Raw genomic sequence first — 57,671 nt, 5'->3', positions numbered from 1 at the left:
TCCGGCAAGAATTTTAGGATGGGCGATTGCAAGCCCTCGCGGCCTTGGCTTAAGTCGTTCACTTTAATCCATGCCAAGCCTTTAGCACCGTAGATACCGACAAACTGTGTATATTCGTCGATCATTTTACGCGATACGTTGTCTGCCTGACCCGGCAAACGAATCACGGCAACACGCCCTTTTTCATCGTTTGCAGGACCTGAGAAGACTTTAAACTCAACGTCTTTAAGTAAATCCGCCACATCGACCAATTCGAGTGGGTTACGCAAGTCGGGCTTGTCCGAACCAAAACGACGCATCGCTTCGTGCCACGTCATGGTTGGGAATTTGCCTAAATCGATATCCAGCAATTGTTGAAACAACTGACGCGTCATAGTCTCGGTGACTTCCATCACCTGTTCTGCACTCATGAACGACGTTTCGATATCAATCTGAGTAAATTCTGGCTGACGATCGGCACGTAAGTCTTCGTCACGGAAGCACTTCACGATTTGATAATAACGGTCAAAGCCGGACATCATCAGTAGTTGTTTAAATAACTGGGGGCTTTGCGGCAACGCAAAGAAACGTCCTTTGTGCGTCCGGCTCGGTACTAGATAGTCACGCGCACCTTCGGGCGTCGCTCGCGTCAGCATTGGTGTTTCAATATCTAAGAAGCCGTTGTCGTCTAAGAAACGACGCACTGCACTCGCCACTTTGGCACGGAACTGAAGATTTTCGTTCATTTGCGGACGGCGCAAATCAAGGTAGCGATAACGCAAGCGCGCTTCTTCGCTCACTTGCGAATTAAAATCGATAGGTAGCGGTTCTGAACGGCTTAAGATAGTCAGGTCTTTGGCAATGATCTCGACTTCGCCGGTTTTCATGTTGGCGTTGACTTGGCTATCTGGGCGACGGTTTACTTTACCACGGATTTGTACGCAGAACTCTTGGCGCAGACGGTTCGCCTGCTCAAACAAGGCGTTTTCGTCGGGGTCAAAAACCACTTGAACCAAGCCTTCGCGGTCACGCAGATCGATAAAGATCAAACCACCTAAATCGCGACGTTTGTTGACCCAACCACATAAAGTCACTTCTTGTTCGGCTAGTTCGGCAGTTACCTGCCCACAGTAATGCGTTCGCATGCGCCTTTCACACCTTTTATTCTGCTGAATGATTTAAAGCGCATATTATAGCGAAATGGGCGCCAATGTCATCCGAGTTAAGGCGCGGCTAACCTGACATCGTTCTTGCCAGCATCTTTTGCCGCGTACATGGCTTTGTCCGCGGCCCGAAGTAAGGCATTTTCATCACTACCGTGCTGTGGAAATAAGCTCACACCGATACTGGTACTGACTTCGAGCATGTGCGTACCAATCTGATACGGTCGCGCAATATGAACCACCAATTTACGTGCCACAGCGAGTGCGGCACTGGTGGTCGGTGTTGTGGGTAAAAGTATGACGAATTCATCCCCGCCATAACGACACACGGTATCGGAGCGTCTTAATAGGCTTTGCATGCGTTGTGAGGCGTGAATAAGTAATTCATCGCCGACTTCGTGACCGAACTGGTCGTTAATTTGCTTAAAGCCATCCAGGTCGAGAAACATGACAGCAAACGCTTTATTTGAGCGCTCCGCTTGCAAAATTGCTTGGTCTAAACGGTCCGATAACAATTTACGGTTAGGTAATCCGGTCAGTTCGTCATGCGTTGCCACGTAACGAATGCGTTTCTCGGCGTCTTTGCGAAGCTTAACTTCTCGACGTAAGCGGCTGTTTCTAAAAGCGATGAATAAAAACACCAAGACAACACCTGAGCCGACTTTGAGTGCGATTTGAATCAGCTCTTCGTCGCTCCAACCAGTTTGCAACTCGTAGCCATACCACTTGTTGCGTAACTGGTTTTGTTGGCTCTGAGTGATGTTGTCGATGCCCTTGTTGAGGGTGACGACTAATGGCTGCCAATCACTGCGTACACCAAAGAATAAATCTTGTCCTGGTGCATCATCGAGCACCTCGAGTTGGGCATTAGCGATAGGTTGGTTTTGTAGCTCATAAACTAATATGGGCAGGCTATCGACATACACATTAATTTGATTTTCTTTAAGCGCATTAATGGCGTTATCGATTACCGGATATTCAATAACCTCGGTGCCACGTTGGTTGCGCAGTAACGACACGACACTGTAATCCTCAATAATGCCCAACCGTTGACCGCGAAGATTACCGACACTGACACTGCCACGCGAATCGAGCGCTTCTTTATTCAAGTACAGTACCGCCCACGGCATCGACCAATAGCGCTGAGTAAAGCTGGCATAGCGTGAGCGGTCTTCTGAGTAGGACATACTTGGCAAAATATCGATGGTTCTCTCTTGCAGGGCAACCAAGCACTGGCTCCAAGAACCACAGGACGTCCATTCGAGAGTGACAGGTACGTGCTGTGTAATGAGGCGCAGCATATCGGCGTCAAAGCCGACACCGTCGCCGTTTTCAATGCCAATTAGCGGCATCAGATTATTCGGTACGCCAACACGAACGGTGTCATGCTCGGCTAACCATTCATCGGTATCGAGCACCGCCCCAGAAACGGCGCACATCCAAAACAGTGCGATATATGCTGCTAGGTGTTTTATTGTTGTCATTCTAACCTTGCTTCCTTGCATTAGGGCGAAAACCTAGAGTTAAGTTTAATGTCCGATTGGGATTCATCTTTACAGTTCAGCTTTTATTACCGTTTAATCTGTGCCTGAAGGCGAATTAACGTTAAACTACGCTTATATTTTAGACCGCTTACACAGTTAATTCCTATGAGTCAGCAGGATACAATTTACTCTAAAGCTTTACCTAGCGTCGGCGACTTCCGATTTGACGAGCACGTTGTCGAAGTCTTTCCTGACATGATTAATCGTTCAGTGCCCGGCTACGCTACGATTATACAGACGTTACCACAACTAGCTGAACGTTATAGTCAAAATGATACAAATGTATACGACCTGGGTTGCTCGCTAGGTGCAGCCACGCTTGCGTTGCGCAAAGGTTGTGAGAAACACCGCGGCAATCGCATTATCGCAGTCGATAATTCGCAGCCTATGATCGACCGTGCGCGTTTGCATTTACAAGGCTTTAAAAGCGATATCCCCGTTACTTTTAATTGCCAAGACGTACAACAAACGCCGATCGAAAACGCCTCCATCGTGGTGCTAAATTTTACACTGCAATTTGTGCCAAAAGAAGACAGAGATGCGCTTATTGAGAAAATTTATTCAGGATTAAACCCTGGTGGCGTGCTCTTAATTGCCGAAAAAGTCGCTCACCCCGATCAGCATGTTCACGAAACCCTCGTTGACCTTCATCACGACTTCAAGCGTGCCAACGGCTACAGCGAGTTAGAAATCAGCCAAAAACGCGCGGCTATCGAGAACGTCATGAAGATTGATACCCTCGATACTCACTTTGCTCGTTTTAAACACGCAGGTTTTGCCCATGCGGGTGTCTGGTTACAATGTTTTAACTTTGCCGCGATGCTCGCGGTTAAAGGAGAATGATTCATGGAGATGTTTGCCAAGGATCTCAGTGCGCTTGCTCAAAGCCCTCACCGTCAGTGGTTAACCACCCTACCTCAGCAACTTAATGCGTTTCTACAATCGCCTCATGGCGAGTTTAAAAAGTGGCAGCGCGTGCTTAAACAGCTCCCACAGTTGGCGACGGACCATGTCGCGTTAGGTGATACCATACAGGTTGGCTTGCCCGAACAAGCCAGTGATTCTGACAGAGCCCGTATGAACGGCTTATTAAAGCAGCTGCAACCATGGCGAAAAGGACCTTTCGATTTATTCGGACTATCGATTGACACCGAATGGCGCTCAGATTGGAAGTGGCAGCGGGTACAACCGCATCTAAATAGTTTGAACGCTCAACAAGTTTTAGACGTAGGTTGTGGCAGTGGTTATCACCTATGGCGAATGTTAGAGGCAGGCGCAGCCGACGTTTGGGGGATTGACCCAGGTGAGCTATTTATGACTCAATTTCAAGCAGTTAAGCAAATGATGCCAAGCCAAATTGCTGAGCGTGCGCACTTCTTTCCAGTCGGAATTGAGCATATGCCCTCACTTCAAAGTTTTGATACGGTTTTTAGCATGGGAGTATTGTATCATCGCCGTTCACCACTTGAGTTTTTACAACAACTTAAAAACTTATTAAAACCAGGTGGTCAGTTGATCTTGGAGACCATCGTAGTCGAAGGTGATGAACATACGGTCATGATGCCGGGTGAACGCTATGCTCAAATGCGTAATGTTTGGTTTTTACCCAGCGCCAAAGCACTGTGTGTTTGGCTAGAACGATTAGGTTTTAAACAAACTGAAATTGTTGACCATAACCCCACCTCACTTGACGAACAGCGATCAACTGAATGGATGACCGGTGAATCGCTAAAAGATTTTCTTGATCCAAATGACCCAAAAAAGACTATTGAGGGATACCAAGCACCCATCCGTGCAATCGTTAAAGCGACAATTTAATCGTCAGACAAGAGGTTAGACATTAATCCTATGCCACACTACAGAGCTAAGTCCACTTTGGAACAATGGCGCATTTTACAAGCAGTTGTAGACTGTGGTGGCTATGCACATGCAGCAGAGAAACTTAATAAGAGTCAGTCTTCGTTAAACCATGCAGTTTCTAAGCTTCAGCAGGTGTTAGGCGTACAGCTTTTAGAAATAAAGGGGCGTAAGGCCGAGTTAACGCATGTGGGTGAAGTCATGCTGCGACGCTCTCGACAACTGACTCAAACCGTATACGAACTTGAGCAATTGGCTTGCAACATGGAACAAGGCTGGGAGCCAGAAATCAAACTCGCACTCGAGATGGTGTTTGACCGCAACGACTTAATCCCAGCGTTAAAAGATTTTCAAGAACATGGTCGCGGTTCTCGACTCACAATCGAAGACACTGTATTGACAGGTACGCTTGAGCACATACGCAACCAGAGTGCAGACTTAGTCATCACGCATCAGTTGCCCAAAGGCTACCTCGGTGAGCCCATTCATGACTACTATATGGATTTAGTCTGCCACCCTGATCACCCACTCGCACAGCAAGACTCGCCGATTTCTCAAGATGAACTCGCTCAACACTTGCAAATCGTTATTCGCGATACTGCAATGCAGCCAGCTGAAGAAGGAGGTTGGCTGAAAGCGGAGCAGCGTTGGACCGTGAGTCATTTTGATGAAGCCCTTCGCTTAGTACGCTCAGGATTAGGTTTTTGTTGGCTCCCCCCTTATATCGCTAAACGGGCCATGCAAAAGGGTTCATTGCGTAAACTAGAGCTGAAAGGCAGCACCTGTCGGAAAGGGTCGCTGTACTTGGTATTACCCAAGGGGGATAAAACAGGTCCTTGTTCACGCTTACTGGCAGATTTGGTATTGCGTCATGCCCCAAAGCGCCAAGAGGATGATATGGAAGCCAGCGCCGGTTAGCGCTGGCCGTTGAGCAGCGTGGCTTAAGCTTGCAGCTGCTTGATGTACTTTTTCATATCATCCGCAAGCGCTGGATGACGTAGGGCGTGCTCAATAAATGCTTGAGCATAGCCCAGTTTATTACCGCAATCATGGCTCTTACCTTTCATGTAATAGGCGTTCACCGGTGATTGCTCAAGCAACATCGCCATGGCATCGGTAAGCTGAATCTCATTGCCCGCACCGACTGGCGTTTTTGCTAATAAGTCCCACAAACTCTCAGGGAATACATAGCGGCCAACGACCGCTAAATCTGAAGGCGCTTTATCGACCTCTGGCTTCTCAACTAATTGCTTTATCGGCGCTTGTTCACCTTCAGCAAGGTCGACACCGTTGATATCAGCGATACCATAACTACTGACCTGCTCGTGGGGCACTTTTTCAACCATAACCTGAGCCGCACCGGATTCTTTAAAGTTACGCACCATTTCCGCCATATTGTCTTGGCGGAGGTCACAGCTGGCAGAGTCAACCAATACGTCTGGCAATACCACAGCAAAGGGTTCATCACCAACCAACGGACGCGCGCACAAGACTGCGTGACCCAAGCCTTTCGCCTCACCTTGACGTACGTGCATGATGGTTGTGCCTTTAGGGCAAATGGCTTGAACTTCCTCAAGTAGTTGACGTTTTACACGGCGTTCAAGCGTGGTTTCGAGCTCAAAGCTGGTATCAAAATGGTTCTCGATGGAATTCTTACTTGAGTGAGTCACTAAGATCACATCGGTTAAGCCCGCTGCAGCACACTCTTCGACGATGTATTGGATTAATGGCCGATCGACAAGTGGCAGCATTTCCTTTGGAATCGCCTTAGTGGCTGGTAGCATCCGTGTGCCTAAGCCGGCAACTGGGATGACAACTTTTTTAACCCGCTTGGTGCTCATGAATTCTTCCTTTTTCGAACATTTTTTCATAGGGGCACGTTTATACCCTGCCGAGCTGTTATAATGCAAATCCAATTTGTTAATAACAACGGTTTAGGTAAGATGCCATGGGATTTTATTTAACCTCGCGACAGGTTCCACAGCTTAAATCATATCCGTTTACAGAAAGAGCGCTCATCTTAACAATGGCGCAACAAGCGATGCCGGTGCCGCGTCGTATGATTTGTAATCTCGCTAAATTAGTCCCTATTTGCATCATCTTTTTTGCAATCGTGGACCTACCCGGTTGGTGGAAGGCCGTTGGCCTACTGGCTGCGGGTATTGGCTATCCATTGTTTACTCAACCTATCACGCTCAATATGTCGTTGCCTTATATTGACAAGGCTGTGCGTCAATTTGAAGCACAGCACGCGGATCAATTAGAAGATGACGACGAGGACGACGACGATAGAGCCTGACGTTCAATACTGAGGATGGCTTCGGGTAACTGGCAATGCACGCGTTTAACGTTGGAGTGAATATAACTGTGAAAACTGGCATGGCGCCAAATACCCAAGGCCAGATCAGGCTTCGCTTGTGGCTGCATGCGAATGCGATCGCCTACTTGCGTCCAACGAAATGTATGTTGTTCGGTATCTAGAATAGCAAACACCCCATCAAATGCCGTGCGCACCCGCGAGTGACACAGCTCAAAATTGATGTGTTGCACGAGATCGCGCGGATCGAGCACGGTATCATCACTGCCGGCCAAGTGTTGGCGTATCAGTGGGTCGATTAAGGTCTTCAAAACCAGTAATGGGATTAAGTTCTGATCCGTCTGACTATGCGCGGTGGCCATTACTACTAGCACGCGGCCTTCAGATAACGGTCGATAGTCTATCCAAATATTAGACTCTGCACTTTCGGCTACCTGGTTCTCGATATGATACTCACCCACTTCAAGCGCTTGTTGCGGCAATAGATTACTCGCTAAGCGCTCAACGATTTGAGCATCTTTGTAAAGCTGGTTAATGTGACTATCGAGTTCCCATATATCGCTGACATAGGTTTCTTCTAAACGATGTCGTTGTAAACAATGCTCTATCGCTTGGGTGATAGTACTCAAGCTATCGAGAGGCTTGACGAGGTAATCCCATGCCCCCAAACGAACTGCTTCGCGGATATCGGCCATATCGGAACTTGCGGAAATAACAATGACGGGCAAATGAGGCGCGATACTCAACAGGCGTTCGATGACTTCGAGGCCATTAATATCGGGCAACATGAGGTCGCATAATACAATATCAGGCGCACTTTGTTGGCACAGCGACAACGCCTGTTCACCATATTCCACACAATGGACTGCATAATTCTGCTGGATGAGAAACTGCTCAACCACTGACTGAAACACGCGATCATCTTCAATCAGCAAGACTTGTTTTTGACCCATTCAGGCACACCTATCCTCGGACGATTACTCTAAGCATCGTCCAAGGCAGGTCTGTCGTCAATACAAGCTTTTCGATATATCCGACGGGTCGACTTACTGATCTTCCGAAAAGTCGATTTCTTCGGCATCACCCTCAACTTCAGGGGGCGGGTTGCCATCGTAAACTTCGTAACGCCAGTTTTGGTAGTAGGCTTCTTTTACGAACGTGTAAGGGTCGAGCGAATTTTCTAGGACCTGCTCTTGCTCACGTAACCGAAGGCGTAAGGATAAGCCTTTCACGGTATAACGCGGGATATCCCAGTCATCGCTGATTTCAGTGTAGGGGAAGTAATTACCATCGACCCAGTCGGTACCCCGGTCGATAACAACCGTTGGCCCTAACACCGGTAACATTAAGAATGGACCGTTGGGTACACCCCATACTGCGAGTGTCTGACCTAGGCTCTCTTCGCGCTTAGTCAGCCCCATTTCTGTTGCAGGGTCGAGTAGACCCAACAACCCAATGGTGCTGTTGAAAAAGAAGCGTCCTGCAGTTACGCCGGCGTCCTTAAACTGACCTTGCAGCACGTTGTTGACGAATGACCAAGGCTCTTGCAAGTTTTCTAACGCACGGTAAAGCGAGTTACGCACCGGTTCAGGCACGTTTTCGTATACCTCAGCGGCCGGTTTAATGACCGCTTTGTCTAGCTCGCGGTTAAAGTCCCATACAGCCCGGTTTGTATCTTCAAAGGGGTCACGGGGGTCTGCATAAGGGTCATCCGGTTGAGATGAACACGCACCCAATACCAGCGTACTGGCAAGTAAAGCCCATTTAGGTGCGGTTTTAAGCCAATTAGTCATTCGCTACTTCCGTTACTTTTTGATTAAGAGTCAGCGCTACTTCTGCAGAACGCTGTGCATTTATAGTCACCGATTCGGCAAAGAGATCACCCGCCTGACGGTCAATTTTATCATCCTGCGATACCATCGCTTTAACCTGCCATTGATCAAGCCCACTTAAACGGTAATCGGCTAACATCGAATCGGCATCGGTCAACGTCACGGTAACGGGCCAGTCATTAACAGGCATACGTTTAACGGCAGCCGGCATCGGAGGCCCTTGCGTCGCAGTGACATAGATAAAGAGTGTACCTTGCTCAGGCAACTGCGCACGCATTTCCTCGCCTAAGGATACCGTTACAGTCACACTGCGATCCGCCGCTTGCATCTTTTGCTCGGCATCGGCAATCGCTTGTTTCACCGCGTTACTGCGCTGAGACGCCTTGTCTAATAACGGCAGTAGCTGTTGCCATGCGGCAATAGCTTGCTGCCAGTCGCCTCGCTCATAGGCAACAAAGCCCGTTAGCGACAATGCCTCGACGTGCGTAGGTTGCTGTTGCAGTACACGGGCAAGCATGCCTGCCGCCTTACGCAGGTGCTCTTCTGTCGGAGACGACATCAAAAAGCGTGCATAGCTAATTAATGTGCCGGTACGATTCGGGGCCAGTGCTAAGGACTTCTCAAATGCTTGCTGAGCTTGATCAAACTGACGCAAATCAGACATGATACCGGCATACAACCACCATGCCATGGGGTCATCGGGTTTTGCCGCAAGCTTTTGGCGCATACCTAAGGCAAAGGTTTGCATCGATTCGACATCCGCTTGTTGTTGTTCCTGCAATAAACGCTGACCCAGTTCGGGTAGCTGCGCAAGCGCATCATCGGCTTGTTTCTGCAATGACCAACTGCCAAACACGGCGTAAAAGCCTACTGCTACGGCCAAAATAATCGCAATCGGAATAAATGGGTTGGCACGCTTCCAACTGACTTCACCCTCGATATCACGACTGTCGCTAATAAAGGTTTTATCGAGTTCCAGTTTAGCCTCATCATAGGCTTCTTGCGATATACGTTGCTGTTGTTTGTCCTGCTCGAGTTCCGCGAGACGTTCTTCATACCAGTCACGATTCTCGCTCTCACGATCGACACTTTGCCGCCGTTGCCGCAGGCCCGCGAGTAGCAAAATGATCACCGCAATGATCAGTAATACGGCCATCGCCAAATACAACTTAATCATGGTCCGGCTTCCTTAACTGTTTGAGTCGCTCTTGCTCTTCTTCTGACAGCGCTAATGGCTGTTTGCGCTTACGTGACATCGCCCATGCGACTCCCACGCCAACCACAATAATCAGCAACGGTCCCCACCATAAAATACTGGTGTACCAATTAAAGGGGGGCCGATAATGCACAAAGTTACCGTAGCGAGCGACCATATAGTCGATAATTTGTTTGCGACTCTTACCTTCCATCACCATGGTATAAGTTCGGTCGCGCATGTCTGCCGAGAGTGGCGCATTGGAATCAGCAATGTTTTGATTCTGACACTTCGGGCAACGTAATTCCTGAATGAGTGTTTGGTAAAGTTCACGCTGGGCTTCCGTTTCAAATGCATGTTCGCGAATTGATGCTTGTCCAACGGCATACAAACTAAACAAGGTTGCTACCAGCGCCAGCGCGCTGATAACAGTGCTGGTTAAGGTACGCATTATTGCTTCGCCTCCTTCACCATTTGTTGGTAAATACCCTTGAGTTGGTTCTCCCAGTTACGCGGATTCACATCACCCACATGGCGATAACGGACTCGGCCCTCGGCATCAATGAAATAAGTTTCTGGCGCACCATATACACCAAATTCAAAGGCAACTTTACCCTCTGGGTCATATAGGTTGACCGTGTAAGGGTCACCTAGGGTATTCAACCAATCCATGGCTTTACCACGCGAATCGTCTTTATAGTTTAATCCAACAATAGGAATACCTTGCGCCGCGAGTTCATTTAGAAATTCATGCTCAGCACGGCAAGTCGGACACCACGTCGCCCAAACATTAAATAATAAGGGTCCTTTTTTCAGCACCTGCTCGCTGTGTTGCTGGGTCGGATCAAACAGATCCTGCGCGGTAAATTCGGGCACTGGTTTATCGATTAGCACTGATTCTAAGTGTGTTGGATCTTTACCCAGCCCTTTCAGGAGGAAAACCACCAACACGATGAAAAGCACCAGCGGAACGAACAGTACTATCCACTTTTTATTTGAACCTTGAGTCTCCTGTGCACTCATGCTTGGGCTCCTTGTTTACGCTTGCGGTACCGCTTGTCGGCCATCGCAATTAAACCACCTACGGCCATAATCAAGGCACCGAGCCAAATCCAGCGAACAAAGGGTTTGGTATAAAAACGCACAGCCCATTTAGTTTGGTTGCCTTGCCCCTGCTCGAGCGGCTCACCCATGGCGACATACAGATCGCGTAATAAGCCAGAGTCTAAACCGACTTCGGTCATGCTCATCCGTTGCACGCGATAGAAGCGTTTTTCGCTGACCACCTCAGTAACGTACTCACCTTCTTCACTAACCGTAAAGACACCATGGTCTGAGTCATAATTAGGTCCCTCTTTATGGGTGAGGTGTTCAAAGGTTAGGTCGTATTGACCCACATTCACGGTTTGACCGGGCTCAATCGAGATATCACGCTCGGTTTCGTAGTGCGATACAAGTGCAACGCCTACTAGCGTTACAGCAAAACCGATATGACCGAGTACCATGCCCCACTGACTGGCCGGTATCCGACGTAAGGCGCTGACATCGCCACCGCGCTGTTGCACGCTTTGCAACACATCGGTGATGGTTGCCAATGCCACCCACAGTGCCAAGAATAGCCCTAAAACAGCCCATAAGTGCATTTCGTCGGCCCATATTTTTGGCAGTACGAAAGCAAGAATGGCGGCCAATGCAAGGCATAGTAGTAGTGGCTTTAACAGCGGCGCGAGCGGTTGTCTACGCCAACGCATCCAAGGGCCAACACCGAGCATGAGTGCAAAAGGCACAATCAAATAACTGTACAGCTCGTTAAAGAAAGGTTCACCAATCGAAATCGAACCTAAGCCTAACTGTTTGTAGACTAGCGGTAATAAAGTCCCCAACAACACCACCATCATGGCGGCCATCAGTAACACGTTATTCGCCAGCAAAAAGACCTCGCGCGAGGCCGCCTCATAACGGCTATACCCTTGCATTTGTGAGGCTCGCCAACCGTACAGAGCCAATGAACCACCGATGACGATAGCCAATAATACGAGAATAAACAGACCTCGAGTCGGATCGGAAGCAAAGGCATGCACTGACACCAATACGCCCGAACGGACCAAGAAGGTACCGAGCAAACTTAAGCTAAAGGCTGCGATTGCCAACAGCACGGTCCAGGATTTAAAACTGCCACGCTTTTCGGTGACCGCTAACGAGTGGATAAGGGCTGTACCCACGAGCCACGGCATAAAACTGGCGTTTTCGACGGGGTCCCAGAACCACCAACCGCCCCAACCGAGCTCATAGTATGCCCACCAACTACCGAGCGCGATGCCGACAGTCAGGAACATCCATGCCGCCAATGTCCAGGGACGTGACCAACGTGCCCATGCCGCATCGAGTTTGCCCGACATCAGCGCAGCGATAGCGAACGCAAAGGCAACAGAAAAACCCACATAGCCCATATATAGCAACGGCGGGTGAATGATCATGCCGGGATCTTGCAGTAATGGGTTTAAATCATTGCCATCGACCGGAATAATCGGCAAGTTGCGATCAAACGGGTTCGATACTGTCATCATAAACAGATAGAAACCAATACTGATCAGACCCAGAATGCCGAGTACGCGCGCCACCATCGGCAGTGGCATAGAGCGAGAAAACAGTGCAACAGCGGCGATCCAGCCCGCTTGCATCAGCATCCACAGCAAGAAAGAACCTTCGTGCGAGCCCCACACCGCGGTAATACGGTAAAACCAGGGCAACTGCGTATTCGAGTTAGCGGCTACATAAGCAATACTAAAGTCATTTTGGACGAAAGCGGCGACCAACAACGCGAAGGCAATTGCGGTGAAAATAAACTGCCCTATCGCGAGCGGGCGCGACAGACTCATCATGCCCCCGTGGCCGCGTTGTGCACCAATCAGTGCATAGCCCGCCAACAGCGCTGAGAATGCCAGCGCAATCGCAATACTTAAATGACCAAGCTCAGCAATCATGGTGTCTCCCCTTGCTCAGCTGGTTGGTTTGGGTTGACATGCTTAATGCCTTTCATTTTTTCGGCGAGTTCGGGTGGCATGTATTCCTCGTCATGTTTTGCCAACACTTCGCTCGCTTTCAGCGTACGTGGGGCAATCAGTTCGCCTTGCGCGACAATACCCTGCCCTTCGCGGAATAAGTCGGGCAAAATACCTTGATATAAAATAGTCACTTCAGGTCCGGTATCGGTGACTTTAAAGCTGACTTCCAGCGTCTCTGGATCGCGATCCACAGATCCCTCTACCACCATGCCGCCAATGCGCATACGTTGACCGACTTGTGGTGGCTGTTTGCCTTCCTCAACTTGTTCAAAATCACTCGGCGTGTAGAACAAGTTAATGCTGTAGCTCATGGCATACAACATGAGACCAATGGCAATACTAACGCCAACAACTAATACAAGTACCCAGGTTAACCGTTTTTTACGACGCGGGTTCATACCTCTACTCCTCAGCGCTTGCTTGCTGCGTGCGACGCGCAAGCCGCTGTTTACGACGTTGAACTTTTAAGCTTTCCTTCTGCAAACGTCGCCGCTGCACACTGGTTTCTAAGGCAACACCTGCAATCACTAAAAAAGTCAGAAAGAAAGACGACCACACATACAGTCCGTAGCCACCCATATGAACAAATTCACTAAAACTATCAAATGCCATTAGCGAGTCTCCTCAGCTGATTCGCGACTATCGAGCGCGAGCTCTGCCTGCGCCCACGGGCGATTGAGTTCGTGCTTAAGCAACTGATTTTTGTAACGCATCAGCACTAAAGTCGCGGTCAACAGCATAAAGCCTAACAAGCTGATAAGTAGCGGCCACAGCATGCTCGTGGCAATGGAGGGACGCTCAAATTTAGTAATGGTGGCGCCTTGATGTAGCGTGTTCCACCATTCTACCGAATAATGAATAATGGGTAAGTTCACGACCCCTACAATCGCCAGAATCGATGCGGCTTTGGCGCCGGTACGCGCATCATCAAATGCAGCGTAAAGAGCCATTACGCCAATGTATAAAAACAATAAAATAAGTTCTGACGTGAGCCGTGCATCCCATACCCACCACGTGCCCCACATGGGTTTACCCCAAATGGCACCCGTAAATAATGCAATAGCGGTCATGGCGGCGCCTACGGGCGCAATCGCGGGTAATGCCCACTCCGCTGTTTTAATCTGCCAGATTAGAGCGATAGCGCCACAGATTGCCATGCCAAAATAGGCACCCATGGAGAAAATAGCCGCAGGAACGTGAATGTAGATAATGCGATAGCTATCGCCTTGCTGATAGTCGGCCGGCGCAAACGCCAAGCCCCAAACCATGCCCACCAATAGGCTAATAAGTGTCAAGCCCGCGAACCATGGTAATAACTTATCCACTAAGCGATACGTCGCTTCAGGCTTTGCATAAGGGTGTAACCAACGCCACATATTAATTCACACTCATTCTGACGCCCGCGGCCACGGCCAGCGGTGCTAATGTTACTGTTAATACGGAAATGGCGGCTAAAATAGCCAACTGTCCGTGCACAGCCATGCCCATTCCCGCACTCTCTACCGCCGACGTAGCGAATATCAGTAACGGAATAAACAATGGCAATAAAATTAAACTGACTAAGGCACTGCCTCGTTGCAGCGGCAACGTCAGCGAAGCGCCGATGGCAGCCAAGGCACTCAATGCCGGCGTACCCAACAATAGTGAAAGGCTTAACGCACCATATGCGGAGGTCGGTAAGCTCAACAATAAAGCCAGCAGCGGCGAGAGTATCACTAATGGCAAACCACTCAATAACCAGTGCGAAACCATTTTTGCGCTCACTGTAAAGGCGAGCGGCTGCGGCAATAAACACAGCTGTTCGAGCGACCCATCGGCATAATCATCTTTGAAAATACGATCCACGCCCAACAAGGTAGCTAACAACGCCGCGACCCAAATAATGCCCGGTGCAATACGCGCTAAAATATCGGGTCCTGGTCCAACGCCGAGCGGGAACAAAGTAATCACCATGAGCAAGAAAACCAGTGGGTTGATCGCGTCTGAACGTCGTCTTGCTGCGAGACGCAGATCCTTACTCAACACTGAACGCCATAACTGCACTGCGGTCATCACGCGGCTCCCATGGCATTGGCGTAAACTTCACCTAAATGCAACTGCTGTGGATTCAAACTCGCCAGCGATAACGCCTGATGCGAGGTCATCACGATACTGCCACCTTGACTTAAGTGCTCGCTAAAGCGTTGCTCAAGCAAAGCGATACCTTTTACGTCCAACGCGGTAAAGGGTTCATCGAGAATCCATAACGGTGCTTGGCTATGCCATAACCGCGTCAGTGCCACGCGACGTTGTTGCCCGGCTGATAACCGCCCCGTCACTTCATCTTCCAATCCGAGTAGCCCGATGGTTTCGAGTAGACTCCAGTCATCCATGCTGTCTTGTCTGGCACCCTTATCGCCGCTTAAGCGACGTTGCCAATAGACATTTTCCAACGCTGTCAGCTCGGCTTTAACCGCGGGTTTGTGACCGATAAACAAGAGTTGCTGATGGTAGGCACTACGGTCATACTGTATTGAGTGATTGTTAAACTCAATGCTGCCAGTACTGCTCGGCATTAGCCCGGCAAGCATACGGAGTAATGTCGACTTACCGGCGCCATTGGCACCAGTAATTTGCCAGAGTTCGCCAGCATGAACCTCAAAAGAGACCTGCTCGAACAAGGTACGCCCGCCGCGAACTGAGGAAAGTTCGTGCGCTGTAAGTCGGGGCAGAGGTTCTGTCGTTTTATGCTTCATCAAGGCTGCGGCAATGTCTGCAAATGATGTGTAAATTGGCTCGAGTTTACCACAATATTTGCCGAAAAAGCCATGTAAAACGGTCGCTTTTCATGATCTGGGTAAGGGCAGTGCGTCATGCAAATTAAACAGCTATTACAACAAATGATGCAGTCGTTGGCGACGCCGTCAAACTCGGCGACGACAACCGCGTTGAATACCCCGCAAGCGGCTGTTTCACAAGCGCAGCAGAATGCCATGCAAAGCGTATTTAATGCGCTGACGACACAATTGAATAGCTCGACTCCGCAGCCCCAGCAGTTTAACCCCGCGCCAGTTAACGGTCAGTTAACTATCACGCCACAGGCCCTAGCAGCGGTAAAACAACAACTGGAGCAAGTCGTACTGCGTGCCACGGGAGATGCTCAACCGCCAGTAACACCTAAAGCTCAAAGTGCTGTGATCAGCCGTATTGTTGAACAGCTAATGCGCAGCGACGCGCGTATCAGTGTGCCGCTGCGACAGCAGGGACAAATGACTGCCTCGCCGAGCTCGAACGTATCCAATAAGATTGCAGTACCATTGACTCAACTACCACAACCCATACGACAAGCAGTCAGTGAGCAGTTACAACAGGTGCTCACACAGTGGGTGAAAGTCGCGCAGGCTAAATCGACAGCAACGCCTTCAGCCCTCACGCCATTACCGATTCAGATTAACGCGATAAAGGTGAGTCAGGGTCAACTGACGATGCAACTGCAAACGCCGTCTAAAGTAGTTAGCGAAGTGAGTGTTCCCTTACAACAAATCCCCCAGCCCATCGCGCGTGCATTGCTTCAACAAATGACTACTTCGGTCCCCAGTCAAACGCAACAGACCGCAGCAACTGCGCCCACATCGACTGTACCGACGACGCCAGCACCAACAGCGCCCACGGTGGATGGGCGATTAGTGAAGCAAACGCAAACGCTGACACCTGCGCAATTGACCCAGTTTTTACGCCAAGTCACAGAAATCACACCGCAACAGCAGCCCGAGGTCAAACAGCTACTAACGCAAACACTCGCGCAACTCCCCAAAGGCGAGCAAATGATGCATCCCCAACAACTTGCTAATTACGTCAGTGATTGGTTTGCTGCTAAACCGGTCAGTAGTCAGCCCAATCAACAGTTAGGCGTGGTCGGTAAATTGATTATCGCACTGTTAGGTATTCGTATGCAGGCACAACAAAGCACGCAGCCACAGGCAGCTAAAGCACTCAGCCAAGCCATACTGGATCAGATTATGCGCGGACCTGGTGAGGCACGGGCGGGCGACGATCGGGTATTGATGCCACGTCCGCCCATGACTGCAGAAGTACGTGAACGCCTTAACGCGCAATTACTTCAGCAGCCAGCGGCACAGTTGCAGCGCTTGTTGAGCAACCTAGCGCAAACAATGAATAGCGCACAAAGCAGTCAAATGCGCTTGCAAGACAGTCCGGCGCAACAGCCCGAATTTTATCTGATGCTGCCGTCGCAAAATCCGAGCAGCCAAACCGGCACCGAACTGCTGATCAAACGGGAGTCAAGTGGGCATAGCGATGATAAAAATGAGCGTTCAGTGTGGTTATTTAATTTGCGCTTTGAGCTTAAGCAATGGGGGCCGATGTTAGTCAAGGGACGTTACCAAACCGCTGGCACTCGCGTGCAGTTCTTTACCGAATCAGAGGCAGCGCAGCGGCACTTGCAACGCCAACTCCCAGAGCTTGAACAACGGCTTGCAGGTTTAGATGTCGCAGCAGTGGATTTTCAGATCAAGCAAGGCAAAGTGCCTGACAGTTTGGCACAACAACACAGCGGTATTATTCGGGTCACGGTATGAGCGAGAACAATAAACAAAAACAAGCCATTGGCTTATCTTACGATGGTTTAAATGCACCGCAGGTCATCGCCAAAGGCTTTGATGAGCTTGCCGAAGAAATTATCGAAGTCGCTAAGGCCCATGGCGTCATGGTGCATGAAGATCCGATGCTGTCGGATTCCCTAGCACGGCTGAATGTAGGCGAAGAAATTCCGCGCGAGCTCTATGTGCTCATCGCGGAACTGATTGCGTTTTCGTATTTATTGGACGGAAAATTTCCGGATAGCTGGTACTAACTGCGCTTATGCATAGCTAGCATCAGCTCCGCTTCAGCACGCGGTAAATCACAGGCTTGCATCAAGTCATCGACACTCGCCCCCTGCTCCACCAGTTTCGCTGCCCGTTGATACAGCTTTATTTCAGGCTCTTGTTGCTCGAGCTGCTGCAAAGTGGTGGCAAATTGCTCTTGTTGGCTTTGCTGTTGTTGTTCAAGCTGTTTTATGGCGTGCTGTTGCTGTCTTTGCCACTGCGCTATATCTTCGCGTAGCTTGCTGACAGCCTCGTCATCGGCGGCCGAGCGCCGAGGTTTTGGTTGCTCTTCTAAAGCGCCCAACGCCTCGGTGAGCATCAATAAACGCTGTTGCTGGCGTTCGAGCAATTCTGTGTGCTTGCGGCTGGTCATTACCGCCACAATAAGAGCAACAATTGCTAGCATCAGCGCTGCCGATGCCAGCCAAACTGTAAGTGAGGTCATTAACTATTTTTATCCTAACCGCGAAATTTCATCCCATTCTTCGTCGGTCAGCATTTTATCTAAGTCGACTAGGATCAACAACTCGCCCTCACGGTTCGAAACCCCTTGGATAAAGCGCGCGCTTTCTTCGGTGCCGACATTCGGTGCACTGTCGATTTCCGATTTTTTCAGATAAACCACTTCGGCGACACTGTCGACGAGAATACCAATGACCTGCTTATCCGACTCGATAATTACAATACGCGTGTTATCGGTAATCTCGTTCTCTGGCAAGCCAAACCGTAGTCGTGTATCGATCACGGTCACCACGTTACCGCGGAGGTTGATAATACCTAGCACATAATCGGGCGCTCCTGGAACAGGCGCGATCTCGCTGTAACGCAGCACTTCTTGTACCTGCATTACATTAATTCCGTAGGTTTCTTCCTCAAGTTGAAAGGTTACCCACTGAAGCACTTCATCATTGCTATCGGCTTCAGCTTGTTGTTTCGTTTTACGGTTTTCAGTTGCCATGCTATGACTCCGATTCATTTTGTGGGTCGATTTGAGTATGACCCAAGCCTTTATCCAGCAGTGTAATTAAAGCATTCACATCGAGTAACGCACACATTCGATCGCGCACCACGCCCGCTAACCACGGCCGCTTTTGATTAGGACCGTTACGCCATTGAATGGCGTCCGGTTGTAAGGGCTCACTATCAACCAGCTCCTCGCACAACAGGCCCCAAGGACTGTCACTCAATGTGATCATGTATTCATAATTAATCTGTTCTTCTACCTCGTCGGTGAGCTTTTCTGGCATCACCCAACGTGCGGTATCTACCGCTTGTAGCTTGGCTCCACGCTCGTTCATGATGCCTTTAAACCAACTCGGCTTGCCAATTAGCGGGCTGATTTTACTTAACGTATGTATACCGCCTAAGCTTTTCAAAGGTACCGCTAAGGTTAATCCGGCCACCTTAAAAAACAGCGCCTGGAAATCATTTTCTTGATATTCCATCATCGCGTCGGTCGGCGGTGACGTCGCGCCGCTATCTTCCATATCGGCGCTAACTTCGGTTTCTGTAACCTCAGTCGGTTCAATTATTTCCGGTTCTGGCTCTGGTTCTGGCTCTGGTTCTGGCTCTGGTTCTGGCTCTGGTTCTGGCTCTGGTTCTGGCTCTGGTTCAGGCTCAGGCTCCGACACGACTTCAGGTTCGGGCTCGGGTTCAGGTTCGGGCTCGGACTGCTGCACAGCGGGCGTGGCTCGTTCAAGCAACGAGCGCACCGGCGAGTCATCAAAATCAACCGGCGGCGCTTCTTCTTCCAACAACAACGCATCCAAATATTCGGTCATTGCTTGTTCACTGCTGTAGTTCGAGCGACTCACGTGACCTCCTATAGATGTAATTGCTGTAAATAAGTCAGCAATGTTTGATAGGCCAGCACGCCCCGCGATTGTGGCGCAAACATCGATGGCGGTAACTGCTCATTACTGGCATCACGAAACTTTGTATCAATTGGGATCATGCCGTTCCAGACACTTTTCCCGTAACGCTGCGCCACTTTTTTGTAGGTTTCTAGCGATGCGCGCGTCCGTTTATCGTACAACGTTGGAATAATAGTGTATTGATGAGCATGCCCGCGTGACTTTTGGATAAGCGCGAGTGTTCGCATCATACGTTCTAAGCCCTTAAGTGCAAGCGGTTCGGTTTGCACTGGAATGAGCACGCGTTCGCAGCATGCCAAGGCATTCACCATTAATACGCCCAGCACTGGAGGTACATCGATTAAAACATAATCATAACGGTGTTCCACCAACGCTAAGGCACGTTGTAGGACCAATCCCATGCCCCCTTGAGTGCCAAGCTTTCTATCTAGCGTAGCAAGCGCCATGCTCGCGGGCATGACATCAAGATGATCATGCTCAGTCGGAACGATCGCCTTTAAAGTGGTTTGTTTATCGACATCTTTGCCCATGGCAAACACGTCATACGCAGTTGCCTCGACCCCTTCGGCATCAATACCGAAATAAAACGTCAATGACGCATGTGGATCGATATCAATACATAACACCCGTTGACCTCGCTGCTGCAACAAGCCGGCTAGCGCCACCGTTGTGGTGGTCTTGCCTACGCCGCCCTTTTGGTTTGCGATGGTCCACACGTGCATGGGCTAGTCTCCGTAACCGACTTCGGTCAGTAGCGCACTGCCCATTTGATTAAGACTGACATTACGTGATGAAATACCGGCACTGGCGACCGCTTGTGGCATACCATAGACCACGCAGCTCGCTTCATCTTGTGCCCATATTGTTGCGCCCTGATCTTTCAACATGCGTGCTCCTTCTCGGCCATCAGCACCCATGCCTGTCAAAATAACACCCAACACTTTGCCACCATAAACTTTCGAGAGGCTGGCAAAGGTCAAATCAACACTGGGCTTATAGGTTACGCGGCCGGAATTATCCTCGCGCACGCGCAAACGCGCTGCGCCTGCACGACCTTCAACAAGCATCTGCTTGCCACCCGGTGCTAAATAAGCCACGCCCGGCTGTAAACTGTCGCCATCTTCTGCCTCACGTACGCTAATTTTACAAAGCCCATCTAACCGCTGCGAAAAGGCTTTAGTAAAAGCAGCCGGCATATGCTGCACCATCACAATCGGATAGGGAAAGTTTGCCGGGAGCTGGGTCAATATCTTTTGCAGTGCGACCGGCCCACCGGTCGATGTGCCAATTGCCAACACCTGATACGCGCGATTAATCGTAAGGCGTTCGGTCGTAACACGGGTAGTGGGTGGCTCGGGCTCTCGCGTTGAGCTCCGTGTCGGTGGTGGCGTTTTGCGCGCAAACCGGTTGAGCGACGGGCGTTCGCTAGTCGATTCAGTTGCACGCGTCGTTGCCGAAGGACGCGAAGGTGTTGAGCGGCGCACCGCCGGTTTCCCCGCGATAGCTATTACACGATCTTGTAGCGTCTTTACCGCTTCCTCACGATTACGCGCGACATCTTCAAACTTTTTCGGTAAGAAATCGGCGGCTCCGGCTTCTAATGCATTCAATGTCGCCGTTGCACCCTCGTGGGTAAGTGAGCTGAACATTAAAATAGGACACGGCGCGTCGCGCATGATTTCGCGGACCGCATCGATGCCATTCATGACGGGCATCTCAATATCCATGGTGATCACATCGGGACGTAAGCTCTTTGCTTGTTCCACCGCTTGACGCCCGTCATTAGCCGAGCCAATGACCTTTATCTGGCTGTTGCTTTCAAGAATCTCTGTTACTCGGCGTCGGAAAAACGCCGAGTCATCGACCACTAAAACACTCACTGTCATTTTTAGTGTTACCCGTTATCGTTTTGCGTAGTACTTCAGCATGCTCGGTACATCGATAATCAATGCGATACCACCATCGCTGGTGATTGTTGCACCGGCCATACCTGGCGTACCTTGCAATAACTTATCTAATGGCTTGATGACGACTTCTTCTTGACCGATTAACGCATCAACAACAAAGCCGACTTGCTGGTTGCCGATTTGAACGACCACCACATGACCATTTTCGTTGCGCTTGTTACGCTCAGGCGTACGGGTCAGCCAGTGCTCTAAGAAGAACAGTGGAATAGCGCGTTTACGCACGATCAGTGTCAGTTGGCCATCGACGGTATTGGTCTTCGACATATCAAGATCAATAATCTCACTGACCACTGCCAACGGTAACGCAAAAGTTTGCTCTTTCACTTCGACCATTAAGGTTGGCAAAATAGCGAGGGTCAGCGGTACCTTAATTAGTAATTCTGTGCCTTTACCAAGCTCTGAATCGATTTTAATGCTGCCGTTGAGCTGACTAATTTTGGTTTTCACCACATCCATGCCCACGCCACGACCTGAGATATCGGATACTTGCTCTTTAGTTGAAAAGCCCGCCGCAAAAATCAGGTTGTAAGCATCTTCGTTGGATAAACGAGCCGCTGCATCTTCATCAAGCACACCGCGTTTAATCGCAATTTGCTTGAGCTTTTCAGCATCCATGCCGGCACCGTCATCCTTGATAGACAGCATAATGTGATCGCCTTCTTGCGACGCCGATAAAGTCACAGTTCCTTCGCGCGGTTTACCCTTCGCTTGGCGGTCATCTGGCATTTCGATGCCATGGTCGACAGAGTTACGCACCAAGTGCACTAGCGGATCCGCCAATGCCTCGACAAGGTTTTTGTCGAGATCGGTATCTTCGCCGTACATTTCGAGGTTAATTTCTTTCTTCAAGCTACGCGCCAGATCGCGCACGACACGGGGGAAGCGACCAAAGACTTTCTTGATGGGCTGCATGCGTGTTTTCATCACCGCGCCTTGCAGGTCACCCGTAACCACGTCGAGGTTAGAGATGGCTTTACTCATCTCTTCGTGTTTTTGATCGTCATTATTGCTCAAGCTCAATAATCGGTTACGCACCAACACGAGCTCACCGACCATATTCATGATTTCATCGAGTCGTTTAGTATCCACGCGCACCGTGGTTTCGGCAGGAGGCGGTGGTGGCGCAGCGGCTTTCTTTGCCTCTGGCTTCTTCGGCTCTGGTTGTTTAGCTTGCGGTTTTTTCGGCGCTGGTTTTTGCGCTTCTGGTTGTTTAGCAGCCGCTTTATCAACCTTAGGCGCTTGTCCTTTGCCGTGTAAATCGTCTAACAGCGCTTCAAATTCATCATCTGTGATTTCATCGCTATCGCTCTTACTAACAGACTTCTGCTCTTCTTGCTTTTTCTCAGCACTGGTCGGTGCTTTACCTGAACCATGCAGCTCATCCAGTAAGGCTTCAAATTCATCATCGGTGATTTCGTCGTCACCGTCTTTGCTACTTGCTTTACTTTGATCTTTTGACGGCTCACTACCTGACGATTTATTGGCACCGGGTCCTTGCCCTTTGCCGTGGAGTTCGTCAAGTAAGGCTTCGAATTCGTCTTCTTGGATGTCGTCGACGGAGGCATCGTCTGCCGTGCCAGAGGCGCTAGGTACGTCGGTATCGTCGTCGGTTTCGGTGTCGGCGGAGGCATCGCCTGTCGCGCCAGAGGCGCTACGTACGTCGGTATCGTCGGCGATTTCGTCTTCCGATTCGGGTTGGGAAAGCTTGTGCAGCGTCTCGAGTAGCTCGCTATCGGCCGCTTCGGGTTCTTCACGCGCTTGTAATTGAGCAAACTGGGCATTAATGGTGTCCAACGCTTGCAGGATCACATCCATCAAGTCAGCCGAAACAGAACGTTGACCATTACGTAAGGTATCGAAAACATTTTCCGCACCGTGACAGGTATCAACCAACGCGGAAACCGATAAGAAACCGGCCCCACCTTTAACGGTGTGGAAACCTCTAAAGATGGCGTTTAGGAGCTCTTTGTTCTCGGGGTCGTTTTCTAATTGAACGAGTTGCTCGGATAACTGCTCGAGGATTTCTGCCGCCTCGATCAAGAAATCCTGTAAGATGTCTTCGTCCATCTCAAAGCTCATGCGCTGCTCTCTCCTAGAAACCTAAGCTAGATAATAAATCGTCTACGTCATCCTGATTCTCGACGACATCATCACGTTGTTCTGGGTTAATCACAGGTCCTTCTGCTGCACTCTTATCGACTGCTTTTACATTTTGTTTAGCTTGAGATTTCTGTTCCTCACCAAACAACTTGAGAAGTTCGATCAAATTTTTCTCGACATCTTCTACGAGCTGAATCACTCGACGGATGATTTGACCGGTAATATCTTGATAATCTTGCGCCATTAACACTTCGGTCATTAAGCCATGAATTTGCGGCATATTTTGACCACATTCACGCATTAACGCATCGACTTGGTGACACATTTCTTTGAATTCGTGCAACTGAATATCGTTACTCATCAACCGCTGCCAAGCCGGCATGACTTGTTCGACGCGCTGATGCATTTCGTCAGTCATCGGTAAGCAGGCTTCGACCGCATCCATGGTTCGGTTAGCAGCGTCCTCTGTCTTTTCGATAACGTATTGCAGACGGTTTTGTGCGTCGGGCAGGTCATCCTGCGTTAACTGCATAATCCGCGGATCGAGTTGGAAATCTTGCAGTGCTTCGTGGAGATCGCGAGTCAGTTGCCCTACCGACGTGAAGAGTTTGTCATCACGCTCCTCGCGAAAGTCGTCAAGCCATTGATCGGCTTTGGCTTGCTCGCCCGCTTCTAGCCATTCAACCAGTTGCTGCGCTTGCTGGAGCGATATATTTGCCGATGATTTTGACATAACCGCACTCATTAACTGATGCGTTCAAAGATTTTATCGAGCTTCTCTTTCAACGTGACAGCTGTGAAAGGTTTAACGATGTACCCATTAACACCCGCTTGTGCGGCTTGAATAATCTGCTCGCGTTTAGCTTCTGCGGTCACCATCAATACCGGCAAGTGCGCGAGGTCATCGTCTTTACGAATTTCTTTAAGTAAGTCGATACCTTGCATCCCTGGCATGTTCCAGTCAGTGACAACAAAGTCAAAGTCACCTTGCTGGAGCATCGGTAAGGCGGTGTTGCCATCGTCAGCTTCTTGGATGTTGGTAAATCCAAGGTCGCGAAGAAGGTTTTTGATGATTCGTCTCATTGTTGAAAAGTCATCAACAACAAGAATTTTCATGTTTTTATCCAAAGCTCCCTCCACTTGGGCTCTCGATTACTACGACAATTACTCAACCCAGCTTTGCATACGCGTTTTTAAGCGCATCATCGCTTGGCTATGAATTTGACTAACACGTGATTCACTCACGCTGAGCACTTCCCCAATTTCTTTTAGGTTCAGTTCCTCATCATAATACAACGAAAGCACTAAGGCTTCACGTTCAGGTAAGCCAGAGATGGTGTCCACCAGTGCGCGGTGAAACGCATCGTTCTCTACATCCTTTTGCGGCTCATAGTTAGTGCCTGTTACTTGTTCAGGCACGATGACATCTTCCGAGACGCCCAGGTCTTCGATGCCAATAATTCGTCCCGAGTTAACATCACGCAGAATAGCGTGGTATTCCTCAAGCGACATTTCTAACTTTTCCGCAACTTCCGTATCTTTAGCATCACGCCCCGTGTCATTCTCGACTTGGCGGATCGCTTCTAGCACACGTCGATGGTTACGATGCACCGACCGTGGTGCCCAATCGCCGCGACGGATTTCGTCGAGCATAGCACCACGAATACGAATGCCAGCAAAAGTCTCAAAACTTGCGCCTTTGCTGTTATCAAAATTTCTAGCTGCTTCCAATAAGCCAATCATACCGGATTGGATCAAGTCATCGACTTGTACGCTCGCGGGTAGGCGCGCCATCATGTGATGCGCGATTCGCTTCACGAGCCCCGTATGTTGCTCGATAATCGCTTGACGATTATCAGCATGGGCACTGTAAACAGCGGCTTTATTCATTGGCAACATCCTGCTTCTTACCGTTATCGGCCGATCCTATTAATTGTTCAAGAAAAAATTCCAAATGCCCGCCTGCTTGCGCAGGTACCGGCCAGTCAAGCGCACGCTGCGCAAGGGCTTTAATGGCTAATGAGGCAGGCGAACGAGGCTGCATAAGTACTAATGGCTTTTGCTTTCGCACCGCCAAACGAATGTTATCGTCAAACGGGATAATGGCGGCTAATTCTAACGCGACATCCAAAAACCTATCAGTGACCTTAGTCAACTTATTAAACAGCAATTGGCCTTCCCTTAGGTTACGCACCATATTGGCAACGACTTTAAACTTGAACACATCCTGTTCTTTGCTGAGCACTTTCATCAGTGCGTAAGCATCGGTAATTGAGGTCGGCTCATCACAAACTACTAGCATTACATCTTGAGCAGCGCGGGCAAACCGCACAACGGTATTACCGATACCCGCTGCGGTATCAATGACCAACACGTCAAAGTCACCTTGTAGGTCGCTAAAAGCGCGAATCAACTCGGCGTGTTGCGTTTCGTCAAGGTCAATCATCGAACGGGTGCCTGAAGTGGCCGGTACAATTTTGATACCTGCAGGGCCTTCTATCAGGATGTCTTTGAGTTCGGCTTGCCCACTGAGCACATGAGAAAGATTCTTTTGCACGCGCAGTCCGAGCATGACATCGACATTGGCGAGACCTAAATCAGCGTCTAGCACCAATACCCGTTTGCCTTGCTCTGCCATTGCAATCGCCATGTTTAAAGAGATGTTGGTTTTACCCACACCGCCTTTACCACCCGTTACTGCAATGACTTTGACTTTACTTTGTTTCATCTTTCTTAAGCCACTAGCTTGATCCATGCGCTCTAACTCTTACTGCTGGTTAATGCTTGATTAATCGATGACCTTTTATTGAACGGCCTGCCAATTTGATTTTGGCATGTCTGACACATTCGAACAAATGCTTTTATCGTATAAGCGCTCCGCTTCGGTGACCATGTAGTGCTCGTCGGCCACGCGAATGTCTTCTGGTACTTGCTGTCCATGGGTTAAGTAACCCACCGCAAGCCCTTGCTCGATGGCAACACTGATGCTTTCACCTAAACTTAAACACTCGTCTAGTTTAGTAAAAATGCATCCTGCCAACGGCAATGTTTTGAACTGCTTAACCGTATCGTTCAACACCTGTGTTTGTGATGTTGAAGATAATACCAAATATGGACGAATTCTTAGACGTTTATTCTGTAATAATTGCGCGAGTTGTTCACTTAAGCGTTTATCGCGCTGCCCCATGCCCGCGGTATCTATCAAAATCAGGCGTTTGTCGCGCAATGTCAGCATCGCATCAGCCAACTCTTTGGCATCGTTTGCCACCTTAACTGGACAACCAATAATACGGCCATAAACTTTCAGTTGCTCGCTTGCGCCAATACGAAACGTATCGGTGGTAATCAACGCGACTGAGTCAGAGCCGTGTCGTTGTGCGTAACGGGCTGCTAACTTAGCAATAGTCGTTGTTTTACCCACTCCGGTCGGCCCCACTAAAGCAACCGCGCCGCCACGAGTCAAAATATCGTCATGGGTGGTGTTAAGCTGGCCTTCCAATAATTGCAATGATTGCTCCCAGCTATCTTCGATGTCATCGCCTTCGGGGATAAAGCAGGCGATTTGATCGGCAATCCGTTCACTCACACCCATAGTCATGAGACGTTGAGTCAGTAAAGCGCGCATTGGCTCTTCGCGCTCAATTTCTTGTTTCATCAAGCCGCTCAACTGATGTTGCAGCAAATTCTGAACCCCCTTGATTTGCGCTCGCAGTTCTGCGATTTCAGCAGCGCTACCGCCGCCGACATAGTCAGGGATATCAACTTCGGGCTCATCGGGTACCCGGGTCGCTTCGGCGCTGGCTTGGACCGACTCAGTTTGAGGCTCGGGTGCCGGCTTTGGTTCTGCATTGCCTGCCTGCATCGCTGGATGTTGCGCCTGGCGTGCCAAGATTTCTGCCAGCGAGTTTGCTGGCTCAGCATACCGTTCCGACTCATCGCTCTGCGCTGCCGACTCGACTGCGGGTGCCGCTGCTTGCGATGCTTGAGGCTCTGCATCACCATCAATTGCAGCGACAATCTCAACGCCACCGTTTACCTTTTTATTCGACATGATAACGGCATCCGGTCCAAGCGTTTCCTTAACTTGCAATAAGGCACGACGCATATCCTCAGCAAAAAAGCGCTTCATTTTCACAGGTAAATCCCCCTATCACTGAGCCGCTGGCTGTTGTTGGCCGCCAATCGAACTCACAATTCGAATCTGTTTATCATCTGGAATTTCTTGGTAACTCAGCACCCGCATTCCGTCAGTTGCGTGACGCGCGAAACGCGCCATCGTTGAGCGCAATAGCCCTGATGTCAGTAACACCGATGGCTCGCCGTTCATCTCTTGTTGTTGATGAACCTCTTTCAACGATTGCTGCAGGCGTTCTGCCAAGCCAGGTTCGATACCTGCGCCTTGCTGTTCGGCTTCATTGCCTGCGGCTTGCAATGACTGATGCAACATCTGTTCCAACTCTGGCGCCAAAGTAATGACAGGCAATTCTTGTTGCCCTTCGGAGATGTCTTGAACGATGAGCCGACGTAAGGAAATGCGTACCGCGGCGGTCAACACATCGGTGTCTTGTGTGCGTCCTGCATATTCGACAAGCGTCTGTGCAATGGTCCGCATATCCCGGATAGCGATGCCTTCGTCGAGCAGGTTTTGTAAGACTTTGACAAAGTTGCCGAGTGACAATAAATCGGGTACCAAGCCCTCGACCAGTTTAGGATGACTGCGACCCAAACGATCCAGTAGCTCTTGCGCTTCTTCATGCCCTAATAATTGCGAGGCGTGGTTTGTGACGATTTGACTCAAATGCGTGGCAACAACCGTTGCTGCATCAACCACGGTATAGCCCATGGTTTGGGCGTTTTCGCGTTGTTCTGGTTTAATCCAAATCGCTTCGAGGCCAAACGCTGGATCAGTGGTCTTCTCACCTTCTAATTCACCAAACACTTGGCCTGGATTAATCGCTAATTCACAGTCATGACGAATATCCGCCTCACCCATGGTGACTCCCATGAGCGTGATGCGATAGCTATTAGGACCCAAATCGAGATTATCGCGGATATGCACAGCCGGTACTAAAAAGCCGAACTCTTGTGATTGCTTCTTCCGCACCCCTTTAATGCGCGACAACAGTTCACCACCTTGGCTTCTATCAACGAGCGGGATCAAGCGGTAGCCTACTTCTAAGCCGAGGGTGTCAACGTGACGCACATCGTCCCAGCTCAACTCTTTTTGTGCTAACTGTTGCTGTTGTTCTTGTTGCTTTTGCTCAACTTGCTCAGTTTCTTGAGTTTCTGCATGACGCATTTTGTAATAAGCGGCGCCCGCGAGCACTGCAGACATCGATAAGAAAGCAAAGTGCGGCATACCTGGAATAACGCCCATAGCAAATAGCACTGCACTTGAAATGACAAGCACTTTGGGGTTGTTAATCAGTTGAAATACAACCGCTTCACCCATGTCCTTGGTATCATTTTCACGGGTGATGATGATGGCGGTTGCGACAGACAATAACAGTGCCGGAATTTGTGCAACTAAGCCGTCACCGATAGTAAGCAGCGTGTAGACTTCAATCGCTTGCCCAAACGACAAGTCATGCTGGATCATGCCGATTAAGAAGCCGCCTACAACGTTAATCAGTAGGATTAAGATGCCGGCAATGGCATCTCCTTTTACGAATTTACTGGCACCATCCATCGAGCCGTAGAAGTCAGCCTCACGAGTTACGTCGCTGCGTCGCGCTTTCGCTTCCTCTTGATTAATAAGTCCGGCATTCAAATCTGCATCAATGGCCATCTGTTTGCCCGGCATGGCATCAAGGGTAAAGCGCGCAGTGACTTCAGAAATACGGCCGGCACCTTTGGTGATTACGATAAAGTTGATGATGACCAAAATGGCGAATACCACCAGACCGACAGTATAGTTACCACCGATGACCACACTACCAAAAGCCTCAATAACACTACCGGCGGCGCCAGGGCCCTCGTGACCATTGAGTAACACGATACGGGTTGATGCTACGTTCAATGATAAGCGCAATACGGTCGCTATCAGCAATACCGTAGGAAATGCGGCAAAATCGAGCGGACGTTGGGTGTAGACCGCAACCAGCATCACCACCAATGAAAGAGTAATTGAGAATGAAAAGAGGATATCCAACAAGATAGGTGGAATGGGAAGCACCACCATCGCGAGTATCGCCATCACCGCCAGCGGGGTACCGAACCCTTTAATTATGTGCGAGTTAGCTTGCGCCAGCCCTTTTAAATTGTTCAGTCTTGCAGCACCACTTGCCATACTTCTTTTCCTGCGCGTCAAAAAAATGATTCTCTGACTAACTGATACAAATTCTGTGCCAACAAAATACAGCTATCACTTACGCATCTATCGGACGTCTCCGCTGGCCGTTTATCGAACGGAGGTTTAGCTTTTCTGAGGGTTATTTTTGGAGAACGATTAATGCCAAGTAGTTTACTGGAGTGGACTGTGTGTTCGCTGTTGAGCCTGTTATTGATGAGTGCAGGTGTCCCTGCTATGCAGCACTCAACCGCACAACTCGAAGCGCGAGCGCTTGGGCTGCGTGGCTTGAGCTTGCTGCAAGCTTATCAAGCACGTGCGCAAGCGCAGCAACAACATGTTGAGATTCCGCTCTCTGCCATTCAACACGCACTTAAAACTGACGGTTGGCAGTTTTCCAGTAATTTTAATGATCACAGCCGACCGCTGACTTTTTACGCGCCACAAGGGTATGCTCGTGCAGGCCGCTTAAGTATGCAAAAGGGTGAGCTAAAACTGCACTGGATTGTCAGTGCTATCGGACGGATAAGATACTGTAGCGCAGGCGATGTCGAAATAGTTGGTATGACTTCATGTGCATAAAAATCAATCTCGATGGGCCGCGAAAAGCACGCCCTTGGGGGTTTGCACTTATTGAGCTACTTGCGGCTTGTGCCCTAATGGCCCTATTAGCAGGTTCGTCAGTACAGGTCATACTGTGGCAAACCACGTCAATCAATCAAGCGTTGCAGCAACCTCAGGCGCAGCTTGCTTTGCAAGGTCTAGCGCTACAAATTGGACGTGATCTGTTACGCAGTGAACAGGTCAGGCAATTGACTTCGAGCTCCCAACAACGCTGTTACGTGCTGACGATACACACAGGCGAGCAGGTTGGTTATCGCTTGCGCGCTGGGGCGTTGCAATACCATGGTGATGCCTTTGATTGTGCCCAGCGCGGCTGGCAAAGTCTAACCACAGCGCAAACACTCAGCCTGACCCAGTTTAACATTCGAATACATGCGCCCGGTTACCAGATCACCCTCGCCACGTCGGCACACTCGATGAGTTTTCCTTTATTCAGTCCTGCACCAATCAATCGGAGCGTGTTTGATGAGCAGCTTTATTACGCCCCTTCTGTCCTTGATTGGCATACATGCATTGATCATGCTCTTTGCCACCGAACACCTGAATCTATTAACGCAACGTTTCGCCTGGCAATGGCAACAATACGAGCAGCTACAACAACGCGCTTATGAACAGGCTAAAGCTCAAAGGTTCAGCACTTATCGAAGCGATGATAATGACGGTCGTGGTGAGCATATCGCTAGCGAGCGGCTTAAGCATGGTGCAACTTACGCACATGGAAATCCGCAGATTACAGGCACGGCAACACGCATTGGAACTACTACAAGCGGCACAAAATGATTTATTGGCGGCTATCGGGGAAGGAAAAGCTCGACACTGGCAGCCCCCCGTTGAGGCAATAACACTTAAACAAGAATGGCACTCGGCACGGCAAGCCACGTTCTGGCTTGCCCATGCTAATTTAGAGGGAATTATCCCAATTTATGTAGAGCTGACTACCGAAGATCTGGCGGAATACTAAAGATGATGTTTTCCTCGCGCCCTTCTCGTTCAGTCACGGTTTCACCGCCCCAATTGCGTAACTGTTCGATAACCTCGCGCACCAATACCTCCGGCGCTGAAGCACCTGCGGTCACCGCCACACGATCAATATCGTTAAGCCAGTCGCGTTGGATGCCACTGGCATCATCAATCAAGTAAGCAGGTGTGCCCATTTTCTCGGAAAGCTCACGCAACCGGTTTGAGTTTGAGCTATTCTTGGCACCGACCACCAACATTAATTGCGCTTCTTCTGCTAATTGACGTACCGCATCTTGTCGGTTCTGTGTGGCATAGCAGATGTCGTCTTTACGAGGCCCGTTAATGTTAGGGAAACGCACCCGTAAGGCATCAATCACATCCGCCGTATCATCGACAGATAAGGTGGTTTGACTCATGTAGTGCAAATTATCCGCATCTTTTACTTCGAGCGTTGCGACATCCTCGGGAGATTCGACTAAGTAAATGCCGCCCTGCGGATTGGCATACTGCCCCATAGTGCCTTCAACTTCGGGGTGTCCGGCGTGACCAATGAGCACACACTCGTGTCCTTTACGACTGGCGCGTGTCACTTCCATATGCACTTTAGTCACCAGTGGGCAGGTTGCATCAAAGACTTTTAAGCCGCGATCTTTGGCATTCTGGCGAACCGCTTGTGAAACGCCGTGCGCACTAAAAATAACAATCGCATCGTCGGGCACTTCATCGAGTTCTTCGACAAAGACAGCACCCGCATCACGCAATTTATTCACCACATATTTGTTATGTACCACCTCGTGGCGCACGTAAATGGGTGGCTCAAATATCTCTAATGCTCGCTCGACGATGGTAATCGCGCGATCCACGCCTGCACAAAAGCCACGTGGGTTGGCGAGTAAAATTTGCATAATTCCTCCGTGTGCCCGTTACGGCTCCACGCTGATAATTTCAACTTCGAAAACCACAGTTTGACCAGCCAGAGGGTGGTTAAAGTCGATAGTCACCGTAGGACCTTCGATTTTCCGTACAATCCCTGGTAACTCGGTGCCATCAGGCTGAGTGAACGCGAGAATAGCGCCCACTTCAGGCTTGGTCTCGTCACTAAACTTGGCCGAATCAACATAATAGTAGTTATCAGGGTTCGGTTCACCAAAGGCGTCTTGTGGTGCCAGCGTAAACTCGCGCTCACTGCCTGGACGCAGTCCAATTAAACAGGCTTCGAAGTTTTCGGTTAGGCTACCGTCACCCATACGAAATTTCGCTGGTTTTCCGGACATCCGCGTACTATCAGCCACCGAACCGTCGCTCAGTTTAATGGTAAAATGCATGACCACTTCACGGCCATCTTCAATCGGTAAACGTCCCACGACTACTCCTTACCTTTCGTATCTTCGGGATCTCGACGGTTATCGATAAACGCTTCTAACAACATCAGCACCGCACCAATGGTAATCGCACAGTCCGCCACGTTGAATGCGGGCCAATGCCAGCCTTGATAATGCACATCTAAAAAGTCGATAACATAACCGAACAAGAATCGGTCTGTCACATTGCCAACGGCACCCGCCAAGATCAATGAGAATGACAAATTCTGACGCCAAAAACTCACATCATTACGACGCAACCAGATGAGCAACACGATACTGACGGCGACCGCGATTAAGGTAAAGAACCAGCGTTGCCAGCCACCGCCATCGCTTAGAAAGCTAAACGCAGCCCCATAATTGTGCACATACGTCAGGTTAAACAAGCCGTCAATAATGATACGGCTTTCGTAAAGTTCAAAGTCACTCGCAACCCACCATTTGGTGAGTTGGTCGAGGATAAAAATAGCCAAAGTGATCCACAAATACTGTAGACCCGATGCGCGTTTATTAGGTTTCATCGCTTGAGCATTAGGCAAAGTGACGCTCCTCCCCAGCACCATCAATGTTGCTCACGCAACGTTGACACAAGTCTGGATGTTCGTTGATTTGACCCACTTCTTCACGATGATGCCAGCAACGCTCACATTTTTTGTGAGCACTTGCAACCACAGCGACGGCGAGCGGTAATTGCTCAGCTTTTACCGCGCTCTCAGGTGCATCCGCAAGGTCCGCGACTGACGCTTCTGAGGTCAGTAGCGCAAAACGTAACTCTGCACCTAAGCGTTTCAGTTTTTCGGCCAGTGCCGTATCCGCATATAAGGTCACTTCAGCTTGCAGTGAGCCACCAATCACATCGTCACGACGCGCTTGTTCAAGCGCTTGGTTAACCGCATCACGTACATTCAGAAGCTCAATCCAGAAGGTATTTTCCTCGCTGCTCACGCCGGCAAACTGCTCAAAGCCTTCATACCATGCCTGAGTAAATACGTATTGCTCACGTTCACCCGGCAACAGATCCCAGATTTCTTGCGCGGTAAAGCTACAAATCGGCGCCATCCAGCGTACTAACGCCTCAGCAATATGATGTAATGCGGTCTGACACGAGCGGCGCGCCAGACTATCGGCTTTAGCGGTATACTGACGGTCTTTAATGATATCCAGATAGAAACTACCCAGTTCAATCGAGCAGAAGTGCATCAGTTTTTGCACCACCGACAAGAATTGGTAGTTATCGTAGGCATCCACCAGTTGCTTCTGTAAGTCAGCTGCGCGTCCAACAATCCAGCGATCAAGCTCGACCATCTCGTCCATCGGCACTTGATGCTGCTTAGGATCGTAACCGCTCAAGTTCGCTAGCAAGAAACGCGACGTGTTACGGATACGGCGATACGCATCGGCTGAACGCTTAAGGATCTCATCCGATACCGTCATCTCGCCTGAATAGTCTGCCGAAGCGACCCACAAGCGTAGGATATCGCCACCGAGTTTATTCATTACATCCTGCGGCGCGACCACGTTACCGATTGACTTCGACATCTTGCGGCCTTGCGCATCAACGGTAAAGCCGTGCGTCAGCACTTGGCGGTATGGCGCTTGTTCATACATCGCGACGCCCGTTACCAATGAGCTTTGGAACCAGCCGCGGTGTTGGTCAGAGCCTTCAAGGTATAAATCAGCCGGCCAGCTTAATCCTGGGAATTCACGTAATACACAATGGTGAGTCACACCCGAATCGAACCAAACATCTAATGTGTCAGTGACTTTACGATACTGGTCAGCTTCATCACCTAACAAGGTCGCCGGATCAAGGTCAAACCATGCCTGAACACCATCTTTTTCAATAAGCTGAGCCACTTTTTCCATCAGCTCAAGCGTATTTGGGTGGAGTTCTTCAGTTTCGCGATTGACGAAAATCGCAATCGGGTTACCCCACGTCCGTTGACGCGAGATACACCAATCCGGGCGGCCCTCAACCATGGACTCGATACGGCTTTGCCCCCACTCAGGCACCCAACGCACTTGCTTGATTTGCTCAAGCGCTTGGCTACGTAAGCCTTTCTGATCCATACTGATAAACCACTGTGGTGTAGCACGGAAGATAATCGGCGTTTTATGCCGCCAGCAATGCGGATACGAGTGCTTATAACGCTCAGCGTGCATCAAGTTGCCTGCATCACGTAAGGCATCGATGATAGGCTCATTCGCCTTGAACACGTGCTGTCCAGCAAAGCGCGGCGTATCTTCTTTGTAAACACCGTTGTCGCCAACTGGGTTATAGACTTCTAAATCGTATTTTTGACCCACCAAGAAGTCATCCACACCGTGGCCCGGTGCGGTATGCACACAACCTGTACCACTCTCGGTGGTGACATGATCACCCATGATCACCGGCACTTTGATATCAAATAATGGGTGGTCGAGCTGCAACAGCTCAAGCGCTTTACCTTTGCAGAAGCCCAACTTGTGATAATGATTGATGCCCCAACGGTCCATACAATCATTTACCAAGTCACTCGCAAGAATGACACGCTCAGCCTGTTGGTCGTCAGTTGCTTCGATTTGCACTAACGCGTATTCAAGTCCTTCGGCAAGCGTTACTGCACGGTTAGCCGGCATGGTCCATGGCGTGGTGGTCCAGATCACCATGCTCAGTTTGCCTTGACCTTGATGTCCTTCTGGCGTCGTGAACGCCGCCAGTGCTTTGTCGCTATCCGTGAGCGGCATACGCACATCGATGGCTGGTGACTCTTTATCTTTATACTCGACTTCTGCTTCGGCTAATGCTGAACCACAGTCCGTACACCAATGCACAGGCTTAAAGCCCTGATGCAAATGACCTTTATCGATGATTTTAGCAAGCGCACGCACACTATCCGCTTCTTGCTTAAAGTTCATCGTTAAATAAGGGTTATCCCAGTCACCCAATACACCCAACCGTTTGAAGTCTTCACGCTGCTGATCAATCTGCGTCTGCGCGTAGTCACGACAGTGTTTACGAAACTCCGCCAAGTCGAGCTTCTGACCCGGTTTGCCGTGCTTTTTCTCGACTTGCAGTTCGATAGGCAAGCCATGACAGTCCCAGCCTGGGGTGTAAGGTGCATCAAAGTCGCTTAGGGTTTTCGACTTGATAATAATGTCTTTAAGGATTTTATTGACCGCATGACCAATGTGGATCTGACCGTTTGCGTACGGAGGTCCATCGTGCAAAATAAAACTCGGTTTGCCCTGTTTGGCTTTACGAATCTCGCCATAGAGATCGTCTTGATACCATTGTTTGAGCATGCCCGGCTCGCGTTTCGCGAGATTTCCGCGCATTGGGAACGCCGTTTCCGGCAAGTTTAATGTGTGCTTATAATCACTCATGGGTCACTGTTTCCATTTTCCGCATATTTACTGACTATCGTGGCCGATCAACTTAAAAGTACTCGGGCACGAGCGGCATCTTTCTCTATTTGCTGTTTTAAATGTTCGAGCGAAGCAAAACGCTGCTCGGATCTTAATTTGGCGACCGGCGTCACGGTTGCGTGCTGACCGTACAGGTTGCCTGAAAAATCAAATAAATGCACTTCCAATTGGACTTCATCGCCATTCAACGTAGGCCGCGTGCCTAGATTGGCGACACCATGGTACGTGTCTTCGGCGCGGCCGACATTGATTTTTACCGCGAATACGCCGTGTAGCGGGCTTTTTAGCCGCTTTAATGGGATATTAGCCGTGGGGAAGCCAATGGTACGGCCATTTTTACGACCATGCACGACTTTGCCCATCATTTGATACGGACGCCCCAACATACTCTCGGCGCGCTCAAAGTCGCCCTCGGCAAGTGCCGCTCGGATCGCAGTACTGCTGACCCGCTGTTGCTGCTGACGGTAGCTGCGCGTATCGACGACTTCAAAACCGAGCCGTTTACCCTCGCGTTGCAATAGCGCAAAGTCCCCTTCACGCTTGTAACCAAAGCGAAAATCATCACCCACCACTAAAAATTTCACGCCCAACTTTTCAACTAATACATTTTCGATAAACTCGATAGGAGGCTGACTGGCAAACTTACGGTTAAATTCGATCACTACATGGCGGTCAATCGCCTCATCTCGCAAAGCGAGATATTTTTCACGCCAGTTAGTCAGACGCGCGGGTGCTTTTTCGGGCTGGAAAATTTCTTGCGGCTGCGGTTCAAATGTCATTACGGCTGCCGGCACACCAAGCGCACTGGCTTTTGCTTTGACTTGCGCCAACACCGCCTGATGGCCAAGATGTACGCCATCGAAGTTGCCGATAGTAAGCACGCATCCATGATGTTCTGAGCGCAAATTGTGTATGCCGCGAATGAGTTCCATAGCCGAACAAAGTACCACTAATTAAATGTATAAAAATAACTCGGGTGAGATTATAACCGATGCTGCGCTCAGAATCAGTATTCTTGCGCGCGCAAATGGCGTGGTCTTAATCCACTGCCTAACAACACCAGCAGATACGCCCCCGCACCAACACCAATAATTTGTGCCAATTGCCATGGCCGTGCAACAAGCGACATTTCGCGCCATTGTTGTACCGAGGGCGTCACCCATAAAACAACGGCGACCATTGCCACTACAGCGATGAGCACACGCGCTACAAATGCCCAGGTACCAGGCTGAATAACCAACACCCGTTCGCGGTACAACGTCACGCCTAGCATGATCGCATTCAGCGCAGCGGATGCCGCGGTCGCCATGGCAAGCCCCACATAACTGTAGGGAATTGCAAATGCTATGTTGAGCACCATATTTGCGACCATCGCAATAATGCCAAACTTAACGGGTCGCTTAGTGTCTTGTCGCGAGTAAAAACCGGTCGCCAGCACCTTAACTAACATAAAGCTCAACAACCCCGCTGAGTATGCCATTAAACTATACGACGCCATCTCGGCATCTGCTGGGGTAAAGGCACCGTGCATGAACAGCACCATCAGCATGGGCTCGGCTAAAAAGAACAGTCCAGCCATTGCTGGGAGACCAAGTAACAGCACCATGCGCAAACCCCAGTCGAGCGTAGCGGCGAAGTTTTCGCTCGACTTATCGACATGTCGCGAGGACAGCGCCGGCAAAATGACCGTGGCGATGGCAATACCAAATAGTCCAAGCGGAAACTCAAGCAAACGGTCCGAGTAATAAAGCCAACTAATTGAGCCGGTCATTAAAAAGCTGGCAATCAGAGTATCGAGTAATAAGTTGATTTGACTGACAGAAACACCAAATATCGCCGGCAACATTAATTTGCGAATGCGCGTAACCCCAGTGTCATGCCAGCCCCAACGTGGACGTGTTAACAAACCAGCACGCTTCAAGAACGGAATTTGAAATAAAAACTGGATTAAACCACCAAAAAATACCCCCCAAGCTAGACCGAATTCAGGTTGCTCAAGGTTAGGCGCCAGCCAAATCGCGGCTGCAATAATCGCAATATTGAGGAAAACAGGCGTAAATGCCGCGACAGCAAACTTACCCAACGTATTGAGAATAGCGCCCGCCATTGCGGTAAAGGTGATAAACCATAAATAAGGAAAAGTGATACGCAACAAGTCACTTGCCAGTACAAACTTTTCACCTTGCGGTCCGTCGTTCCACCAGTCTAGGAACCAGCCTGTACCAAAAAGTGCTGCCACTACCGGTGAAGCAAGCATACCCACTAAAGTGACAATCGTTACGATAGTGCCCAGCGTGCCCGATACCCGGGCTATCAGGAGCCGTTGCTGCTCCAATGGCTGCCCCTGCTTGTATTCGGTAAGCACGGGAACGAACGCCTGAGCAAAGGCGCCTTCAGCAAACAGCCGACGTAAAAAGTTGGGAATTTTATTCGCAAAAAAGAACACATCCGCTGCCGCGCCAGCCCCCATCAGGTTGGCAATCACAACATCACGTACCAATCCTAATACACGTGATATCAAGGTCATGGCACTGACTATGAATCCGGAACGTAACAACGCTTTGGACACGGGCTCTCCTGTACACGGGCTGCGGATTGAAAAACGTCAGTGTATACCAAGCGCTCGCTATGCGCTACGCATGCTTTACGTAACGCGCCCTAGGTGCCCCATACAACACGATTACGGCCAGATTTTTTGGCGTCATACAGTGCTTTATCAGCATGATCCAGTACCGCTTGTTCGAGATCACTGTTTGCAGACTCATCCTCAGCTATAAACAGTGCCCCGATACTAATGGTGTAGCCTATTTGCTCACCATCAAAAGTGACCTGAGATTGTTCTATCTCTTGTCGCAACGCCTCCAAGCGTTGATGCGCCTTATCTTTTGCATCGCTATTAAGAATAAGTGCAAACTCTTCACCGCCTAACCGCGCGACCATATCGTCGGAACGAATGCTGCGCGCTAGCGACTCTGCTAAATGCTTGATCACCGCATCGCCGGCAGCATGACCAAAGGTGTCATTGACACGTTTAAAGTGGTCGATATCAAGAATGGCAACACTGCGTGCGCCACCCTCGTCATTTAACAATTGGCAACGCTCAATAAATGCACGACGATTAGGTATCCCAGTTAGCGCGTCTGTCATCGCCATATTTTTTAGACGTCGCTCAGCATCGATACGTGCTTTGTCCAATTGAACTGCATAAAACAGTGCTCCCAGCGCGTCTAACAAGGGCTGCAAAAAAGTCGCGTCACTTTGCTCATAATCATTGAGCTTGTTAGCAAGACCTATCATGCCAACCACATTACCTTGTAAACGAATCGGTAAACCTAAGAATCGCATAATACGGGGATGGCCACTCGGTGTGCCTTTAGAAGCAGCGTGTTGGCTTGGTTCGTTGGTCAGTACGACTTCGTTGGAGGTAATGGTGCGACCAAATAAATTGTTTAAACTCTCGAAGAATAGTTCGCCGCGCAGATACGCTTTATACAGCTCTGAGCTTTGTTCGTTCCATGAGAGCTCCGATATCGCATGGATATACAACACATCTTTACCATTGCGCTTTTGCATCTCGCCGATAAAGGCAAACTGGCTGTCGGCAATCTCAATCAGCTCCGGTAAAATGTCTTGGCAGGCTTTAGAGAGATCTTTGTCATTTAAGTAGAGCGCCTGTGCTTTGTTGATAAAGCTTAATAGTTGTCGCTGCTTAGTATCGAGCAGCTCGGCCTCTTTCTTTTCAGTAATGTCGCGGTGCGTCCCCGTTAAGCGTAGTGCTTTACCTTCCGAATCGCGCTCTACCACACGTCCATAGGTTTCTATCCAAACCCAATAACCTTGCGCATGACGCATGCGATAAATGGTAGAGAAAGCAGGCGTGTCGCCCACCATATGGGCTTGTAACTCTTGCTCAACCCGTTTTAAATCGGCAGGATGAACAAGGCTCTCCCAGAAATACAGAGACGGGTCGAAGTTAGCGTACTCAATCCCGAGTAACTCACACCAACGCTGATTCACTTTATTGGTATCGGTTGGCACGTTCCAATCCCAGGTACCCAACCCTGATGCCTCCAAGACCAAACGCATTTGCTGGTTCGCCTCATTCAACCGCCGTTCAAAGTAGCGGTTAGCGGTGTTATCAATCAGCATAGCGTGGATATTTTCAAGTCGTCCCTCGGGATCATAAAAGCTTTTTGATAACAGCTTGACCCAGCGTTCTGGACCTTTGGCTGGGACTAGACGAAACTGGGCTTCACTCGTTGCGACTCCAGCCAGATGGTTACTGAGTAAAAAGTTGAGCTCCTTGCGACCTTTATCATCGAGAAAGTCTTCAAAGCTTTTTGAGCCATCAAGGAGTTGATCACTGGGAATATTGAACAACGTCGACATATTTGCCGAGACATACTGCAGGTCCAGTGCCATGTTATAACGCCATTTAATGAGCGCAGCAGGCGTGTCATCGATAAATGAGCGTTCTTGCACTAACTGTTGGTGCTTTAAAGATAAGGTTAGGTATTCACTGACATGCTCGCTGACATGCGACAGGCTCTCGAGTTCTTTATCAGTAAAGTTATGCGGCTGTGTATCGAGCACGCATACCGTTCCCACCGTCACATCGTCGAGCTTAAGTGGAACCCCGGCGTAAAACCGGACATTAGGTGCGTCGATGACATAAGGGTTGTCTTTAAATTGTTTACTTTTAAGCGCATCGTTTATTAGCAATTGCTCTTCGTTGTTCACGACGTAATTACAAAACGAAGGCTCAGGATCGATTTGCTCCCCGTCAAAGCCTGTCTTCGCCTTAAAAAACTGGGTGTCATTGTCGACGATACTGACGAATGCCATAGGCACATCTAACCAGGCTGCAAGCGCCTTCATTAACCCATTTAACTGAGGGTCCTCTTGTCCTATATAGAGTCCAAACTCACGAATCTTCTCTACTCGGAGCGATTCAGACATAACTCATCCTTAAATGTTGCACGCTGTTAACAATATTGAATAAAAATTTCTTTTTGGCAAGCCTTGTATATAATGAGCTGTCCGCTTTGATGCAGTGCAAAATTAAACAAGTAACCTAGAATAGGTGTTGACATTTCCGCCAGATTAGGCATAATCCACGACCTTTATAAAGAAGCGTTCTGTTAACGAATTTTAGGAGTTCACCTTGGCTAACATTAAGTCTGCTAAAAAGCGTGCGATTCAAGCCGAGAAAAATCGCCGCCATAATGCAAGCCGCCGTTCAATGATGCGTACTTACCTTAAACGTGTAAACGCAGCCATTGAAAGCAAAGATAAAGAAGCTGCAACCTCAGCTTTAACCACAGTAACCCCATTATTGGACCGTTACGCAACTAAAGGCTTGATCAGCAAGAACAAAGCGGCACGTCATAAGAGCCGTTTGAACGCTAAGATCCAAGCGCTTTAATTGACACGTTGCAGTGTTCAAAAAACCGGCTTATTGAGCCGGTTTTTTTGTGTCTAAAATTTATCTCGGTTACATTTTGTTACAAGTAAAACGCATATATTTCTCAATTTGTTTTCATTTAAATATTACATAAATTATATTCTAAGTGCATATTTTTGAAAAAAGGGGAAAATTATGCGCTCTACTCAACTCGTACAAGGTGTATTAAGCGCTGCTTTTTTGGTTGGCTTAACAGCTTGTAGCAGTTCGCTCGCTGATAATAACCAGTTCAAACTTCGCAATTTTCAAGATAAGTCGATTCAAGCTAGCCATATAATTTACAACTATTGTTACCGAGGTCGTGAAACCGACTTTGTTACGGCTCGTGATTTCGAGGCAGGCGAACAGACCGTTGTCGCTCGTTACGCATTTATCAAAAAATATGTACCGGGTGGTCCGCTAGAGCAATTCTTTAAACTCAAAGGTAACTTTGAACCTGGTAATATTTACGAATTCAGATACAGTCGCGACTCGGACGCAGGAACAGCAACGGTTTGGATTGTTGACGCAGCCAATGAGCAAGCAGTTACAAACAAAGCAACCGGAAAACTGGTGACGGAAGAAGTAGTAGATACGCCAGCTCGACAAAAGGCGCGTTGCGACGATAGCACTTTGTAACCCTTCTAATTGAAGATGGCAAGTTCAGCGTGTACGTCCTGCTTGCCACTTTTAACAATTCTATAGTATTCGTCTAAACTCAATTTCCCTGTTAGGATCCATTTTTTTAACAAAAAGCACGTAACTCTCCATGAATAAAATAATAATAACTCTCATTGCATTATTTCTTACATTCTCTACAACGGGCTTCGCTCAAACAGACTCACTGCCCAGCAGTGCTTTTAGTCAGCTTGATATTGTGGAAAAACCTACGGTTTCTCCTAATGGCGAACTCATCGCTGCCGTTTATAATTCTGATGGTGCAACACAACAAGTCGTTATATCTCCGTTTGGTAAAGTAGAATTAACCACAATCCTCAAACTGCAGAATAAATCAGAGCGAATCGTTAAGTTGCGTTGGGTCAACAATGAGCGCTTGTTAGTGAGTGCAGATTACCCGGAACATATGTACGGTAGCTCACGTCGTGTTGGACAGTTGTATGCCGTAAACAAAGATGGCGGCGAGTTAAAAGAAATTAAACTGCGAAAATTGTCCGATGGGAAAGATTGGTCTTGGCTTTTTAGTGGCGATCAAATCGTATCGATGCTGCCGAACGATCCAGAACATATTTTGCTGCAACAAGTAAGCGAACGAGATAATTATTTCCCTTCAGTCTATAAAATCAATGTATATAGTGGCGCTTCAGAAAAATATGCCCCAAGTTTACAAAAGCCAAGTTACTTTATCGGAGATTCAACTGGACAGTCGATCGTTGGCGTCACTGTAGAAGATCTTGAAAGAACATTTTATTTATGGCTTGAAGACAGTTCTGAATGGAAAGAAATAGGCTCATATACAGCCTTTGAAGAAGATAGTTTCACGCCTGTCCTATATGAGCCTACGAATAACACGTTGATTGTGAAAACCTACCAGAAAGGTGATAAGCAACAAGTGTGGCGCTATTCGCTAGATTCCAATGACTGGGTCACACCGCTCTTTCAGAACGAGCAATTTGATGTACAAGGTATTCATGAGCACAACGGTCAAGTCGTTGGGTTTCGCTATATTGCAGATATGCCTGAAGTTTCGTTTGTTGCCCCAGCGTTTAAACAACGCCAAGCACTCATCGAAAATACCTTTAAAGGCATGAATCCAATTATCATTGGTTACGATGAGTCTGTTAACAAGCTATTAGTTAAAACCTTTTCAGCGTCTGCTCCATCAAGATTCTACTTTGTTGATTTGGCGAACAAAGCGGGTGGGCTGTGGATGGCATTGCAACCTACACTAGAGAACAAGACGTTCCCTGCTAAACAGCCAATTGCCTTTAAAGCAAGTGACGATTTTGAGCTTAGTGGCTATTTGATTAATGGTGGTGATTCAGAGCGCCCGCTAGTAGTAATGCCCCATGGCGGCCCTTGGTCACGCGACACTCAGGTTTTCTCGCCCCTAGAACATATGTTTGTTAACGCAGGCTACGCGGTATTACAAGTTAACTTCCGTGGCTCGAGCGGCTTTGGCTCAAACTATGAGGCCCAGGGCTATGGTGAGTGGGGCCAGCGCATGCAAAAGGACGTAATGGATGGTGTTGCTTGGGTCAAAGAGCAACAACTCGCCAATACAGATAAAAGTTGCGTTGTGGGTTGGTCGTACGGTGGCTATGTGTCGCTGTTTGCAGCGACTAATACACCCACGCAATTTAATTGCTATGTCTCTATCGCCGGTGTGAGTGATATTAATGCGATTTTAGAAGATACCCGAGCCAGTGAAACGGCCGAAATGGTCGATAATATTATGGTTGGCGACCGCGATAGTGAGAAAGGCAAAGCGCACTTAGCATCGATTTCGCCGGTTAATAATATCGGTATGCTTAAACGCCCCACGCTATTAATTCACGGTACCGGCGATGTTGTTGTCCCCGATGACCAGTCGAAACAGTTTTACAAAGCCGCACAAAAATATAACTTGCCGGTCGAGTTACTGCTACTTGAAGAAGGTACTCACCAACTAGATAGTAACCCAAACCGAAAAGATGCATACACACGCGCTATTAAGTTCGTGAAACAGCACATTAAGTAAAGTCATCAGGTGCAACGCGAGTATTCGCCTCAAGGTCTCGCGTTGCACGCTTACCAATGACCTCTTTGATGTGTTTAGGTGCGAGCCCATAGCCAGGGCGTACACTTCGTACATGTTCCGCAGTAATCAATTCACCTGCCGCAAGCTCTTTAACAAAATACAACGAACGACGGAATTTCAAATTATCTTGCTCACTGGATTTGCGCCCGTAATCAACCTTTCCGAGTGCCTCCCAAGCTGTTTTGCTATCGCGACACAAAGCGGCGAGTTCATTTGGTTCTAACGAGAAACTATCATCAGGCCCGCCCCCCTCGCGGTCGAGCGTGAAGTGTTTTTCAATTAATGCGGCACCCAGAGCCACACTACAAATCGCGGTGGTGTTATCTAATGTATGGTCGGATAATCCGGTCAACTGGCCAAAGCGCTGCTTCATATCAACCAGCGTCGATAAATTATAATCTGCGGCAGGCGCGGGATAGCCACTTACACAGTGCAACACCGCGAGTTCTTTACAGCCCGCCCGAAGAGCAGCATCTATCGCATCTTGAATTTCTTCAGCGTCTGCCATGCCGGTCGAAATAATCATCGGCTTACCCGTTTTAGCGACGTACTCAATAAGCGGAATATCGACCGCTTCAAACGAGGCAATCTTGTAGGCGGGGGCGCCAAGTGACTCCAGCAAATCGACTGCGGTTGGATCGAAAGGCGAACTAAATAGCGTAATGCCAACCTTCTTTGCATGAGCAAATAAGGCCTCATGCCATTCCCAAGGGGTATGCGCCCACTCATAGAGTTCATATAGTGTACGCCCTTCCCATAAGCCCTCATTGATACAAAAGTCAGGTTTAGACGAATCTAACGTAATGGTATCAGGGCGGTAGGTCTGTATTTTAAGCGCGTCGGCGCCAGCCGCTTTTGCCGCTTCGATAATTTTGAAGGCCTGTTGGATATCTCCATTATGGTTTGCTGACATTTCAGCAATAATATAAGGTGGCGCATCGTCGCCAATACGACGTCCATCAATCTCAATGCTATTTGTCATCCATCTTCTCCACGATCACTTTATACTGGTGCCCATGCAAGGAGAACCACGCTGGATAGCGGTTGGGATCGCACACCCGAATCAGGTCCCACTGCGCTGCTATGCTTTTATCGGCATCTAACTGACTGTCTGAAGGCGTGCGTTTGGGGTAATAGGTCGCCTGCTGTTCTGTTTGCGGTTGCGGTTGTGTTGCTAAAACATGGGCCACCGCCCAATCCATCAGCACTAATTCCATACTAAACAACGCTGCATTGATTTCATCCCAAAGTGCATCTTTAGTCACGGGGAGTTGCAGTTGTTTATAGATGGCACCCTCGTCAATACCTTCGGCCGCATCGAGCAAGGTAACAGTCAGTTGGTCTTTGCCTTCTAGTAGACCCCAAATGTGGGGGCTCCAGCCACGTCCTTTAGGTAAATCACTGGCATGAATGACCAAACTTCGCTGATAGCCAGAACGCACATCTGCGGTAATTTTTTCCGCACAGGAAATCAGCAACAATATATCGCCACCGCGAAGGTGCTTTGCACGCTCAACAATCTCAACCTGATGCCCGTCTTCTTGTTGCTTGATTTTCCAGTCCTGCAACAGTGGTTGGATAGGATGATTAGGATCGGAACAAAGTACACTCACTTGCAGTGCTTGCGTCATAATACCCCCTTGATTGCCTCAATGACACGGACCGTACCGCGACCATCGACTAGATTAGCCGCATTCTGTGATAACAGCGCCAAATAGTGAGGCTGTTCAATGTAATGTACCAAGACACTTTGCAAGGGACGACCAACCTCAACACTGCCTCGGCAATGCACTAAAATCGCCGCTTGGCGGTCTTCAAGTACGGCGGCAATGGCGGCTTGGTTTTCGGCTAATACGCACATCAATGTCGGAACACCCAAGCAACATCGTTCCCATGCACTGCTACCCGCGGCGCCTATCGCCAAATCTGCGTGTGCTAAACGCTCCGCGACATTGTTTACCGCGACAGCAACCGACACACTAAAACGACTTTGATTAATCTGTCGCTGCAAAGCTTGTATATGCGGATAAGCGCTGCCGACTAATATATCAATCTGACAGCCTGATGCTAAATTAGAGCGCTCAAGTTCAGTGAGCACCGTTGCGGTCACATTGGTGGCATCGACGCCGCCAAGACTGACTACAATACGCTCAATATCGGTCACACGCTGGCGTCGCTGAAGACTGGGTTCTCGCCACTGCAAAAACTCATTGCGTAGTAAACAATATTTTGCGCCCACCAGGGCTTCTGCCTGAGTTGGTAGCAGCTTTTTGTACTTATCGGTGCTTCGCCCTACTGTTGGGTCGACCAGTAAATCACATGGCAATTTCCGGTCAGCCAGATCATCGAGCGCGATTACAAGAGACGGGCACTGCGTTAACGCGTCAAACCAACGCTGGTCAATGCCGTAATGATCAACCACCAATAGTGTCGGCTGTTCGCGGTCAATAATTACCTGAGTTTCTTGTGCGTCTAAAACATGACCACCATACAACCATGCACTATGAGCTAGGTGGCTATCAGGCGTCTCCGACTGAGTCGACAAAGCCTCGACTCGGTAGCCTCGGTCGGAAATCAGGGTAATCAAATCACCGGTTTGCGGTCGGCAAATAAAGCAAATGTCGAACCCCTCAGATGCCAACGCATCGGCGAGGGTTAAGCAACGCATCACATGACCGCTACCGATATTGATCCCTGCATCGGCACGGATAACAGCACGCTTCATGGCTTTTGCATCGCCTTTTTCATCCATTCTGCACGCAACCAATCATCGGGCGTGTCGATGTCTTGCACTCGAAAGCTGGGTAGCGGAAATAATCGTGTGCGCGCCGTAAAAAAGCTGTCTTGAGAAAACCAAGCGTCACGCTGTCCCCAATAGAACTGACCGGCATCATGCCATGCTTTCGGCAGATCTTGAGAACGTGTACTCGCATGCTCAGGCATGAACATCTCGACTAACCCCTCATCGTTGATGCGTACGGCGCGTTGAATCGGAAAGCTGAACTCGGTACCCGAAACGACAAAGTCGAGTGGCACCTTCGCATGAGCAAGTTCAGCAAAGCTGGCTGCCAGATCATCGGCCTCAACAAAGGGGGCTGTGGCATACAGACAGCACACGTAGTCAACGCGGCCATGCTCTGCCTCATAGGTTTCTATGGCATGGCGAATAACCGGTATGGTCGGAGTGTAATCATCTGCTAAGTCATTCGGTCGCATAAACGGCACTTGAGCGCCCGCAATACGCGCGACTTCGGCGATCTCATCATCGTCGGTAGAGACGACAATATGATTAAAACATTGTGCCTCGCGCGCTGCTTCCACAGACCATTGCAACATCGGCTTGCCCGCAAACGGTTTTATATTTTTACGTGGAATACGTTTACTTCCGCCGCGCGCAGGAATCACCATCAGCACACTCATGTTAAGACCTCACGCAAAGTCGCAATAACCTGTTGCTGCTCGCTTTCAGTTAAACTAGCAAACATCGGAATGCTAATCGCCTCCCGATAGTAAGCCATCGCTTGCGGGAACTGGTCAGGCTTAAAGCCTCGTTGTTGATAGTAAGGTTGAGTATGTACCGGAATGTAGTGCAAGTTAACACCGATGCCTTTTGCTCTGAGCTCACTGAACACTTGGGCATGGCTTTTAGTCAACTTGTCGGTCTCTAACCGAATAATATACAGATGATAACCCGAGTAACTATCGGGGTGCTGCCAAGGCAGCCGTATCGGTAAATCCGCCAATTGCTCGTTATAGTGCGCTGCAACACGATGACGAGCCGCAACAAATGCTTGCAAGCGTTGTAGCTGGCTCAGCCCCAGGGCCGCTTGCAGTTCAGTCATCCGGTAGTTGTAGCCCAAGCTTAATTGTTGATAATACCAGTCGCCATCAGGTGTTTGAGTCATCTGTTCAGGATCACGCGTAATACCATGACTGCGCGCCAAACGCATGCGCTCGGCCAGTTGCTCATCATTTGTGAGCGCCATACCGCCCTCGGCAGACGTAATAATTTTAACGGGATGAAAACTGAATACCGTGATGTCACTGTATCGGCTATTGCCGATAGGCTCATCTTGATAACGCCCGCCCACAGCATGGGATGCATCTTCGATAATCGCTATGCCGTACTCTGCGGTTAGGTTACGGATGGCCTGCATTTCACACGGCTGGCCTGATAAGTGAACGACGACGAGCACTTTCGGTAACGTATGCGTTTGCGCGGCAGTCTCTAACTTCGCAGCTAGGGCTGAAACCGAGAGATTATAAGTATTAGGATCGATGTCGACAAAGTCGACTTCAGCACCGCAATAGCGGCCACAGTTTGCCGAAGCGACAAAGGTTACCGGCGTTGTCCACAGCCTATCACCGGGGCCTAAATCCAACGCCATACAAGCAATATGAAGTGCAGAGGTGGCGCTGTTGACTGCAACACCAAACTGCGCTCCAACCTGCGCTGCAAGTGCGGCTTCGAACTCAGGAACCTTGGGACCCTGAGTCAAAAAATCTGACTGCAACACCTTGGTTACAGCGTCGATATCCGCTTGGGTAATATCCTGTCGTCCGTATGGAATCATTAAATGCGCCCTATACTCTGCGCGTTTTGCTCAAGCCATGCTTGTAGCTCGCTGTCGGTCATCCACTCGGCGTTGTTGTCACTCGAGTAGACAAAGTTCTCAGCCACTTTAACACCATCTTTGATACGCCGAGGATCTTTGTGCCAATCATTAATCGCCGGTAGGATTTTGAAATGTTCCGGATACTCATAAGTATAAGGCGCATCCTCAAACCCTATCATTTGTTCATGTAGTTTTTCACCAGGCCGCACCCCCACCATCTCGAGCTCAGCTTCTGGCGCAACCACCCGTGCTAAATCAGTGACTTTCATTGACGGTATTTTCTTAACGTAAATCTCGCCACCAATCATATCTTCAAATGCGTGCCACACGAGCTCAACGCCCTGCTCTAGCGAAATCATAAAACGGGTCATGCGTTCGTCGGTAATAGGCAGTTTGCCTTGATCGCGAATGGACATGAAGAAAGGAATCACCGAGCCGCGAGAACCCATCACATTCCCATACCGCACGACAGAAAAATGCGTTTCGTGTCCCCCGGCATAGGCGTTACCGGAAACAAACAACTTGTCCGATGCCAACTTCGAAGCACCATACAAATTCACCGGACTACTCGCTTTATCGGTAGATAACGCAACACATCCTTTAACCTTTTTATCGATACATGCATCAATGAGGTTCATCGCACCATTAACATTAGTCTTGATACACTCAAATGGATTGTATTCGGCGGTGGGCACAATCTTGGTGGCGGCAGCATGCACAACATAATCAACACCGTCTAATGCGCGATAGAGACGGTCACGGTCACGCACGTCACCGATAAAAAACCGCAACCTATCGTCATTGGGAAACAACTTAGCCATTTCCCATTGCTTCATTTCATCTCTAGAAAAAACGATAATTTTCTTGGGGTTATACTTTTCCAATGTCATAGGAATAAACTTATGACCAAAGGACCCAGTGCCACCGGTAATCAAAATGGTTTTATTATTAAACATGCTCCGCCCTTAGTGTTTAAGCTGGGTAGTGAACCGATACCGTCCCCATGCAAATCTCACGCCATGTCAAAAACCCGACATTCTATTGGCACTATCCTTGCTTACAGCTTTGAGCACTTATTCTTATGAATCAATATTATTTTGAATTAACGTTCTTTTGAACGAATACTTAAAATATCTTATATACGTTAATTAACGTCAACCAGGGAGAGCAATCTTTGAGTGAGCCGACTTCAATTTGTATATTGAATTATGGCTCAGGTAACGTAGGCTCCGTTGCTAATATTTGTCGCACATTATGCGATGAGGTTACGGTTTCTAACGCGCCTGAAGCTATCGAATCCGCGACTCATTTAATCTTACCCGGCGTGGGTGCTTTCGACCGCTCGCTACAGAAAATGCGTGAGCGCCTGCCACTCGAATTAATTGAGCAACAAGTCAAGATCGACAAAAAGCCGCTGATGGGTATTTGCGTGGGCCTTCAAGTGCTCTGCGATGCCGGAACCGAAGGTGGCAAAACGGCCGGGCTCGGTTGGTTAAATGGGACGGTTGAGCGACTCGAGAGTCACGGTTTACACCTGCCTCATATCGGCTGGAATACTGTTCACTTTGCCGAAGATTCGTGGTTTGCACCGGCTTTTGCTGAGCCCAAAGAGTTTTACTTTGTGCATAGCTTTGCTTTGGCTAAAAGTGCTGATGCGAGCGCACACAGCGACTATGGCTCACAATTCGTCGCCGCCGTTGAACGGGGTAATTTATTTGCGGTGCAGTTTCACCCAGAAAAAAGCCAAACGGCTGGCCGCACTTTATTGAGTCGCTTTTTGGAGTACCGTACCGATGCTTAAGAAACGTATCATTCCCGTTTTATTGTTACGCAACGGCTACTTGGTACAAAGTAAAAAATTCAGTAAGTACCAAAATATCGGTAATGCTATCTGGGCGGTGCGTCGGATGAGCGAATGGGGTGCAGACGAACTGATTTATCTCGATATTACTCGAGACGGCCAATACGATGCTAAGCGTGACGATTTACGGCATGGCAACCCCACTTCCATCGAGGCTATCGTGCGCGAGATGTCACAATCAGCCTTCATGCCCATGACCGTGGGTGGCGGAATTCGCACATTATTAGATATTGAAAAACGTTTGCAATGGGGCGCTGATAAAGTCTCAGTCAACACACTGCTGGCAGAGGCTCCTGACCTCGTCGAAGAAGCAGCCAAGGAATTTGGCTCACAGTGCATTGTCGCTTCAATTGATAGTAAGCGCGTTGATGGTCAGGCGATTGCATTTATCCACGGCGGTCAAACGAGCACTGAATGCACCACGCTCAATTGGGCAAAACGTGCTGAACAACTCGGCTGCGGTGAAGTGCTGTTAAACGACATTGATGCCGACGGACAGCAAACAGGTTACAACATTGACCTTATCGCAGAGGTGACGCAAGCACTCAGCATTCCTGTGATTGCGCTCGGTGGCGCAGGGGAGTGGTTTGATTTTGAAGATGTATTAAGCGATACCCAAGCATCTGCCGTGGCGGCCGCAAACCTATTTCATTACCGCGATCAAAGCGTGTATTTAGCAAAAAAACATTTATTTGAAAGTGGCTTCGCCGTTCGTAAGCCAGAGTTACAACCTTTTATAACTAAGTGAGTGAACCATGGTTAATGAGGCAAATTACTGCAAAGTCTGTGTAGCACCCGCCCACGCGGTTAATATGACATTAGATGAGGATAATGTCTGTTCGGCGTGCCGTGTTGCAGAACAATTCGAACAGTTATCGGATGATCACTGGGCGCGTCGCAAAAAACGCTTTGAACGCTTGGTCGAAAGTATCAAAAGTCAGAATGAAGGCGACTATGACTGTTTGATACCGGTCAGTGGTGGCAAAGATAGTTACTATCAAATCCATAAAATGGCGACGGAATATGGCTTAAAACCCCTACTCGTCACCTATCATGGCAACAATTACTTACCCGAAGGCGACTATAATCGTGACCGCATGCGTCACGTATTCGACGCCGATCACTTGATGGTCGGCCCCAGCGTATCGGTTTTGAAAAAGATGAACCGGTTGGGCTTTAAAATGATGGGTGATATGAACTGGCACGCCCACTGCGGCATTTTCACGGTGCCTATTCAGGTCGCTGTGCGTTACAAGATCCCATTAATTATTTGGGGCGAGACCGCATGGGATATTTCAGGCATGTACGATCCTGACGACTTTGTCGAATTCAGCGCACAAATGCGCCATGACAACGCACTGCGTGGTTATGAATGGTATGACTTTCTCGACGATGAACAAGACCCGCTGAGCAGTAAAGATCTTAACTGGGCTAAGTATCCATCGGATGAGGAAATTCTTGAGGTCGGCGTTCGCGGCATTTATGTGGGCAACTTCTTTAAATGGGATCCCAATGCGCATACGCAACTGGTAAAAGATCAGTACGGCTGGAAAGAGAAAGAAGAACCGTTTGAACGCACGTATCGCAAGATGTCGAACCTCGACGACCGATACGAAAATGGTATCCATGATCTACTCAAATTCGTCAAATTTGGTTATGGGCGCGCCACCGACCACGCATCAAAGGATATTCGCACAGGCTATATGACCCGTGATGAAGGTATCGAGATGGTACGCAAATATGATCATGTGGTGTCATCCGACTTGTATTACTGGCTTGACTATGTCGACATGACCGAGGATGAATTCTGGCGCATTGCAGATGGCTTTAGAGACCCGCGCGTTTGGTGGATAGAAGATGGACAGTGGCATAAATATAACCTCTGGGGCGGTAGTTCAGCTTACGGCAAGGTGTATTTACCTGAATCAGAGTGGGCAAAATACTTACGCAAGGAGCCTGCATGAAGACATCAATTCCATTCAGTCGTTTTGCCGATATCTCTCGCCATGCGGGTCAGCGTCCAATCGCCCTATGGGGGGCGGGCAATATCTGCACCAAAACGATACGTCGTTTACCCGATAGTGACATCGTCATATGCGATAACAGCGCTAATATGTGGGGAGGCGAACAGGAGGGTCACCCCATCATCAGCCCCGAGTTATTTCAAAAGGAATACACTGATCGCTACGTGATTATTTGTACAACCTCATTTGCGGAAGTATCCGAGCAACTCAGTGACATGGGGTTAACCGCACAAAAGGATTTTATCGTCAGCCCCGTTTTGAATGACTTGCGCATCATTGATGAGCTCGAAACGATTCAATGCCAACTGTTAGTCAGCTCAGGCGCACAACCCTCAGACGATCCAGAAGCAGGCGGTGGTCTTTACCAACTCGACGTTAAGGGGACTGAGTGGCACTATAAAAAAGTACTATCGGGATGCTGCCACTGTATCATCGAAGTTGATAATCATCTTTACACAGTCGACGACGAACGCGGCATTTTGCAGCTCGATCGTGACTTTAATGTTATTCGAAACCAACCCTTACCGACCAAAAGTCGTGGCCACGGGATCGCGTATCACGCAGCTAGCCAGTGCTTTTTTATTGCCTGTAGCTTGTTAGATGCGGTTTTGGTTTACGACCGGGATTTAACCCTACAACGCAAAATTCCATTATCCGTAAAAGCAGGCCGCGATGAGGGGCCCTTTCATCATACCAATGACTGTTGCATCGTCGGTGATAGCTTATATGTCTCCATGTTTTCCGAAACTGGCAATTGGAAACGCGATATCTTTGATGGTGCAGTCATTGAGTTTGATATTGTCACGGGCGAGCGCATTGGAACGCCTATCCGCGATTTATGGATGCCGCACAACATTCAGTTTATCGACGGCTGCCTCACTGTGCTCGACTCTCTGCGTGGTGGTTTGCGTCAAAACAACGCATCGGTGATAGGCGAGTTTGCTGCCTTTACGCGCGGGCTTGCCTTTAATGGTCACTTGTTCTTTGTCGGTCAAAGCCGTAACCGCAACTTCTCTAAGAATGTCGGTGTGTCAAAAAATATTTCGATAGATACCGGCGTAGTCATTTTTGACCCAGAGACCAAAGTATCCCGGTTTTTACAATTGCCTTCTAAACTGTCCGAAATTCACGGTCTGTTTTTACTGTAAACTTAGACAACAACCCAGCTAAGTGCTGGGTTGTTGCTCATCAACTCGGAAATTTTTACGCACCTTAGGTTTATAGCCTCGTGTACACTTCTCCAGCCACGCCGTTTTGAGATCTTCCCGCGCTTCCACTATAAACCGACGCCAAACATCGAGCGCCTTTTTAAAGTGAGTTAAGCACTGAGCTTCGTCATTGGCGTTGTAAAGCAATACCACTAATGGGCACTGAAAATACAGCATCTCGCCCTCTAACACATAATGCAGATGTGAGTAACGCGTTTGCCGATGACTATATAAGTAGCGCGCTTGTCGGCGCAGGTTATCCAGCGCCTCAGCGCGGTTAGTGATGGGCTCTTCACTAATAGCAATCAAATGGTCGCAGATTTCGTCGTAACGATCGAACGCCATATAACGCTCGAAATGCTCAAACTGGAAGTGATTAAATAACTCATCCTTGATGTAATCCACCACCTGCGACTTATCATGCTGTTGTGGTTCTGGTAGCACGTGCTCAGGCTTAAGTGGCAATGCATGGTTGACCTTAGCGCCCTCGCCGACGTTATAGCAGTGAATATCGGCAAATTTCGGTAAGCCCAACAAACGCCCCATTTGCTGGCACGACATCGCCAAGAAGTTCGATGACATGACCGTACCACCCAGGTTACCCGCTAACTCGTGCCGTGCGTCGTGTGGTTTCCAATCTTTCAGCGCGCCCTGGTAGTAAGCAGAATCTTTTGAATGGTGACGACCGTCAGCCGAGTAGCCATTATCAACACCAAACATGTAGATCTCTTTAAAGCCCATATGTGCCGCATAAGACAATGCGGTGTTGGCGACCAACGGGTTACAAAACGGTAAATAACGCAGTGCCTGTTGAGCCTCATTGAGCAACACGTAGTTGAGCAAATCACCGCTCGCATCAATACCTTTACCGGCCATACCCACCCACTGATACAGCGGCACCACATCCGGGTAAATCAGGTTCATGGTCAGCAAGTTGAGCTTGCTGTAAGTCTCTTTGGGTAATGATTTGAGTAGCACATCGTAGGTGCTTTTGGGCCGTTCAACGAGCGTATGAAAGTCGGGCACAATATCGTGTTTCAACAGCGTTTGTAACGCCGTTCCCGCTGCGATAATAAGCGCGTGTTCTTGGGTGTCTTTAATGAACTCAATACTTTCATCAAGCGACGGACCATTGCCAACGACATAAACGGGATAGTCGCGATATCGGTTGCTATCCTCCGTTTTATGCTTAAGTAGGTTCATGCCCTGCTTCGCATTTTGTACTGTATGCGCCAATGCTGTTGTCGCATCATTGTAGAAACCGTAGCCACCATGCAATTCAAATAGTCGCATGAAAAACTCACGTAATAGGGTGGCGTTTTCTTTTGAGGGGTAATGCTGATAACAAAAACACTTTGTCAGCGAGAACACACCAATATCTTGGCTCACACGGTATAAATCATCGATAAAAGTCTGATAGGACGCACCGAGTTGAAAGGTCAACACGCCCCGCTGTTCATCCACTTGTTCAATAATACTATGCCAATCAGTGCAATAGAGACTGCAGTAGAAATTCTCAAAGCTCGGCTCAATTAAATAAATGTAGTCAAATTGAACACGCTCCATGAGCATCGGGATGTGGTAACCCAAGCCGACTCCGAACACGACAGCGGTAGGAAAGCGATCCGGCAACGGCGCGAGCTTCTCTACAGCTCCCGCTTCGGCAACCGCCTCACCCAGCTTTTTTAAGTAGCGAGCATGGACACGGGTATCATCCTCTGGCACCTCAGCATACTTAGCGAAGTCGATGTGGTTTACCATGGGCTTGGCAAGCTGCTCCTCGACCTGACGGGCCACCTGCTCAATGGGATCATCTCCGTACAGCGGATAACCAGTCACGTGTTCTTTGATATTGCCCTGACCAGAAGCGGTCACGAACAACTCAAGTGGCTTATCGGAGCTAAACGCCTCAATGCTGTCAGCGATTTTTGGATAAAACTTGCGAAAGGCAGCGAGATTGTCGCGAAACCGCTGTTCGGCGTGTTCGGCAAATACTTGCTCGCGTTCAATTTGGCGGTCAGATGCATCTTTGAGTTGTTGCATCATGTCTTTGATTTGTTGCTGTGTACTGTCCATGATCGCGCTTTCTAATTGAGATATAAAAGCACTATAGCCCGAGAGTGAACATTAGCTCAAGCAGATACGGTCTATGGCTGCACTTGTTTATAGCGACTGACGGATTTACGCCCTTTGCTGAGCTTTTTCAATCCTTCGTCGATACTTTGCCGTTGTGATTGGGCATGGTGCTGCAAGTCGGTAATGGCATTTTGTACTGCCTCAATCAACTGGGCCTTTTCTTGATCGGTGAGCTCATCTGAAGCAAGCTGCTCACCCACCTCAGATTGAATATGTTGCAAAATCTCAGCACTCGCTTGCTCTTCCGATGTATCGGCATCGAGCTGCTCAGCGAGCGCAGATAGGTACTGTTGCAGACGCTCTGGCAGTTCCATTACGCGCCTACAGCGGCAGAACCGCCGAGTTGTGACATCGCACTATCGCGATCTGACGGCGTGATAGCGTCCCATGACGACTTAATTTGCGCTAACAATGAACGTACTTCTTCGAGCTTGGCGACATCGTTGGTTCGCGTGGCGTCAGTCAGCGTCTCCCCCATGTACAAATACAATTGGTTCAAGTTATCTGCCACTTCGCCGCCTACTTCTAAGTTAAGACTCGTACGCAATGATTCGATAATTGCTGCACTCTTAGAAATATGTACCGACTTTTTCTCGAGGTCTTTACGCTCAATAGCGCCTTTTGCATAGTTGAGGTTTTCCATCGCACCCGCCATCAGCATCTGGATAAGCTGATAAGGGTCTGCGCCCGCGATGCGAGCGCGTAATGAATCCTGCGTGTAACCTTTTAGCTTCTTATTCATAGCTAATAACCTCTAACTTAAAATCTGAGTTTAGTCCTTACCACCAAAACCAGGCAGGTTGCCTAATTGTGATGATAAGTAGTTCTGCGTGCTCTGCATTTGCGCCAGCATCACATCAAGACCCGAATACTTTTCACGTAAGCGGCCCTCAAGTTGTTCCATCCGATACTGATGATCCAAGCGATCATCTTCGAGTCTGTCGAGACTCTCGTTCAACGACTTTTCGCGGAACGTGATCGCACCATCCGATTCAATGTAATTGTTCATCAAGGTTTCAAATCGACTCGCGATGCCACCTTCGTTTGAGAAAATCTTACCAAAGGCGTTGAAGTCTTGATCCATGGCTTCATTCACGCTGCGAATAATGTTGTTTTTCTCAAGCTTTCCGTCTTTGTTAAGACTCAAACCGATATCGAATAAGCTCGAGAAGTCGCCTGCGCCCTCAACATTGCTAGTCAACACGTTGACCATCTGGTTTTGTAA

The 57,671-nt window shown here is 48.9% G+C and carries 59 protein-coding genes (2 of these 59 only partly in view); 16 read left to right on the top strand and 43 right to left on the bottom strand.

Annotated features, from left to right (window positions below):
* Together aspS and BFR57_RS07305 are read right to left on the bottom strand one after the other, a co-directional pair.
* Nucleotides 1–1,124: the 5' portion of an aspartate--tRNA ligase gene (gene aspS / locus BFR57_RS07310; RefSeq protein WP_071463342.1), read on the bottom strand. The gene continues 649 nt to the left of window position 1, outside the view; only the first 1,124 of its 1,773 coding nucleotides appear in the window; it begins with the start codon at nt 1,122–1,124; its stop codon lies beyond the left edge, outside the window.
* A 77-nt stretch (nt 1,125–1,201) separates the two neighbouring features.
* A complete protein-coding gene (locus BFR57_RS07305) occupies nt 1,202–2,626 on the bottom strand; it encodes a diguanylate cyclase (protein ID WP_071463341.1) in 1,425 nt (474 codons plus the stop codon).
* Between the two features lie 165 nt (nt 2,627–2,791).
* Here BFR57_RS07305 and cmoA point away from each other — a divergent pair, with 165 nt between their 5' ends.
* From cmoA to BFR57_RS07290, 3 genes are read left to right on the top strand one after another with little or no spacing between them, the layout of a single operon-like run.
* Nucleotides 2,792–3,529 (top strand): carboxy-S-adenosyl-L-methionine synthase CmoA, encoded by a 738-nt coding sequence (gene cmoA, locus BFR57_RS07300; protein WP_071463340.1) that lies wholly within the window; start codon nt 2,792–2,794, stop codon nt 3,527–3,529.
* A gap of 3 nt (nt 3,530–3,532) precedes the next feature.
* Nucleotides 3,533–4,504, top strand: a complete 972-nt coding sequence (gene cmoB, locus BFR57_RS07295; RefSeq protein WP_071463339.1) for a tRNA 5-methoxyuridine(34)/uridine 5-oxyacetic acid(34) synthase CmoB — start codon at nt 3,533–3,535, stop codon at nt 4,502–4,504.
* A 30-nt stretch (nt 4,505–4,534) separates the two neighbouring features.
* Complete coding sequence (locus BFR57_RS07290; protein WP_071463338.1) at nt 4,535–5,461, top strand: LysR family transcriptional regulator; 927 nt, start codon at nt 4,535–4,537, stop codon at nt 5,459–5,461.
* A 23-nt stretch (nt 5,462–5,484) separates the two neighbouring features.
* Here BFR57_RS07290 and galU read toward each other — a convergent pair whose 3' ends face one another.
* Entirely contained in the window at nt 5,485–6,384 is a 900-nt protein-coding gene (gene galU, locus BFR57_RS07285) for a UTP--glucose-1-phosphate uridylyltransferase GalU (protein ID WP_071463337.1), read from the bottom strand.
* 107 nt (nt 6,385–6,491) lie between these two features.
* On the opposite strand from galU, the gene BFR57_RS07280 reads away from it, so the two are divergent.
* Nucleotides 6,492–6,842 carry a DUF6170 family protein gene (locus BFR57_RS07280; protein ID WP_071463336.1) on the top strand — a complete coding sequence of 117 codons (351 nt, stop codon included), beginning with the start codon at nt 6,492–6,494 and terminating at the stop codon, nt 6,840–6,842.
* Here the strand turns inward: BFR57_RS07280 and BFR57_RS07275 are convergent.
* The 11 genes from BFR57_RS07275 to ccmA all read right to left on the bottom strand — a co-directional run bounded on the left by BFR57_RS07275 (nt 6,800) and on the right by ccmA (nt 15,687).
* Entirely contained in the window at nt 6,800–7,813 is a 1,014-nt protein-coding gene (locus BFR57_RS07275) for a response regulator (RefSeq protein WP_071463335.1), read from the bottom strand. The two genes, BFR57_RS07280 and BFR57_RS07275, sit on opposite strands and share 43 nt — an antisense overlap.
* A 93-nt stretch (nt 7,814–7,906) precedes the next feature.
* On the bottom strand, nt 7,907–8,653 hold the full coding sequence (locus BFR57_RS07270; protein WP_071463334.1) for a VacJ family lipoprotein: 747 nt from the start codon (nt 8,651–8,653) through the stop codon (nt 7,907–7,909).
* The gene (ccmI, locus tag BFR57_RS07265; RefSeq protein WP_071463333.1) at nt 8,646–9,869 is read right to left on the bottom strand and encodes a c-type cytochrome biogenesis protein CcmI; all 1,224 of its coding nucleotides are present in this window, start codon (nt 9,867–9,869) and stop codon (nt 8,646–8,648) included. The genes BFR57_RS07270 and ccmI overlap by 8 nt, the downstream gene beginning before the upstream one ends.
* Nucleotides 9,862–10,338 carry a cytochrome c-type biogenesis protein gene (locus BFR57_RS07260; protein ID WP_071463332.1) on the bottom strand — a complete coding sequence of 159 codons (477 nt, stop codon included), beginning with the start codon at nt 10,336–10,338 and terminating at the stop codon, nt 9,862–9,864. The genes ccmI and BFR57_RS07260 overlap by 8 nt, the downstream gene beginning before the upstream one ends.
* Nucleotides 10,338–10,910 (bottom strand): DsbE family thiol:disulfide interchange protein, encoded by a 573-nt coding sequence (locus BFR57_RS07255; RefSeq protein ID WP_071463331.1) that lies wholly within the window; start codon nt 10,908–10,910, stop codon nt 10,338–10,340. Before BFR57_RS07255 ends, BFR57_RS07260 begins: the two co-directional genes overlap by 1 nt.
* Nucleotides 10,907–12,871, bottom strand: a complete 1,965-nt coding sequence (locus BFR57_RS07250) for a heme lyase CcmF/NrfE family subunit (RefSeq protein WP_071463330.1) — start codon at nt 12,869–12,871, stop codon at nt 10,907–10,909. The genes BFR57_RS07255 and BFR57_RS07250 overlap by 4 nt, the downstream gene beginning before the upstream one ends.
* Entirely contained in the window at nt 12,868–13,350 is a 483-nt protein-coding gene (gene ccmE, locus BFR57_RS07245; protein ID WP_071463329.1) for a cytochrome c maturation protein CcmE, read from the bottom strand. The genes BFR57_RS07250 and ccmE overlap by 4 nt, the downstream gene beginning before the upstream one ends.
* 4 nt (nt 13,351–13,354) lie before the next feature.
* Nucleotides 13,355–13,564, bottom strand: a complete 210-nt coding sequence (gene ccmD / locus BFR57_RS07240; protein WP_071463328.1) for a heme exporter protein CcmD — start codon at nt 13,562–13,564, stop codon at nt 13,355–13,357.
* On the bottom strand, nt 13,564–14,328 hold the full coding sequence (locus BFR57_RS07235) for a heme ABC transporter permease (protein ID WP_071463327.1): 765 nt from the start codon (nt 14,326–14,328) through the stop codon (nt 13,564–13,566). The genes ccmD and BFR57_RS07235 overlap by 1 nt, the downstream gene beginning before the upstream one ends.
* 1 nt (nt 14,329) lies before the next feature.
* The gene (gene ccmB / locus BFR57_RS07230; protein ID WP_071463326.1) at nt 14,330–15,004 is read right to left on the bottom strand and encodes a heme exporter protein CcmB; all 675 of its coding nucleotides are present in this window, start codon (nt 15,002–15,004) and stop codon (nt 14,330–14,332) included.
* The gene (gene ccmA, locus BFR57_RS07225) at nt 15,004–15,687 is read right to left on the bottom strand and encodes a cytochrome c biogenesis heme-transporting ATPase CcmA (protein WP_071463325.1); all 684 of its coding nucleotides are present in this window, start codon (nt 15,685–15,687) and stop codon (nt 15,004–15,006) included. The genes ccmB and ccmA overlap by 1 nt, the downstream gene beginning before the upstream one ends.
* Before the next feature lie 117 nt (nt 15,688–15,804).
* On the opposite strand from ccmA, the gene BFR57_RS07220 reads away from it, so the two are divergent.
* Nucleotides 15,805–17,529 (top strand): flagellar hook-length control protein FliK, encoded by a 1,725-nt coding sequence (locus BFR57_RS07220; RefSeq protein ID WP_071463324.1) that lies wholly within the window; start codon nt 15,805–15,807, stop codon nt 17,527–17,529.
* A complete protein-coding gene (locus BFR57_RS07215) occupies nt 17,526–17,804 on the top strand; it encodes an EscU/YscU/HrcU family type III secretion system export apparatus switch protein (protein WP_071463323.1) in 279 nt (92 codons plus the stop codon). The genes BFR57_RS07220 and BFR57_RS07215 overlap by 4 nt, the downstream gene beginning before the upstream one ends.
* On the opposite strand, the gene BFR57_RS07210 is transcribed toward BFR57_RS07215, so the two are convergent.
* Genes BFR57_RS07210 through flhA form a run of 12 tightly spaced genes read right to left on the bottom strand, consistent with a single transcriptional unit; the run spans nt 17,801 to nt 30,047 of the window.
* Nucleotides 17,801–18,262 (bottom strand): DUF2802 domain-containing protein, encoded by a 462-nt coding sequence (locus tag BFR57_RS07210; protein ID WP_071463322.1) that lies wholly within the window; start codon nt 18,260–18,262, stop codon nt 17,801–17,803. The two genes, BFR57_RS07215 and BFR57_RS07210, sit on opposite strands and share 4 nt — an antisense overlap.
* A gap of 9 nt (nt 18,263–18,271) precedes the next feature.
* Nucleotides 18,272–18,775, bottom strand: a complete 504-nt coding sequence (locus BFR57_RS07205) for a chemotaxis protein CheW (RefSeq protein ID WP_071463321.1) — start codon at nt 18,773–18,775, stop codon at nt 18,272–18,274.
* Nucleotide 18,776: 1 nt separating this feature from the next.
* A complete protein-coding gene (locus BFR57_RS07200) occupies nt 18,777–19,631 on the bottom strand; it encodes a chemotaxis protein CheW (protein WP_071463320.1) in 855 nt (284 codons plus the stop codon).
* Between the two features lie 8 nt (nt 19,632–19,639).
* Nucleotides 19,640–20,413 (bottom strand): ParA family protein, encoded by a 774-nt coding sequence (locus BFR57_RS07195; RefSeq protein ID WP_071463319.1) that lies wholly within the window; start codon nt 20,411–20,413, stop codon nt 19,640–19,642.
* A 3-nt stretch (nt 20,414–20,416) separates the two neighbouring features.
* Nucleotides 20,417–21,577, bottom strand: coding sequence for a chemotaxis response regulator protein-glutamate methylesterase (locus BFR57_RS07190; protein WP_071463318.1), 1,161 nt, complete (start codon nt 21,575–21,577; stop codon nt 20,417–20,419).
* Between the two features lie 15 nt (nt 21,578–21,592).
* Nucleotides 21,593–23,737 (bottom strand): chemotaxis protein CheA, encoded by a 2,145-nt coding sequence (locus tag BFR57_RS07185; protein ID WP_071463317.1) that lies wholly within the window; start codon nt 23,735–23,737, stop codon nt 21,593–21,595.
* A 13-nt stretch (nt 23,738–23,750) separates the two neighbouring features.
* Nucleotides 23,751–24,491, bottom strand: coding sequence for a protein phosphatase CheZ (locus tag BFR57_RS07180; protein WP_071463877.1), 741 nt, complete (start codon nt 24,489–24,491; stop codon nt 23,751–23,753).
* Nucleotides 24,492–24,502: 11 nt separating this feature from the next.
* Nucleotides 24,503–24,886 carry a chemotaxis response regulator CheY gene (gene cheY / locus BFR57_RS07175; protein ID WP_006954899.1) on the bottom strand — a complete coding sequence of 128 codons (384 nt, stop codon included), beginning with the start codon at nt 24,884–24,886 and terminating at the stop codon, nt 24,503–24,505.
* 36 nt (nt 24,887–24,922) lie between these two features.
* Complete coding sequence (locus tag BFR57_RS07170; protein WP_071463316.1) at nt 24,923–25,648, bottom strand: RNA polymerase sigma factor FliA; 726 nt, start codon at nt 25,646–25,648, stop codon at nt 24,923–24,925.
* Nucleotides 25,641–26,513: a MinD/ParA family protein gene (locus tag BFR57_RS07165; RefSeq protein ID WP_071463315.1), complete on the bottom strand. Its 873-nt coding sequence runs from the start codon at nt 26,511–26,513 to the stop codon at nt 25,641–25,643. Before BFR57_RS07165 ends, BFR57_RS07170 begins: the two co-directional genes overlap by 8 nt.
* Before the next feature lie 48 nt (nt 26,514–26,561).
* Nucleotides 26,562–27,887, bottom strand: a complete 1,326-nt coding sequence (flhF, locus tag BFR57_RS07160) for a flagellar biosynthesis protein FlhF (RefSeq protein WP_216096905.1) — start codon at nt 27,885–27,887, stop codon at nt 26,562–26,564.
* A gap of 21 nt (nt 27,888–27,908) precedes the next feature.
* Nucleotides 27,909–30,047, bottom strand: a complete 2,139-nt coding sequence (gene flhA, locus BFR57_RS07155; RefSeq protein WP_071463313.1) for a flagellar biosynthesis protein FlhA — start codon at nt 30,045–30,047, stop codon at nt 27,909–27,911.
* Nucleotides 30,048–30,209: 162 nt separating this feature from the next.
* On the opposite strand from flhA, the gene BFR57_RS07150 reads away from it, so the two are divergent.
* Genes BFR57_RS07150 through BFR57_RS07140 form a run of 3 tightly spaced genes read left to right on the top strand, consistent with a single transcriptional unit; the run spans nt 30,210 to nt 31,632 of the window.
* Entirely contained in the window at nt 30,210–30,629 is a 420-nt protein-coding gene (locus tag BFR57_RS07150; RefSeq protein WP_071463312.1) for a hypothetical protein, read from the top strand.
* Nucleotides 30,620–31,282: a hypothetical protein gene (locus BFR57_RS07145; protein ID WP_071463311.1), complete on the top strand. Its 663-nt coding sequence runs from the start codon at nt 30,620–30,622 to the stop codon at nt 31,280–31,282. The genes BFR57_RS07150 and BFR57_RS07145 overlap by 10 nt, the downstream gene beginning before the upstream one ends.
* Nucleotides 31,279–31,632, top strand: coding sequence for a type II secretion system protein (locus BFR57_RS07140; protein ID WP_071463310.1), 354 nt, complete (start codon nt 31,279–31,281; stop codon nt 31,630–31,632). Before BFR57_RS07145 ends, BFR57_RS07140 begins: the two co-directional genes overlap by 4 nt.
* Here BFR57_RS07140 and ispH read toward each other — a convergent pair.
* From ispH to BFR57_RS07105, 7 genes are all read right to left on the bottom strand, one after another.
* Nucleotides 31,607–32,536 carry a 4-hydroxy-3-methylbut-2-enyl diphosphate reductase gene (ispH, locus tag BFR57_RS07135; RefSeq protein WP_071463309.1) on the bottom strand — a complete coding sequence of 310 codons (930 nt, stop codon included), beginning with the start codon at nt 32,534–32,536 and terminating at the stop codon, nt 31,607–31,609. The genes BFR57_RS07140 and ispH overlap by 26 nt on opposite strands.
* Nucleotides 32,537–32,554: 18 nt before the next feature.
* Nucleotides 32,555–32,995, bottom strand: coding sequence for an FKBP-type peptidyl-prolyl cis-trans isomerase (fkpB, locus tag BFR57_RS07130; RefSeq protein WP_071463308.1), 441 nt, complete (start codon nt 32,993–32,995; stop codon nt 32,555–32,557).
* 2 nt (nt 32,996–32,997) lie between these two features.
* On the bottom strand, nt 32,998–33,513 hold the full coding sequence (lspA, locus tag BFR57_RS07125) for a signal peptidase II (RefSeq protein ID WP_071463876.1): 516 nt from the start codon (nt 33,511–33,513) through the stop codon (nt 32,998–33,000).
* A 10-nt stretch (nt 33,514–33,523) separates the two neighbouring features.
* Nucleotides 33,524–36,358 carry an isoleucine--tRNA ligase gene (gene ileS / locus BFR57_RS07120; RefSeq protein ID WP_071463307.1) on the bottom strand — a complete coding sequence of 945 codons (2,835 nt, stop codon included), beginning with the start codon at nt 36,356–36,358 and terminating at the stop codon, nt 33,524–33,526.
* Between the two features lie 47 nt (nt 36,359–36,405).
* Nucleotides 36,406–37,332, bottom strand: coding sequence for a bifunctional riboflavin kinase/FAD synthetase (gene ribF, locus BFR57_RS07115; RefSeq protein WP_071463306.1), 927 nt, complete (start codon nt 37,330–37,332; stop codon nt 36,406–36,408).
* Nucleotides 37,333–37,406: 74 nt separating this feature from the next.
* Nucleotides 37,407–38,969, bottom strand: a complete 1,563-nt coding sequence (murJ, locus tag BFR57_RS07110) for a murein biosynthesis integral membrane protein MurJ (RefSeq protein ID WP_071463305.1) — start codon at nt 38,967–38,969, stop codon at nt 37,407–37,409.
* Nucleotides 38,970–39,058: 89 nt separating this feature from the next.
* Complete coding sequence (locus tag BFR57_RS07105; RefSeq protein WP_071463304.1) at nt 39,059–41,359, bottom strand: diguanylate cyclase; 2,301 nt, start codon at nt 41,357–41,359, stop codon at nt 39,059–39,061.
* 205 nt (nt 41,360–41,564) lie between these two features.
* On the opposite strand from BFR57_RS07105, the gene rpsT reads away from it, so the two are divergent.
* From rpsT to BFR57_RS07090, 3 genes are all read left to right on the top strand, one after another.
* Nucleotides 41,565–41,825, top strand: coding sequence for a 30S ribosomal protein S20 (rpsT, locus tag BFR57_RS07100; protein WP_071463303.1), 261 nt, complete (start codon nt 41,565–41,567; stop codon nt 41,823–41,825).
* Nucleotides 41,826–41,999: 174 nt separating this feature from the next.
* Nucleotides 42,000–42,482, top strand: a complete 483-nt coding sequence (locus BFR57_RS07095) for a hypothetical protein (protein ID WP_071463302.1) — start codon at nt 42,000–42,002, stop codon at nt 42,480–42,482.
* A gap of 130 nt (nt 42,483–42,612) precedes the next feature.
* Entirely contained in the window at nt 42,613–44,541 is a 1,929-nt protein-coding gene (locus BFR57_RS07090; RefSeq protein WP_071463301.1) for an alpha/beta fold hydrolase, read from the top strand.
* Here the strand turns inward: BFR57_RS07090 and pseI are convergent.
* Genes pseI through pseB form a run of 6 tightly spaced genes read right to left on the bottom strand, consistent with a single transcriptional unit; the run spans nt 44,534 to nt 50,173 of the window.
* Nucleotides 44,534–45,583, bottom strand: a complete 1,050-nt coding sequence (gene pseI / locus BFR57_RS07085; RefSeq protein ID WP_071463300.1) for a pseudaminic acid synthase — start codon at nt 45,581–45,583, stop codon at nt 44,534–44,536. The genes BFR57_RS07090 and pseI overlap by 8 nt on opposite strands.
* Complete coding sequence (locus BFR57_RS07080) at nt 45,573–46,232, bottom strand: formyltransferase family protein (RefSeq protein WP_216096903.1); 660 nt, start codon at nt 46,230–46,232, stop codon at nt 45,573–45,575. The genes pseI and BFR57_RS07080 overlap by 11 nt, the downstream gene beginning before the upstream one ends.
* Nucleotides 46,229–47,353 (bottom strand): UDP-2,4-diacetamido-2,4,6-trideoxy-beta-L-altropyranose hydrolase, encoded by a 1,125-nt coding sequence (gene pseG / locus BFR57_RS07075; RefSeq protein ID WP_083405077.1) that lies wholly within the window; start codon nt 47,351–47,353, stop codon nt 46,229–46,231. Before pseG ends, BFR57_RS07080 begins: the two co-directional genes overlap by 4 nt.
* A complete protein-coding gene (gene pseF, locus BFR57_RS07070; protein WP_071463298.1) occupies nt 47,323–48,021 on the bottom strand; it encodes a pseudaminic acid cytidylyltransferase in 699 nt (232 codons plus the stop codon). The genes pseG and pseF overlap by 31 nt, the downstream gene beginning before the upstream one ends.
* The gene (gene pseC / locus BFR57_RS07065; RefSeq protein WP_071463297.1) at nt 48,018–49,175 is read right to left on the bottom strand and encodes a UDP-4-amino-4,6-dideoxy-N-acetyl-beta-L-altrosamine transaminase; all 1,158 of its coding nucleotides are present in this window, start codon (nt 49,173–49,175) and stop codon (nt 48,018–48,020) included. The genes pseF and pseC overlap by 4 nt, the downstream gene beginning before the upstream one ends.
* Nucleotides 49,175–50,173: a UDP-N-acetylglucosamine 4,6-dehydratase (inverting) gene (gene pseB / locus BFR57_RS07060; protein ID WP_071463296.1), complete on the bottom strand. Its 999-nt coding sequence runs from the start codon at nt 50,171–50,173 to the stop codon at nt 49,175–49,177. The genes pseC and pseB overlap by 1 nt, the downstream gene beginning before the upstream one ends.
* 218 nt (nt 50,174–50,391) lie before the next feature.
* On the opposite strand from pseB, the gene hisH reads away from it, so the two are divergent.
* The 4 genes from hisH to BFR57_RS07040 are packed head-to-tail and all read left to right on the top strand — an operon-like array spanning nt 50,392 to nt 54,250.
* Nucleotides 50,392–51,018: an imidazole glycerol phosphate synthase subunit HisH gene (gene hisH, locus BFR57_RS07055; RefSeq protein WP_071463295.1), complete on the top strand. Its 627-nt coding sequence runs from the start codon at nt 50,392–50,394 to the stop codon at nt 51,016–51,018.
* A complete protein-coding gene (hisF, locus tag BFR57_RS07050) occupies nt 51,011–51,826 on the top strand; it encodes an imidazole glycerol phosphate synthase subunit HisF (protein WP_071463294.1) in 816 nt (271 codons plus the stop codon). The genes hisH and hisF overlap by 8 nt, the downstream gene beginning before the upstream one ends.
* Before the next feature lie 7 nt (nt 51,827–51,833).
* Nucleotides 51,834–53,042, top strand: a complete 1,209-nt coding sequence (locus BFR57_RS07045) for an N-acetyl sugar amidotransferase (protein ID WP_071463293.1) — start codon at nt 51,834–51,836, stop codon at nt 53,040–53,042.
* Entirely contained in the window at nt 53,039–54,250 is a 1,212-nt protein-coding gene (locus tag BFR57_RS07040) for a DUF4915 domain-containing protein (protein ID WP_071463292.1), read from the top strand. The genes BFR57_RS07045 and BFR57_RS07040 overlap by 4 nt, the downstream gene beginning before the upstream one ends.
* An 18-nt stretch (nt 54,251–54,268) precedes the next feature.
* Here the strand turns inward: BFR57_RS07040 and BFR57_RS07035 are convergent, their stop codons facing one another.
* The 4 genes from BFR57_RS07035 to fliD all read right to left on the bottom strand — a co-directional run.
* Nucleotides 54,269–56,386: a 6-hydroxymethylpterin diphosphokinase MptE-like protein gene (locus BFR57_RS07035; RefSeq protein WP_071463291.1), complete on the bottom strand. Its 2,118-nt coding sequence runs from the start codon at nt 56,384–56,386 to the stop codon at nt 54,269–54,271.
* Nucleotides 56,387–56,457: 71 nt separating this feature from the next.
* Nucleotides 56,458–56,760 carry a hypothetical protein gene (locus BFR57_RS07030; protein ID WP_071463290.1) on the bottom strand — a complete coding sequence of 101 codons (303 nt, stop codon included), beginning with the start codon at nt 56,758–56,760 and terminating at the stop codon, nt 56,458–56,460.
* Nucleotides 56,760–57,188 (bottom strand): flagellar export chaperone FliS, encoded by a 429-nt coding sequence (gene fliS / locus BFR57_RS07025; protein WP_071463289.1) that lies wholly within the window; start codon nt 57,186–57,188, stop codon nt 56,760–56,762. The genes BFR57_RS07030 and fliS overlap by 1 nt, the downstream gene beginning before the upstream one ends.
* Nucleotides 57,189–57,218: 30 nt before the next feature.
* Nucleotides 57,219–57,671, bottom strand: the end of a protein-coding gene (gene fliD, locus BFR57_RS07020; protein WP_071463288.1) for a flagellar filament capping protein FliD. Its footprint extends 942 nt past the window's final position; 453 of the gene's 1,395 nt are visible here — the last part of the coding sequence; its start codon lies beyond the right edge, outside the window; its stop codon occupies nt 57,219–57,221.

The sequence above is a fragment of the Idiomarina sp. MD25a genome (assembly GCF_001870515.1).
Lineage (GTDB): Bacteria > Pseudomonadota > Gammaproteobacteria > Enterobacterales > Alteromonadaceae > Idiomarina.
The sequence above is the reverse complement of the archived record's forward strand: the minus strand, read 5'-3'. Positions and strand labels throughout refer to the sequence as shown.

Coding starts and splice junctions, on each gene's coding strand:
- BFR57_RS07165 (WP_071463315.1), bottom strand. CDS start 26,513: ATGGATCAAGCTAGTGGCTTAAGAAAGATGAAACAAAGTAAAGTCAAA.
- BFR57_RS07280 (WP_071463336.1), top strand. CDS start 6,492: ATGGGATTTTATTTAACCTCGCGACAGGTTCCACAGCTTAAATCATAT.
- pseG (WP_083405077.1), bottom strand. CDS start 47,353: ATGGATGAAAAAGGCGATGCAAAAGCCATGAAGCGTGCTGTTATCCGT.
- BFR57_RS07215 (WP_071463323.1), top strand. CDS start 17,526: ATGAGCGAGAACAATAAACAAAAACAAGCCATTGGCTTATCTTACGAT.
- cmoB (WP_071463339.1), top strand. CDS start 3,533: ATGGAGATGTTTGCCAAGGATCTCAGTGCGCTTGCTCAAAGCCCTCAC.
- BFR57_RS07090 (WP_071463301.1), top strand. CDS start 42,613: ATGAATAAAATAATAATAACTCTCATTGCATTATTTCTTACATTCTCT.
- BFR57_RS07140 (WP_071463310.1), top strand. CDS start 31,279: ATGAACAGGCTAAAGCTCAAAGGTTCAGCACTTATCGAAGCGATGATA.
- ribF (WP_071463306.1), bottom strand. CDS start 37,332: ATGGAACTCATTCGCGGCATACACAATTTGCGCTCAGAACATCATGGA.
- hisF (WP_071463294.1), top strand. CDS start 51,011: ATGCTTAAGAAACGTATCATTCCCGTTTTATTGTTACGCAACGGCTAC.
- BFR57_RS07150 (WP_071463312.1), top strand. CDS start 30,210: ATGCCAAGTAGTTTACTGGAGTGGACTGTGTGTTCGCTGTTGAGCCTG.
- ccmB (WP_071463326.1), bottom strand. CDS start 15,004: ATGACCGCAGTGCAGTTATGGCGTTCAGTGTTGAGTAAGGATCTGCGT.
- BFR57_RS07170 (WP_071463316.1), bottom strand. CDS start 25,648: ATGAATAAAGCCGCTGTTTACAGTGCCCATGCTGATAATCGTCAAGCG.
- ccmE (WP_071463329.1), bottom strand. CDS start 13,350: ATGAACCCGCGTCGTAAAAAACGGTTAACCTGGGTACTTGTATTAGTT.
- BFR57_RS07180 (WP_071463877.1), bottom strand. CDS start 24,491: ATGTCAAAATCATCGGCAAATATATCGCTCCAGCAAGCGCAGCAACTG.
- BFR57_RS07290 (WP_071463338.1), top strand. CDS start 4,535: ATGCCACACTACAGAGCTAAGTCCACTTTGGAACAATGGCGCATTTTA.
- BFR57_RS07105 (WP_071463304.1), bottom strand. CDS start 41,359: ATGTCTGAATCGCTCCGAGTAGAGAAGATTCGTGAGTTTGGACTCTAT.
- BFR57_RS07185 (WP_071463317.1), bottom strand. CDS start 23,737: ATGAGCTTTGAGATGGACGAAGACATCTTACAGGATTTCTTGATCGAG.
- BFR57_RS07190 (WP_071463318.1), bottom strand. CDS start 21,577: ATGACAGTGAGTGTTTTAGTGGTCGATGACTCGGCGTTTTTCCGACGC.
- BFR57_RS07080 (WP_216096903.1), bottom strand. CDS start 46,232: ATGACGCAAGCACTGCAAGTGAGTGTACTTTGTTCCGATCCTAATCAT.
- BFR57_RS07220 (WP_071463324.1), top strand. CDS start 15,805: ATGCAAATTAAACAGCTATTACAACAAATGATGCAGTCGTTGGCGACG.
- pseI (WP_071463300.1), bottom strand. CDS start 45,583: ATGACAAATAGCATTGAGATTGATGGACGTCGTATTGGCGACGATGCG.
- BFR57_RS07305 (WP_071463341.1), bottom strand. CDS start 2,626: ATGACAACAATAAAACACCTAGCAGCATATATCGCACTGTTTTGGATG.
- ccmD (WP_071463328.1), bottom strand. CDS start 13,564: ATGGCATTTGATAGTTTTAGTGAATTTGTTCATATGGGTGGCTACGGA.
- pseC (WP_071463297.1), bottom strand. CDS start 49,175: ATGATTCCATACGGACGACAGGATATTACCCAAGCGGATATCGACGCT.
- BFR57_RS07095 (WP_071463302.1), top strand. CDS start 42,000: ATGCGCTCTACTCAACTCGTACAAGGTGTATTAAGCGCTGCTTTTTTG.
- BFR57_RS07275 (WP_071463335.1), bottom strand. CDS start 7,813: ATGGGTCAAAAACAAGTCTTGCTGATTGAAGATGATCGCGTGTTTCAG.
- pseF (WP_071463298.1), bottom strand. CDS start 48,021: ATGAGTGTGCTGATGGTGATTCCTGCGCGCGGCGGAAGTAAACGTATT.
- ileS (WP_071463307.1), bottom strand. CDS start 36,358: ATGAGTGATTATAAGCACACATTAAACTTGCCGGAAACGGCGTTCCCA.
- galU (WP_071463337.1), bottom strand. CDS start 6,384: ATGAGCACCAAGCGGGTTAAAAAAGTTGTCATCCCAGTTGCCGGCTTA.
- BFR57_RS07250 (WP_071463330.1), bottom strand. CDS start 12,871: ATGATTGCTGAGCTTGGTCATTTAAGTATTGCGATTGCGCTGGCATTC.
- fliS (WP_071463289.1), bottom strand. CDS start 57,188: ATGAATAAGAAGCTAAAAGGTTACACGCAGGATTCATTACGCGCTCGC.
- BFR57_RS07040 (WP_071463292.1), top strand. CDS start 53,039: ATGAAGACATCAATTCCATTCAGTCGTTTTGCCGATATCTCTCGCCAT.
- BFR57_RS07270 (WP_071463334.1), bottom strand. CDS start 8,653: ATGACTAATTGGCTTAAAACCGCACCTAAATGGGCTTTACTTGCCAGT.
- pseB (WP_071463296.1), bottom strand. CDS start 50,173: ATGTTTAATAATAAAACCATTTTGATTACCGGTGGCACTGGGTCCTTT.
- ispH (WP_071463309.1), bottom strand. CDS start 32,536: ATGCAAATTTTACTCGCCAACCCACGTGGCTTTTGTGCAGGCGTGGAT.
- BFR57_RS07035 (WP_071463291.1), bottom strand. CDS start 56,386: ATGGACAGTACACAGCAACAAATCAAAGACATGATGCAACAACTCAAA.
- BFR57_RS07255 (WP_071463331.1), bottom strand. CDS start 10,910: ATGAGTGCACAGGAGACTCAAGGTTCAAATAAAAAGTGGATAGTACTG.
- BFR57_RS07045 (WP_071463293.1), top strand. CDS start 51,834: ATGGTTAATGAGGCAAATTACTGCAAAGTCTGTGTAGCACCCGCCCAC.
- flhF (WP_216096905.1), bottom strand. CDS start 27,887: ATGAAGCGCTTTTTTGCTGAGGATATGCGTCGTGCCTTATTGCAAGTT.
- BFR57_RS07195 (WP_071463319.1), bottom strand. CDS start 20,413: ATGCACGTGTGGACCATCGCAAACCAAAAGGGCGGCGTAGGCAAGACC.
- lspA (WP_071463876.1), bottom strand. CDS start 33,513: ATGAAACCTAATAAACGCGCATCGGGTCTACAGTATTTGTGGATCACT.
- BFR57_RS07260 (WP_071463332.1), bottom strand. CDS start 10,338: ATGCGTACCTTAACCAGCACTGTTATCAGCGCGCTGGCGCTGGTAGCA.
- cmoA (WP_071463340.1), top strand. CDS start 2,792: ATGAGTCAGCAGGATACAATTTACTCTAAAGCTTTACCTAGCGTCGGC.
- BFR57_RS07030 (WP_071463290.1), bottom strand. CDS start 56,760: ATGGAACTGCCAGAGCGTCTGCAACAGTACCTATCTGCGCTCGCTGAG.
- BFR57_RS07145 (WP_071463311.1), top strand. CDS start 30,620: ATGTGCATAAAAATCAATCTCGATGGGCCGCGAAAAGCACGCCCTTGG.
- ccmA (WP_071463325.1), bottom strand. CDS start 15,687: ATGAAGCATAAAACGACAGAACCTCTGCCCCGACTTACAGCGCACGAA.
- ccmI (WP_071463333.1), bottom strand. CDS start 9,869: ATGATTAAGTTGTATTTGGCGATGGCCGTATTACTGATCATTGCGGTG.
- BFR57_RS07235 (WP_071463327.1), bottom strand. CDS start 14,328: ATGTGGCGTTGGTTACACCCTTATGCAAAGCCTGAAGCGACGTATCGC.
- flhA (WP_071463313.1), bottom strand. CDS start 30,047: ATGGCAAGTGGTGCTGCAAGACTGAACAATTTAAAAGGGCTGGCGCAA.
- BFR57_RS07210 (WP_071463322.1), bottom strand. CDS start 18,262: ATGACCTCACTTACAGTTTGGCTGGCATCGGCAGCGCTGATGCTAGCA.
- BFR57_RS07205 (WP_071463321.1), bottom strand. CDS start 18,775: ATGGCAACTGAAAACCGTAAAACGAAACAACAAGCTGAAGCCGATAGC.